This is a genomic window from Palleronia rufa (genome assembly GCF_000743715.1).
GTDB lineage: Bacteria > Pseudomonadota > Alphaproteobacteria > Rhodobacterales > Rhodobacteraceae > Palleronia > Palleronia rufa.
Genome location: NZ_JQEY01000003.1, coordinates 226630 through 282344, shown reverse-complemented (window position 1 = coordinate 282344; position 55715 = coordinate 226630). Strand labels below are relative to the sequence as shown.

Sequence of the window (55715 nt, the reverse complement as noted above, 5' to 3'; positions counted from 1 at the left end):
ACGATCTGTCCCGGCTCCAGGGCCGTGTCCTTGGCCGCCCCGGGTGCCAGCAGCAGGACCGCGACCATTAGCGACGTGAAGAGCCAGTAGAGCGGCACGACCCTGAGCGCGCGGCGTTTCAGGAATGCCCCCGGACGGCCGGCGTAGCGCCGCGCCGACAGCACCACGACGAAGCCCGAGATGACGAAGAAGATGTCCACGCCCCGGCTCCACGGCAGGCCCATCAGCGGCATGTCGCGCCCGAAGTAATGCTGCGCCTCGGCAAGGACATGGCCGATGAGCACCAGCATGGCGGCGATCCCGCGCAGCATCTGCAGCCCCACCAGCCGGTCGGAGGGCGGTGCGACGGAGCGCGTGAACGTGGCATCAGACAGGAAGGCCACGGGCGCCCCCTTCGCTGGCGCGCTCCGGCGCGGAGACCCGCGACAGGTTCAGCACCACCCAGATCAGCCCCAGAGACGTCAGCAGGTTCTGATGGGTGACGTAGTTGCCGTGGGAGGAGAAAAAGAGCGCCGCACCGATCTGCGAATAGGCCAGCGCCGCGCCGAACCGGCCCTGTCCCGCGTGCCAGACCAGCCGGAAGAGCACGGCGAAGACCGCCACCTCCACGGTGCCGCCGACGACGCCGAAATCCACGAAGGCGGTGGTCAGCAGGGAGAACTCTCCGCCGCCCTTCATGGTCTCCAGCGCCTCCAGCCGGTCGGCCGCCATCTCCGACCACAGACCGTCGGTGGCGGTCAGCACCGCAAGCCCGGAGAAGGTCAGCGCCCCGCCGGTATGGCGAAGCTCACGTCCAAGGGGCTCGAAGCTGTTCCACAGGTCGTTGGCGGTGTAGTAGAGCGCCTTTTGCAACGCGATATCCAGCATCCCGCGGTCGATGCTGGGGTTGGTGATCGCCTCGCGCATGATCCAGACGGCGGCGAAGGCGGCCGCCCCCAGCCCAAGCCAGCCCAGTGCCAGCAGGCGGCCGCGCACAAGGCAGATCGCCAGGTAGGTGGAGATCGCGAATTGCAGCGTCAGCAGCCGCTGGCTCATCACCACCGGCAGGATCAGCAGCACCAGCCCGGAAAGCGCCACCGCAACCATGCAGGCCCGGCGTTGCCCGCCGGTCAGCCCGCCCAGCGCCAGCAGCGCCGCGGCGAAGGCGCCGGTGCCGGGCAGGGCCGCATAGGCCAGCCGCATCCCCGGAAAGAGCTTGCCCCGAAGCAGGTGGTCGCGGGCGCTGTCGGGATCGTCGAGCGCCAGCCGCGCCAGACCGATGGGCCCGCCGAGCCCGCGGGAGGACACCACGACCCAGAGCGCCGTGACCCCCACGCAGAGCAGCGTCGCCCAGAGCACGGTCCGCGCGGCCCGGTCGGGGTGGATGCCCACGCGGAACGCGCGCGGCGCCGGCAGGGCGATGGCCGTCGCCCGGTCCGCGACCGTCCATGTCGCCAGCGCCAGGGCCAGCCAGACGGCGCCCATCGGGGCCAGCGTGCCCGGAGTGATGGACTGGCGCAGCAGGAACACCGCCACCAGGTCGAACCGCTCCGGAAAGGCAAGCGCCACCCATGCGCCGGTGACGGTAATGCCCCAGCACAGCGCCAGGATCGAGATCGGAGAGACCAGCCCGATCACGCCGCGCACCGGTCGCGCATTGCCGCGCGGAACAGCGCGATGTCGGGCGCGCAGATCGTTTCGATCCGCGCGCGGAGCGGCGCGGGCACCTCGGCCGGTGCCGGCGCGCGGTTGCGGGCCAGCCGGGGCAGCGGCCGTCGGGCCAGGCGCGACAGGTCGCGCGCGAACTGCCCCGGGCGCGCCAGGTCGCCCACCAGCGCGCAGCGCGCCAGCGTCCGGGCGGCGCGCGGGCCCAGGTCCGGGTCCGCGCCCGGCCCCTGCCAGTCGCCGCCGAAATGGAACAGGTATTCCGACCCCAGCCGCAGCGCGTCGTCGGTGTCCAGGAACGCCTCCAGCGTGGCGGCGCGGGCCGGGTCGGGGTGGTGGCGCTGGAGATAGGCGTAATGGGACACGAACCGCGCCACCGGATCGCGCAGGAGCGTCACCGCCAGCCAGCCCTGCGCCGGCCCGTCGAGCAGCGCCTCCGACAGCTGCACATGGCCGGAGATGCAGGCCGTCCCCCGGGCCAGATGGTCCCTGAGCTGCCGGTCGCGCCGCCGGTAGTCGGCGGCGATGAGCGCGCGGCCGGCCAGCTGCGGCGCCTCGGCCAGCGCCTCGGCCCGGGCGCGGTCGATGTCGATGCCTGCTTGGGCGAAGGGATGCACCAGCCGCAGCGCCGCGCCGAAGCTGGTTCCGCCGCATTTGGGCACGTGAACGTAGAGGATGCGCGCCACGAAAGCTCCGGTGCTGCCACCCCCGCCTCATCGCAACCCGAGGTTAACGCCTGCTTAACGCCGGTCCCGCGCGGCGCTCTGAGCGGGAGTTTGCGATTTGTTAAGCGATTCGCCGCAACCGTCCGGGAAACTGTGCAACCCCGGGGAGGTGACGATGCACGTGGTTCATGTGATGACGCGGCTGGCCGGCGGCGGATCGGAAGAGAACACCTTCGCCACCTGCCGTTGGCAGATCGCCCACGGGTTGCGCGTCACGCTGATCCACGGCGGCCCGGCGCAGCCGGTGCCCGGCATCGACACCGTGGCGCTTCCGGAGCTTGTCCACCGGGTCCGCCTGGGCACCGACCTGGCCGCCATGCGGGGCCTTGCGGAGCTCTACGACACGCTGCGCCCCGATGTGGTCCACACCCACCAGAGCAAGGCCGGCATCGTCGGGCGCCTGGCCGCGCGGGGACGGCGCCTGAGGGTCGTTCACGGCATCCATATCGTTCCGTTCGAAAGGGTCAGCCCGGTCAAGCGCCATGGCTACATCACCGCAGAGCGTCTGGCCGCGCGGGTGACCGACACGTTCCTGTCCGTCTCCCAGGCCGCGGCGGGGGCGTTCGTGAAGGCGCGGATCGCCATGCCGGGACAGATGCATGTGGTGCGCTCCGGCATGGACCTGGCGCGGTTCCGCACCGCGGTGCCGCCCTCCGACCGACTGGCGCTGACCGGCCCGGGGTTCCAGCCCGTGGCGGTGATGCTGGCCTCTCTGGAGCCGCGCAAGCGCCACGTGCCGTTCCTTGAGGCCTTCGCGCGGATCCGGCCGGAGATGCGGGTGGTCTTGGCCGGAGAGGGGCCGGAGCGTGCGCGCATCGCCGCGACCATCGCACGGCTGGGCCTGGGCGACCGGGTCGTGCTGGCCGGGCATCGCCCCGACCCCGAGTCGCTTCTGGCCATGGCCGACTTCTCCGTCCTCGCGTCCGAGCGCGAGGGGCTGCCGCGCGTCGTGATCCAGTCCCTGGCCGCCGGCACGCCGGTGGTCTCGGCGGACCTGCCGGGCCTGTCGGAGGTGCTTCTGGACGGGGTGAACGGCATGGTGACCCCCGCCGACGACCTGGAGGGGCTGGTCCGCGCCATGTCGGTCCTGGCCGACCGCGCGCCGCTCCGCGCGCGGCTGTCGCGCGGCGCGGGGGCGACGGATCTGTCGGACTGGGCGCTCGATGCGCTTGGCGCGCGGACCACGGATCTCTATTCCCATTCCCGGCCGCGCTGGGCGCTCGCCTGATGCATCCCATCCACGTCAACGCGCGGTTCCTGACCCAGCCCCGCTCCGGCGTCCAGCGCTACGCAGAGGAACTGCTGTCCGCGCTCGACGGCCGCCTGGCGTCAGATCCCGACCTGGCCGCCCGGATCGGTCCCGTGACCGCCTGGCGGCCCGCCGGCCCGGCCCGCGATCCGGGCTGGCGCGCGATCTCGCTGAATGCGCTTCCCGGCGGACGGGGGCATCTGTGGGAACAGGGGGCGCTCTGGCGCGCGACGCGCCGGGGGGTGCTGCTGGGGCTGGGCAACTCCGGGCCGCTGGCGCATCGCCGCCAGGTGCTGGCGCTTCACGACACGCATCTGTGGGACATGCCCGGGGCCTACACCGTCCGCTACCGCGCCTGGCACCGGATGCTGCGGCCCGCGCTGGCGGCGCGGGCGGCCGCGCTTCTGGCGGTCAGCGACCATGCCGCGACGGCGCTGGCGGCGCGCCTTCGCGTCCCGCGGGATCGGTTCGCGCTGGTCCCGAACGCCGCCGGCCACCTGCGCCGCGTGGCCCCCGATCCGGACGCGCTGGACCGGGCGGGTCTGACCCGCGGCCGCTATCTTCTGGCGGTGGGCAACCGGAGCCCGAACAAGAACCTGGTCCGGCTGCTGGCCGCCCACGGTCTGGCCGGGGATGTGCCGCCGCTGGTCATCGTCGGCGGCCGGGTGCCGGGCATCGCCACGTCGCATCTGCCCGGCGGGCGCGCGCTCAGCCTTGGCCGGGTCGATGACGCCACGCTCCGCGCCCTTTACGAGCACGCGACCGGACTGGTTTTCCCGTCGCTCCACGAAGGTTTCGGGATCCCCCCGCTGGAGGCGATGTCGCTGGACTGCCCGGTGGCCGCGGCCCGCTCCGGCGCGCTGCCCGAGGTGCTGGGCGCGGCCCCGATCTGGTTCGACCCGCTGGATGCGAAATCCATGGCCGGGTCGCTGCGGGCGCTGACGGCTCTCACGACGGCGGAGAGGACGCGCCATATCCGCCTCGGCCGCGCCCGCGCCGCCGCCTACGACTGGGACAGCAGCGCCGCGACGCTGGTCGAGATCCTGCTGTCGCTGCGCGCGCCCCGGCCCGCCCGCGCGACAGCGACACGTCTCCGGACGGCCGGCGGATCCCATGCGGACGGCGCGGCCTGAACCGTCGGCGGCACGAAAGCGGTCCAATCGCGGAAATCTTCGACGAACACGCCACCGGGGGGGTAGGCTGACGCCGGCCCCCGTGTGCTGTTACCCGCTCCGTCACCGCGGTTCGCTGGGTTTGCACCGGAAGAGGACGGGAGACCGGGTCTCTATCCGGAATGGTGCGCCGCCGGGTCGGGTGCGGTGTTTCCTTCGGAACGTCCACCGGGCGTGGATGGCGGAGCGGCGGTCGGGCGGGACGCGTTCGGTCACGGCATCCGCGACCTGCGCGAACGTCAAATGGTCGATCCGGTCGCTCACGAAGGCGCGCAGCTCCGGCGCCGTGTCGAGCCGGGGCTGCCGTCCGGAGCGGTGCTCGCGCGGATGCTGTTCCGGCGGTGTGAACAGGGTGTTCGGGGGCGTTCAACACCCCCTTCACAGGCGGCGGCGAGCACAGCGCGGGCAGTGGCCAGCGGCGTCGGCACGGTCCAGGGCCGCGACGGCCGCGGCGGAGCCGTCGCGGTCATCCGCGGCGCACCTCGCGATCTTGCGCGCGGGATCAACGGGATTGTCTCGACCCGCGTTTTCCGACCGGGCGAGCGTCCAGCCCGGCACGAGGTCGGACGCGACGTCCACCCGCACGAGCATGGTCGGGCGATAGGCCTTGCCGTCGCCGTCATGGGCCCAGCGGTCTTGCGTCCGACCGTCCGGCGACACCCAGTCCAGGGCCGCGATCGTCGTCTTGTCGCGCGGGGCGGATCGCGTCCGGCGCGTGGCCGCTTTATCCCGCCCCTGTCGTGCGACCAGCTTTTGCGACGGCGGAAGGGCAGTCCATCGCCCTTCGAACGTCACACAGGACGGCCCGTCCCGGTCGCGCGCCGTCGCGCCCCGCTCTTCGGCGCCAGAAACCCGTCCTCGAAACAGCCGGGCAGACCGGAAGCCGGGAACTGACATGGTTCGCGGTCATGCGCGAAATCGCCCGCACCTTCGGGACCAAGTCACTGATGCAAGTGTACCTCCTTGCGGCGTCAGCGCGCGAAGACCTGCACTCACCCCCCTCGATGTGACAAATCCAGCGAAACGCCTTTTTCGAGGCGATTGATTTCGCTTGTCGGTTTTTCTGGGGTGGTGACACACCTGCCGAAAGCGCTCGGGCCCGGTCGGGACGCCGCAACCGCGTCCGCGCGTGCCGGCGGACCCGGAAGGGCGCGATGTCTGCCGGCGCTCAGGCGGACTGCGCGTCCGGCGACGGGGCGGGCAGGGGCTCTGCGGCGGGGCGGATGCCCAGCATCCGCGCGCTGGTCCGCAGCATCAGCCGCAGGTCCAGCGACAGGCTCATGGACGCAAGGTAGGCGCGGTCGAGCTCGGTCCGGGCGCCGTAGCCGGCAAGGTGCCGCGCCTCGACCTGCCAGAGCCCGGTCACGCCGGGGCGCAGGTCCAGGTAGGCCGCGGGCGTTTCGAAATAGAACCGCAGTTCCTCATGGGTGACGGGGCGCGGGCCGACCAGCGACATCTGTCCCAGCAGCACGTTCCAGATCTGCGGCATCTCGTCGAGATGCAGCTGGCGCAGCACATGGCCGATCCGGGTCACGCGCGGGTCGTCGCGGAGCCGGAAGCTGGTCTGCCATTCGTGCCGCGCCTCCGGCGACCGCGCCAGGAGCCGCGCCAGCACCACATCCGCGTCGGGGCGCATGCTGCGCAGCTTCCAGCAGCGGAACGGGCGCCCGTCGCGGCCCACCCGCCAGTGGCCGAAGAACCCCGGCCCGCCGTCGAGCCGCACCAGCAGGTACAGGCCGGCCACCACCGGCACGATCAGCGGCAGCAGCGTCAGCGCCACCGCAAGGTCCATCGCCCGCTTGCCCGCCCGCCGATAGATGCTCCGCCCGCCGCGCCGTCCTGTCCCGATCATGCCGCCCTCCCGAACCGCGGCCCTGCGCGCGGTAAACAAACGTTAACCTTGGGTGTGGTTAAAACCCCGTAAACCGATCCGAAGTTTTTTTCATCGAAAGCGGCGGGACCGGCAGGATGCAGAGGGGACGGGGGTCGCGCGATGAGATGCATGAGGGGTCGGGAACGGTTCGTGGCGCTGGCGCTGGCTGTGGCGGGTCTTGCGGGGTGCGGCGTGACCTATACCAGCCCCGGCGTCGCCCGCGCGGCCGGGGCGGATGTGCGCATCGTGCCGCTGGACACGGCGGGGCTGGCGCGCGCCAACGCCACCCCCTACACGCCGCGCAGCCTGCCGGCCGCCTTCGCCACCCTGACCGGCGGCGGCCAGCCCCGGGGCCTGGGCGCGCTGCCGGACCCGCCCGGCGGCGCCGGCCCGGCCGCCGCGGAGATGCGCCTGCCGCCCGCCCGGACACCGGAGCCCTACCGGATCGGCGTGGGCGACGTGGTGCTGCTGGCGACCCGGACCTCTCCGGACACGGTCGAGGAACTGTCGGGGCTTCTGGCCGCCCAGAACCAGCGCCAGGGCTACACGGTGCGCGACGACGGTGCCGTGTCGATCCCGGAGGTGGGCGCCGTGACCCTGGCCGGCCTGACCCTGGACGAGGCCGAGACCCGGCTGTTCGAGGTGCTGGTGGAGCGGCAGTTCGACCCGGCCTTCTCCCTGGAGATCGCCGAGTTCAATTCGGCCCGCGTGGCGGTGGGCGGCGCGGTGGGGGACGCCCGGGTGGTCACCCTTGGCCTGACCCCCGCCACGCTGGGCAGCGCCCTGGCCGAGGCGGGCGGGCCGGTGGTGGGCGATCCCGGCACCGCGTCGATCCGGCTCTACCGCGACGGCACGCTCTATCAGATGCCGGTGGACAGCTACCTGGCGCAGCCGCGGCTCCAGTCCCTGCCGGTCTTCGCGGGCGATGCGATCTATGTGGACACGGGCACCGATCTGGACCGCGCGCTGGCCTACTACCGCCAGCAGATCGACGTGATCGCGCTGCGCCAGTCGGCCCGGGCGGCGGCGCTCGACGCGCTCTCGACGGAGATCGCCATCCGCCGCGCCGGGCTCGACGAGCAGCGGTCCCTCTTTGCCGAACGCGACCGGCTGGGCGCGATCCCGCGCGACTACGTCTATCTGTCCGGCGAGGTCACGGCCCAGTCCCGCGTGCCGCTTCCCTACGAGCAGCGCGCCACCCTGGCCGACGTGCTCTTCGACCAGGGCGGCATCCCCATCGCCACCGGCGACATGGGCCAGATCTACGTGCTGCGCGCCGGGCCGGGGGGTGAGATCACCGCCTGGCATCTGGACGCCGGCAACGTGGCGCTGCTGACGCTGGCCACGCGGATGGAGATGCGCCCCAACGACATCGTCTTCGTGGCCGAGCAGCGCATCACCGCCTGGAACCGGGCGTTGCAGCAGGTCTTTCCGACGATCCTGAACCGGGCCACGCAATGACCACCCGCACCCTCGACCGGGGCGCGGAGATCGCCGCCGCCGCGCCGCCGCGCCCCCCCGGCCCGGCCGCGGAACTGGACCTGTGGCGGGTGCTGACCCTGCTGTGGCAGGGCCGCCGGATCATCGCCGTCATGGGCGCGGCGGGTCTGGTCGCGGGCCTGGTCTATGCCTATGCGCTGGCCGATCCGCGCTATGCGGCGGAGGCGTCGCTGGCGCTGGACCTGCGCGCCGGGCGGATCACCGACCGCGACGGGCTGGTGGGCGGCGTCTCAACCGAAGCCGAGGCGCTGAACACCGAGATCGAGGTCATCCGCTCGCGCGGGTTGCTGGAACAGGTGGTGGCGGCGCTGGCCATGGCGGACCCGCCGCTCAGGATCCCCGGTGCCGCCGGCCCCGACCGGACACAGGCCGTGGAAGCCCTGCGAGAGGCGGTGTCGCCGCGGCTGCGGCGCGGCACCTATATCTTCGACATCCGCGTGACGACCGGCGATCCCGAAACCTCGCGTCGGATCGCGGACACGGTGGCGGAGCGCTACATCCTGGATCAGGTCGGCCAGAAGTTCACCGCCACGGAGACGGCGGTGGCGTGGCTATCGGACCGGGTGGCGGCGCTGGAGGATGAGCTGCGGGTGCAGGAGCGCACCCTGGCGGAGCTGCGCGGCGGCACCGAGGGCGTCGGCCAGGAGGGTCTGGAGGCGCTGAACCGCCAGCTGCGCGACACGCGCGAGCGGGCGGAGGCGGCGCGGGACGCGGCGCGCGCGGCGCGAGAGCGGGCGGCGGCCGCGGCCTCCGGTGCCGATCCGGCGGAACTGGCGCGCCGCTACGCGGACCCGGCGCTGGCGCGGCTGGCGGCGGCAGGCGACGGCGCGGCCATCGCCGCGCGGCTGCGGGACATGGGCGCGGAGGCACGGGCCGACGATCTTCGCCAGTCCCGCCGCGCCGATACGCTGGACGCCTCCGCGGCCCGGCTTGCCGCGGATCTCGACGCGCAATCGGCGGGACTGGTGGCGCTGGACCAGGCGCGGCGCGAGACCGAGGCGACGCGGCGCCTCTACGAGACCTTCCTGGCGCGGCTCAAGGAAGCCAGCGTGCAGATGGGCCTGCAGCAGGCCGACGCGCGGATCCTGTCGGCGGCGCGGCCCGGCACGCTGGTCGCCCCGCGGCGCGGGCGGGTGGTGATGCTGGCCACACTGCTGGGACTGGTCGGCGGCACCGGGCTGGTGCTGGCGATCCGCGCGCTGCGCCGCGGCTACCGCACGGCGGCGGAGCTGGAGGCCGGGACCGGCATCCCGATCATGGGGCAGATCCCGGCGATGGCGGTGCCGAACCGCGAAAGCCTGCTGGACGTGCTGACCGAGACCCCCTCCGGCCCGGCGGTCGAGGCGATCCGGTCGCTCAGAACCTCTGTCCTTCTGTCCGACATCGACACGCCGCCCTCGGTGGTGATGCTCTCCTCCGCGCTGCCGGGAGAGGGCAAGACCACCATGGCCATCGCGCTGGCCCATGCGCTGTCCGGCCTTGGCAAGCGGGTGCTGCTGATCGAGGGCGACGTGCGCCAGCGCAGCCTGGCTGCGCATCTCGACGTCATGGGATCGGGCGATGGGCTGATTACGGCGATGACCGGAGAGCGCCCGCTGGAGGAGGTGGTGCTGCGCGACAGCCGCATGGAGGCCGACATCCTGCTGGCCGAGGTCACCGGCGTCAACGCCGCGGATCTGTTCTCGTCCGAGCGGTTCCGCCGCTTCGTGGGCGACATGCGCGCGCGCTACGACATGGTGCTGATCGACACGCCGCCGGTGCTGGCGGTCCCCGATGCCCGCGTCATCGGCCAGAGCGCGGATGCGGTGTTGCTGACCGTCGCGGCAGGACGGACCGGCCGCCCCGAGATCGCCGAGGCGATCCGCCAGTTCTCCATGGTGAACCTGCGCGTCACCGGGCTGGTGATGACCCGGATGCGCGGCGGCGCGGTGTCGGACGGCGCGGGTCCGTACCTGTCGTAGGCGGGCGCGGAGGTGCCCTGATCGGGGGACGGGTCGCGCGGGGACGGACCGGTGCGGGTCAGGATCGGGCGGGGCGGACCGGGGGTCCGGTGCAGGTCCATGCCCGTCGTGGCGCCGTCCGGGTGGGGACGGCTCGCGGCGCCGCGGCATCAGGTGCGGGCGTAGACGTCCTCGTACCGCACGATGTCGTCCTCGCCCAGATAGCGGCCGGTCTGGACCTCGATCAGGGCCATCGGCACCTTGCCGGGGTTTTCCATGCGGTGGACGGCCCCCAGCGGGATGTAGACCGATTCGTTCTCGGTCAGCAGGCGCACGCTGTCGTCCACGGTGACGCGCGCCGTGCCCTCGACCACGATCCAGTGCTCGGACCGGTGGTGGTGGGACTGCAGGCTGAGCGCGGCGCCGGGATGGACGACGATGCGCTTGACCTGGAACCGGTCGCCCAGGGCCAGCGTCTCGAACCAGCCCCAGGGGCGATGGTCCACGGGAAAGGCCTCGGCCTGCTTGGCGCCCTTGGCCTTCAGCGCCGCGACGGCCTCCTTCACGCGCTGGGTCTGGGAGCGGTGGGCGACGAGCACCGCGTCGCCGGTGGCCACGGCGACGATGTCGGTCAGGCCGATGCCGACCAGTTCCATGTCGCGCCCCTCGGCCCGCAGCAGCGTATCGGTGCAGTCGATGGCGGTGGCCTGTCCCGCGGCGACGGTGCCGGCCGCGTCGGCGCCGCTCTCGCGCCGGACGGCGTCCCAGTCGCCCAGGTCCGACCAGCGCCCGGCATAGGGCATCACCGCCAGACCGTCGGCGCGTTCCATGATCGCGTAGTCGATGGAGATATCGCCGGCCCGTCCCCAGGGTCCGGGCGCCAGGCGGGTGAAGCCCAGGTCCGGGGTGGCTCCGGTCACGGCATCGCCCACGGCGCCGACCATGTCGGGCGCGTGGGTGCGGTAGGCCGCGACGATGGCCCCGGCGGTGAACAGGAAGATCCCGGCGTTCCAGAGATACCGCCCGGCGGACAGCATCTCGCGCGCGGCGGCGGCGTCGGGCTTTTCCACGAACCGGGCCAGGGGCTGGGGCGACGCCGCGGCCGGATCGGCGCCGGGGCCGAGTTCCAGGTAGCCATAGCCCGTCTCCGGCCGGTCGGGGGCGATGCCGAAGGTCACCAGATCGCCGGACTCCGCCCGCGGCAGGGCGGCGGCCACGGCGGCGCGGAAGCCCTGGGCATCCGGGATGACATGGTCGGACGGGGCGACCAGCATCACCGCGTCTGGGTCCAGCGACAGGGCGGCGGCCAGGACGGCGGGGGCGGTGTTGCGGCCTTCGGGCTCGATCAGGATGGCCTGGGGCGCGATTTCCACCGCCGCGAGCTGCTCGGTCACGATGAAGCGGAACGGATCGCCGGTGACGATCATCGGCGCCGCGTAGCCCGCCGCGTGGAGGCGCAGGGCAGAGGCCTGGAACAGGCTGACCTCACCCATCAGCGGCGAGAACTGCTTGGGGTAGGATTTGCGCGACAGCGGCCAGAGCCGGGTGCCCGATCCGCCGCACAGAAGGACCGGGTGGATGGGTGCCGTGCTCATCTGTGGTCTCCGCCTGTTCGCCCATCCCAGCGATAGGGGCCGGTCCGGCGCGCATCAAGACCTGTTTGGACGCCGCAAGGGGGGCGCACCCAAGCCGCGGCTTGACCTTCCGGCGGCATCTGGCACACCGGCGGCGGATCGCGGAGGACGGCATGGCGCAGGGGCGGGACGAACCACACGCGGAGGTCGCGATCCTGATGGGCCTCTACCACGGAGAGGCGTTCCTGCCCCAGCAACTGGACAGCCTTCTGGCCCAGGACCACGGTGCGTGGTCCCTGACCGCCTCCGACGACAGCGAGACGCCGGAAAGTGCCGCGCTGGTCCGGGCCTTCGCCCGCGACCATCCGGAGCGGTCCGTGGCCCTGCGGCGCGGGCCCCGGCGCGGATTCGTGCGCAATTTCCTGACCCTGCTGGAACGCGCGCCGCGGGATGCGCCCTATCTGGCCTTTGCCGACCAGGACGACCGGTGGTTTGCCGACAAGCTGTCGCGCGCGGTCGCGGCGCTGTCTCGCGTCCCGGCCACGGAACCGGCGCTCTACATGGCCGCGACAGAGATCTGCGACGCCGATCTGCGCGTGCTGGGCCGCTCTGCGCCCTTCGCCCGCCCGCCGGCGTTCCGCAACGCGCTGGTCCAGTCCATCGGCGGCGCCAACACCATGGTGATGAACCGCGCGGCGGCGGATCTGGCCTCGGACCTCGCCGCAACGGTGCCGGACCCGGCCAGCCACGACTGGTGGCTCTACCAGGTGGTCAGCGGCTGCGGCGGAACGGTTCTCTTCGACCCCGTGCCGGTGATGTCCTACCGCCAGCACGGGCGGAACCTGGTGGGGGCGAACATCTCCGCCGGCGCGCGGCTGGACCGGCTGCGCCGGCTGCTGGGCGGGGAGTTCGCGGCGCTGAACGCCCGCAGCCTTGCGGCCATCGCCCCGGTGGAGGCGCGGTTCACGCCCGACGCGCGGGCGGCGGCGGCGGCATTCCGGGACGCGCGGCAGGGCCCGTGGTGGCGCCGGCTGGCGGCGCTGCGGCGCGCGGGCGTCTATCGGCAGGGGCGGGCGGACACGGCGGCGCTGCATGTCGCCTGCCTGCTCGGCCGTCTCTAGGGCGCGACGCACGTGCGCGTGACAGACGGGAGCGTTCGGCGCGTGATGGCCGCGATGCCGGAGTTTGCGGGCGGCGGAGGGTCCGGCCGGGTCGGGGCGCAGGGCTGCCGCAAGCCTTCGTCCGGCCGGCGCCATGCCGGACGGCGCCTTTCGCGATCGTATCGGCCAGACGGGCCAGGCGGGCGCCTCACACCGTGCTGCCGAGACTGCTTTCCAGCGTCGCCAGTTCCTGGCCGCCCGCCATCATGTCCTGCAATTCCTCGGGCGTGATCTCGCCCCGTGCGGCGGTGCCGTAGGTCCGGCCGCGGTTCAGCACCGTGAACCGGTCGCCCACGGCCATGGCGTGGCGCACGTTGTGGGTGATGAACACCACCGCCACCCCCTGCTTGCGCACCTTGTCGATGGTGGCCAGGACATTGGCCGTCTGGCGCACGCCAAGGGCCGACGTCGGCTCGTCCAGGATCAGCACGCGGGCGCCGAAATGCACCGCGCGGGCGATGGCGACGGTCTGGCGCTCGCCGCCCGACAGCGTGCCCACCGCCTGGTCCGGGCCGCGCAGCACGATGCCCATCTTCTCCATCTCCGCCATGGTGATCCGGTTGGCGCGGTCGTGGTCGAAAAAGGCGAAGGGGCCGATCCTCTTCACCGGCTCGTTGCCCATGAAGAAGTTGCGGCTCACCGACATCAGCGGGATCATCGCCAGATGCTGGTGGACCGTGGCGATCCCGGCCGCGATCGCGTCGCGCGGGTCGGCGAAATGCATCGGCCTGCCGCCAAACAGGATCTCGCCGCGCGTGGGGTGATGCACGCCCGACAGTGTCTTGATGAAGGTCGATTTTCCCGCGCCGTTGTCGCCCAGAAGGCAGTGGCATTCGCCGGCATGGATATCGACCGACACGCCGGCCAGCGCGATGACCGAGCCGAAATGCTTCTCGATGTCCTTCATCCGGATCAGCGGATCGGTCATCTCAGCGCTCTCCCGTGATGATGCGGCGGATGTAGGTGTTGAGGATCACCGCAAAGAGCAGGATCACCCCCAGGAACACCCGGAAGAGAGAGCTTTCGACCCCCGCGAAGAACAGTCCCTGCTGCACCACCCCGAAGATCAGCGCCCCCAGTGCCGCGCCGATGACCGACCCGTAGCCGCCCGTCAGCAGCGCGCCGCCGATGACCACGGCGATGATCGCCTCGAACTCCTTGAGCAATCCGCGGTCGGCCCCGGCAGAGCCGAATTCCATCACCTGGGAGGTGGCGAAAACGGTGGCGCAGAAAGCCGAGAACATGAACATCAGGATCTTGACCCGGTTGACCGGCACGCCGGAGTTGCGGGCCGATTCCGCATCGCCGCCGGCGGCGAAGATCCAGTTGCCGAAGCGCGTGCGGGTCAGCAGGATCTGGCCCACCAGCACCAGGCCCAGCGCCCAGACAATGAGCATCGGGATGCCGTCCACCACCGGCTCTCCCTGGCGCGTGCCGCGCGAGAAGGTCTCGATCGCGCCGATCTCTCCCAGCCAGCGGAACAGCCCGCCGAGGATCTTGCCGCCGAAGAGCGCCGCCAGCCAGTCGCCCTCGGCCGCCTCGCCGATGCCGCCGATGATGGTCTTGCGCTCGATGACCTGGGGCAGGAAGATCGTGAAGCCGCGCAGGATGAACAGGAAGGCCAGGGTCACGATGAAGCTGGGCAGGCCGGTGCGCACGACGATGAAACCGTTGAGCGCGCCGATGCCGAGGCACAGCGCGAAGGTGACCAGGATCGCGATCCAGATCGGCCAGCCCATCGTCACCCCGAAGATGGCGATCATCATGCCGGCGAAGCCGATCATGGAGCCGACGCTGAGGTCGAACTCACCCGCGATCATCAAAAGGCAGGCGCCCACCGCGATGATCATGAACTGCGCGGAGACGACCGACCAGTTCATCACACCCTGCGAATTGAACATGCCGCTGTCATAGGCGAACAGGCCAAAGAACACGAAAACGGCCACAGTGCCGACGATGCCGCCGAGCTCTGGCCGGATCAGCGCCCTGCGAAACGGCGAGATCCGCTTGACCCGTTCGTCCTGAACGACCTGAGGTGTATCGGACATCTTCGCCTCCTCCCCGCGGTGAATGACAGCGGCGGCGCGCCGGGCGCCGCCGCCGGAAGGCGTTCAGCGATATTCGCCGGCGAATTCCTCGACCTTGTCCAGCGCCTCGGCGGTTATGAACCCGGGACCGGAGTTGATGTTGTTGCCCGGCAGGACGCCGTAGCGGTGGTAGTTGGTGAGGATGACCACCGGCAGATAGCCCTGCAGGAACGGCTGCTGGTCGATGCCCCAGTTGATGATGCCGTCCTTGATGGCCTGGACGATGTTCTCGCCCAGATCGAAGGTGCCGAAATAGATGTCGCCGGCCATGCCGTTCTCTTCCAGCGCCTGGATCGTGGGATCGGCCGAAACCGGTCCCAGGGTCAGCACCGCCTCGGTGTCGGGATTGGCGTTGAGATAGGCCATCACGCGGTTCTTGATCTCGGCCGGGTCCTGTCCGGCGTCGATCATCTGGTTGCCCAGCTCGACCCCCAGACCGTCGGCGAAGCCCTGGCAGCGCTCGCCCAGGGAGGGCTGCTGGATCGTGTGATTCACGCACAGGAAGTTGGTGATCCCGTCGTCCTTGGCGCGCTGTCCGGCGGCGAGGCCGGCATCGTATTCCGGCTGGCCGACATACATGAGCGCGCCCAGCTCGCGCGTCTGTTCCGGCGTGCCGGTGTTCATGATGACCACATCGACGCCGCTGTCCACGGCCGACCGGATCGGCCCCGACAGAACGTCGTAATCGGCGATGGTGGTGATGATCCCGTCCGGGCCGCTGGCGGCGGCCTGCTCGATGATGCGGGCCATGTCGGCCAGGTCGCCGGTGGGCGGGTTGCGGTACTCGACCTCCACATTCATCTGCTCTCCGGCCAGCGCGATGGAGTTCTTGATCGTGTTCCACCAGCTGTCGCTGTCGGGCGCGTGGCTGACCAGAACGTATCGCTCACCCTCGGCCTGCGCGGCGGCGGCGCCCATCAGCGCCGCGCCCGCGGCCAGCAGCAGTCCCTTCATCATCTTCATCGGATGTCCTCCCTGTTGCACGCGTTCGCGTCGCGCCGGCGCGGCCCTCCACCGCGCCTTCGACTCCCAAAGAGCACAGCGCGGCCATTTTTGCAACCGGTTGCATAAATCGGCCCGGGGTGGTCTTGGCGTGGTGACCGGCTTGGCGAAACGGGTTATGCAGCGGCACGAAAGGACAGGGTCCGGGATGGTGGTCACGCTGAGGGAAGTCGCCGAACGGGCGGGCGTGTCGCGCTCGGCGGTGTCGCGCACGTTCACCGACGGCGCGTCGGTGTCGCCCAGGATGCGGCGCAAGGTCGAGAAGGCCGCAAGAGAGCTGGGCTATAGTCCGAACGCGCTGGCCTCGTCGCTGACCACCGGGCGGACCAAGCTGATCGGGCTGGTGTCGAACAACTTCCACAACCCCATCTTCCTGGAGGTCTTCGACCTGTTCACCCGGGGCCTTCAGGATCGCGGGCTCAGGCCGCTGCTGGTCAACCTGTCGGATGAGACCAATCCCGACGCTTCGGTGCGGATGCTGCGGCAGTATTCCGTCGATGGCGTGGTCGTCGCCTCATCGACCCTGCCGCCGGGGTTCGCCATCGCCTTCCGCGATGCCGGGGTGCCTGTGGTCAACGCCTTCGGGCGCTACGCGTCCGAGCCGGACGTGCACACCGTGGGCATCGACAACGCCGGGTGCGGCCGGATCGCGGCGCGCACGCTGATCGCGCGCGGCTACCGGCGGCTGGCCTTTCTGGGCGGGCCGGACAGCGCCACCTCGACGCAGGACCGCCACGCGGGTTTCGCGGCCGCGATCGCGTCGCATCCGGACGTCGAGCTGAGCGTCTCCTTCGCAGAGGCCTATTCCTTCGACGCCGGCCGCCGCGAGATGCAGCGGCTGCTGGCATCCCCGCCGGCCGAGGCGTATTTCTGCGGCGACGATGTGCTGTCCATCGGCGCGCTTTCGGCGCTGCGCGATCACGGGCTGTCGGTGCCGGGCGATGTGGGGGTGCTGGGGCTCAACGACATGGAGATGTCGCGCTGGGAAGGGATCGACCTGACCACGATCCGCCAGCCGATCCGGCAGATCGTCGCCTCCACGATCGAGCTTATGGTCGCGACGCTGGAAGAGCCCGACCGCTATCCAGAGGCGCGGGTCTTTCCCTGCCGGATCGTCGAGCGCCGCACGCTCAGGCCGCTGCCGCGCTGACGCCCCGCATCAGCGGAACATCGGCGGGCGGGCGTCGGTCCAGGCGCCGTCCTGCGCGCCGCTTTCGGCCACGGCGAAGACCGCGGCCATCGAGCGCAGGCCGTCCTCTGCCCGCGGATAGAGATCGGCGGCCGGGTCGGTCGGACGGCCCGCCTTGCGCGCGGCGATCGCCTCGGCCAGATCGGCATAGAGGTTGGCAAAGGCCAGCGGCATCCCTTCGGCGTGGCCGATGGTCACCCGGCTGGTGCGGTCCGCCTCGGGGCTGAGGCCGGCCTCGCCGCGCTCGATCACCTCGCGCCGCCCGCCCAGCGGCATCCAGCAGAGCTGGTTCGGATGCTCCTGCGCCCAGGACAGCCCGCCCTTCTCGCCGAACACCTGCAGCGTCAGCCCGTGCTGCCGCCCGATCGCGATCGAAGAGGTCCAGAGCCGCCCGACGGCGCCGCCGTCAAACCGCAGATTGACCATCGCGTCGTCCTCCAGCGTCCGGCTCTCGATGCAGCTCACCGTGTCGGCCGAGAGGCGCGCGACGTTCTGGCCGATCACGAAGCTTGCCATATGCAGCGCGTGGATGCCGCAATCGGCGAATTGCGCCGAGACGCCGGCCTGCGCGGGGTCGTAGCGCCAGCGCACCCGCGGGTTGTCGGCATCCGCGGCATCGGCGTGGTGGCCGTGGGCGAACTCGGCCTTCATCAGCCGGATCCGCCCCAGATCGCCGCGTGCCACCATCGCGCGCATGTGCCGGACCAGCGAATAGCCCGAATAGCCGTAGTTCACCGCGCAGATCCGGTCCGCCTCTTGCGCGAGGCGCACGATCTCCTCGCCCTCCTCGACGGTCATGGTCATCGGCTTTTCGCACATGACGTGGAACCCCGCCTGGAGGTAGGCCCGCGTGATCTCGAAATGGGTGGCGTTGGGCGTGGCCACGGTGACAAGGTCGATGCGGTCCGCGCGGCCCCGCTCGCCCTCCAGCATCTCGCGCCAGTCGCCATAGGCGCGGTCCGGCGTCAGCCCCAGCCGCCGGCCGTAGGCCCGGCCCGCGTCGGCCCGGTGGTCCAGCGCGCCGGCGCGGAACGCGAACAGACCGTCCAGCCCCGCGCCCAGCCGATGCGCCGGGCCGATCTGGCTGCCCTCTCCGCCGCCGATCATGCCCCATCCCAATTTCGCCATGTCGGGGTCTCCTCAGTCGAAGCCGATGGATGTCAGATAGTCGCGGTTCTTGCGCGCGTCCCCCAGGGGATCGGGGTCGAGCGTCGGGTCGCAATCCTGCTCAACCGTGCACCAGCCGGAGAAACCGGCATCCAGCAGCGCCTGGCGCACGGCCGGAAAGTCCACTTCGCCGTCGCCGAGATTGCAGAAGATGCCCTGGCCGCAGGCATCGTAGAAGCCGGTCCGGTTGTCGATGGCCCGCGCCTTCACAGCAGGGTCTATATCCTTGAAATGCATGTAGGATATGCGCGCCGCGTGGCGGCGCACGAAGGCCGCCGGATCGAAGCCCGCATAGGCGTGGTGGCCGGTGTCGAAACAGATCCTGAGACTTCTTTCGTCCACCTCGTCCAGAAGCCGTTCCAGCTCCGGCTCGAAATCCATGAAGCCCGCCGCATGGGCGTGGATGGCGGCGGTCAGGCCGTAGTCTTCCGTGCCCATCCGGGCGATGGTCACGATGCGGTCGCGGAAGGCGGCCCATTCGGCGCTGTCCATCTGCTCGGCCTCGGCGGCGCGCCCGGCGGTGGGCGCGCGGCGCGGCGAGATCGCATCGATCAGCACCAGATGCTCTGCCCCATGCGCCTTCAGAGCGGCGCAGGTGCGGCGGGCGGCGTCCAGCACGTCGTCCCAGGCGTCCGGGTCGTGGAAGGGGCGGAACACCACCCCGCCGATGAGGTGCAGCCCGTGCGCGTCGAGCGCCTCGGCCAGAACCTGCGGGTCCTCGGGCATGTAGCCCACCGGACCCAGCTCGATGCCGCGGTAGCCGGCCGCGGCGCAGTCCCGCAGCACGTCGCGCCAGTCCGGATTGCGCGGGTCGCCCGCGAATTCCACCCCCCATGAGCAGGGGGCGTTGCCGATACGGATCGTCATGGTCTGACCTCTCGTCTCAGGAGTGTTCGACATCGGCCCACCGGCCGGTGCGTGCCGCGTCGCGCGCGGCGGCGATCACTTCGGCGACCTCCAGCCCGTCGCGGAATGTGGGCCAGACGGGCGCACCGGTCTCGATGGCGGAGAGAAAATCGCGCGCCTCGATGATGATCTGGTCCTGGTAGCCGGTGCCGTGCCCGGCGCCCTGGCAGAACGGCAGGTAGTCTGGATGGGCCGGGCCGGTGAGGATCTTGGTGAAACCGCGCGCCGCTTCCGGCCCCGCGCTGCGGTAGAGCCAGAGCGCGTTCTGATCCTCCTGGTCGAAGCGGATCGCGCCGTTGGTGCCGGTGACCTCATAGGCAAAGCCCATCTTTCGTCCCGTGGCGATCCGGCTGAAATGCATCTGCCCCATCGTGCCGCGCACGAACCGGCACATCATCTGCGCCTGGTCGTCGTTGTCCACCCGTCCGCCGGGACGCTTCTCATGGACCGTCTCTGCGCAGGCCGAGACCGCGGCGATGGGGCCGAGCAGCGCCAGGGCGGCGTTGACCATGTGCGGGGCCAGATCGCCCAGCGTGCCGTTCGCCTCTCCGGCGCAGCGCCAGTTGAACGGCGTGTCCGGGTCGGACAGGAAATCCTCGGTATGCTCGCCGCGGAACCAGGTGATGTCGCCGATCTCTCCGTCGGCGATCAGTCGGCGGGCGAACTGGCTGGCCGGGGTGCGGATGTAGTTGAAGCCGACCATGTTGGCCGCGCCGGACGCCTCGGCCGCCGCCACCATGGCGCGGGCATCCTCTGGCGATGCGCCCAGCGGCTTTTCGCACAGGACCGGCTTGCCACGCGCCAACGCGGCTTCGGCCACCGTTCGATGCGTCTCCTGCGGCGCGGCGATCACCACCGCCTCGACGGCCGGATCGTCGACCAGCGCGCGCCAGTCGCCGGTGGCGCGGGCGAAGCCGTAGGCGGCGCGATAGCGCTCGGCGCTCTCGGTCGAGCTTGCGGCCACCATCTCCAGACGCGGGCGCAGCGCGGTGCCGAACACCGCGCCCACCGCCGACATGGCGACGGCATGGGCCTTGCCCATGTAGCCGCCCCCGACGATGCCGATGCCGATCCGTCGCATCCGCGCTCCAATCCCGAAATAAGTTTGCAACCGGTTGCAAATATACGTACCGTGGGAGTCGCCGCGCCGCAAGCGTCATTCGCAGACCGTCGAAAACCTCCGGAGGACCGCCCGCCATGACCCCGCCAAAGGGCACCCTACGCCTCACCACCGCGCAGGCCATCGTCCGCTGGCTCGCCAACCAGCACATGGAGATCGACGGCCGGGAAATGCGCGTCTGCGGCGGCGGCTTCGGCATCTTCGGGCACGGCAACGTCACCTGTCTGGGTGAGGCGCTTTACGGCGCGCGGGACACGCTGCCGCTCTATCGCGGCCAGAACGAACAGGGCATGGGCTTTGCCGCCGCGGGCTATGCCAGGGCATGGCTGCGCCAGCGATTCATGTTCTGCACGGCAAGTGCGGGCCCCGGCACGATGAACCTGCTCACCGCGGCGGGGCTGGCCCATGCCAACCGGCTGCCGATGCTTCTGCTCTGCGGCGACGGATTCGTGACCCGACTGCCCGATCCTGTGCTCCAGCAGTTGGAGAATTTCGGCGATCCGACCCTGGGGGTGAACGACGCCTTCAGGCCGGTCGTGCGCTACTGGGACCGCATCACCCATCCCGCGCAGGTGATCCAGTCGCTGCCCGCCGCGCTTGCCACGCTGCTGGACCCGGCCGATTGCGGCCCGGCCTTCATCGGCCTGCCGCAGGACGTGCAGGGCTGGGCCTGGGATTTTCCGCAAGCGATGTTCGAAAAGCGGGTCCATCGGATCCGCCGCACCGCCCCCGACGAGGGCGAGGTCGCAGACGCGCGCGCGGCGTTGCTGGGGGCCGGGCGTCCGATGATCATCGCGGGCGGCGGGGTGCAGTATTCCCGCGCGACCGAAGAGCTGCGCAGCTTCGCCGAGTCGCACGGCATCCCCGTGGTAGAGACCATCGCCGGCCGCGCCAACCTGCTGGCGGACCATCCGCTCAACATCGGGCCCATCGGCGTCACCGGGTCCGACAGCGCCAACACCATCGCGGCGGAGGCGGACGTGATCCTGGCCGTCGGCACGCGGTTGCAGGATTTCACCACCGGCTCCTGGACCGCCTTCGCCGCGGACGCCCGCCTCGTGACGATCAACGCCGCGCGCCATGACGCGGGCAAGCATCGGGCGCTGCCGGTGGTGGGCGATGCCAGACGCGGGCTTGAGGCGCTGGGGCGGGGCCTCGACTACACCGCCCCCGACGGCTGGACCCGCAAGGCGCAGGACCTGCGGCGCGACTGGGATGCCTATGTCGCGGACAACGTGAAGCCCGGCAACCGGCCCGACTCCTACGCGCAGGCGATCGGCGTGGTGAACGCGCATTGCCACAAGCGCGACCGGATCGTGGCGGCGGCGGGCGGTCTGCCGGCGGAGGTCACGGCCAACTGGCGCACGCTGGGGATCGGCACCGTCGATGTGGAGTTCGGCTTTTCCTGCATGGGCTACGAGATTTCCGGCGCCTGGGGCGCGCGGATCGCGCAGGCCGAGCGCGAGCCGGAGCGCGAGACGATCGTCTTCATCGGCGACGGGTCGTACATGATGATGAACAGCGATCTCTATTCGGCGTGCCTGAGCCGCAAGAAGCTGATCGTGCTGGTGCTCGACAATGGCGGCTTCGCCGTCATCGACAAGCTGCAGAACAACACCGGCAACGAGAGTTTCAACAACCTGCTCTCTGACTGCCCGACGATCCCCGCGCCGTTCGCCGTCGATTTCGAGGCCCACGCCCGCGCCCAGGGCGCCATGGCCGAGACCGTCGCCAATCCGGCCGAACTGGCCGAGGCATTCGGCCGCGCCAGGGACGGCGACCGCACCCATGTCATCGTGATGAAGGTCGATCCCCATGAGGGCTGGACCACGCAGGGCCATGCCTGGTGGGAGGTCGGAACGCCAGAGGTCACGACCAGCGACCGCGTGCGCGCCGCCCATGCCGAACAGGAAGCCGGCCGCGACCGGCAGCGGCGGGGGGTGTGATGCTGGAGCGCCTGAAAGGCGGCCGCTTTCTGGTGATCGGCCGGGTGGGGATGGATCTGACCCCGATGCCAGAGGGCACCCGCACCCGCGAGGCGCATCGGATGATGGTGTCGATGGGCGGCAGCTCGGCCAATATTGCCGCGGGTCTGGTCCGGCTCGGCTGCGGGGCGTCTTTGGTCACCTGCGTCTCCGACGACGCGGTGGGCTGGTATTGCGAAGGGCAGCTGGACGCCTTCGGGATCGACCGCCGCCACGTGCGCCGCGTCCGTGGCGAGGAGCGCACGTCGCTGGCCCTGGTCGAGGCGCGCGTCGCGGAGCACCAGAGCGTCATCTACCGCAACAACGCCGCCGATTTCCGCATGGACGTGGCGGATGTGGAGGCGGTGGATTACGCCCGCTTCGACGCGCTCATCACCGCCGGCACGGTCTTTGCCGCAGAGCCGTCGCGCAGCGCGGCCTTCCGCGCCTTCGACCTGGCCCGCGCCGGGGGCCTGCCGGTGATCTTCGACATCGACTACCGGCCCTATAGCTGGCCGTCCCCGGATGTCGCCGCGGACGTGCTGTCGCGCGCCGGGGACATGGCCGACGTGATCGTCGGCAATGACGAGGAATTCGGCTTCATGGCCGGGGGCATAGACAAGGGCTTCGCCCATGCCCGCGCGCTGGCGCAGAAAGCCGACATCGTCATCTACAAGATGGGCCCCCGGGGCGCCGTGACCTTTGCCGATGGAGGCGAGTCGCGCAGCGGCATCTACCCTGTAAAGGCGCTGAAACCCACCGGCGCGGGCGACAGCTTCATGGCCGGGCTGATCGCCGGTCTCTCTGAGGGGCGCCCGCTGGCGCAGGCGGTCGCGCGCGGCTCTGCCTGCGCCTCGATCGTGGTGGCGCGGCCCGGCTGCGCCATCGCCATGCCCGACAGGGCGGCGCTCGACGCGTTTCTTGCCACCCACCCCGGCCAGACCCAAGGCTGAAAGGACATTCCATGCACATCGCTCCCCATGACAACCGCAACCGGCCCATCGTCGATGCCGGGCACGATCTGGTGCCGCTCAACTACTTCAACATCGTCAAGTTGACGCAGGGCGAAAGCTTCGACTACGAGGTGCCGGGCTACGAAACCTGCGTGGTGCCCGCGACCGGCACCGTCGATGTCGAGGTCGGCGGCAAGACCTTCGAGAGCCTTGGCAAACGGACCCGCGACGTGTGGGACGGCGAGCCCGAGGGCGTCTACGCCCCTGTCGGCGCGACCGTCCGCATCACCTGCCGCAGCGACGCGACGGAGACCTTCGTGGCCGGCGCCAGATACGACCGCGTGCTTGAGCCTTTCGACGTGCGTGCGGATCAGATCGACCTGGTGCAGTACGGCTCCGACGACACCAAGACCCATCGCAAGATTAAGCACATCCTCGGCGCGAACCAGCACGACCGGGTCGGCCGGCTGCTGGTGAGCGAGCTCTACACCGTGGGCCAGGGCGGCTGGTCGGGCTTCCCCTCCCACAAGCACGACACGGACCGGCTTCCCGAAGAGACACGCCACGACGAGACGTACAATTTCCGCTTCCGGCCCGACTACGGCTCCGGGTTGCAGATGCTCCAGCGACAGGAGAACGAACCGGGCGACGCCTATCACATCGTGAACGGATCGACCGTGCTGATCGACAAGGGCTACCATCCCTGCGCGGTGCTGCCCGGCTACGAGATGTACTACTTCACCATCCTGGGCGGCCTGAGCCAGCGCAGCCTCAAGCAATATTTTCAGCCGACCCATGCCGAGCAATTGAAGACGATACCGGGCATCATGGACATGGTGGCCAAGTTCAAATGACCCGCGCGACGCTGGCTGAGGTTCTGGGACCGGCGCTCCGGGACGGGTATGCCGTGGCGGGGCTGGTCACGCTTGGCTGGGAGGACATGCGCGCCTATGTCGCCGCGGCCGAGGCCGAGGCCGTGCCGGTGATCCTCCAGGCCGGTCCGTCCTGCCGTGCGCACACGCCGCTGCCGGTACTGGGCGCGATGTTCCGCCATCTGGCCGAAGCCGTGTCCGTGCCGGTGGTGGCGCATCTCGACCACGGCTATTCGGACGCGGAGTGCCGCGAGGCGATCGGCTCCGGCTTCACCTCCGTGATGTTCGACGGCTCGCGCCTGCCGCTGGAGGAGAACATCGCGCAGACCGCCGCCATCGCGGCCATGGCGCATGAGGCGGGCGTCTCCTGCGAGGGCGAGATCGGGTTCGTCGGCTATGCGGGCGGAGAGGACTCGGCCGGGACGAATCCCGCCGAGGCCGCGCGCTTCGCGCGCGAGACGGGCGTGGACGCCATGGCGGTCTCTGTCGGCAACACCCATCTGCAGCAGGGCCGCGAGGGCGGTCTGGACGAGGCGCGCATCCGCGCGATCGAGGCCCTGTGCGATGTGCCGCTGGTGATCCACGGCGGCTCCGGCGTGCCTCTGGCGCAGAGACGGTCGCTGGCGCGCGGCTCACGGATCTGCAAGTTCAACATCGGCACAGAGCTGCGCATGGTCTTCGGACGGGAATTGCGCGCGGTGGTGGCGCGCGATCCCGGCCGCTTCGACCGGGTGGCGATCCTGTCGGAGCTTCACGATCCGCTCGTCTCCGCCACGCGCGACGTGCTGCGCGCCTTCAAAGGGGGCTGAGATGCTGAATGTCGGACTTCTGGGCTGCGGGCGGATCGGCCGGGTCCATGGCGCCTCGCTCGGCCGGATCGAGGGGGCGCGCGTCGCCGCCGTGGCCGATGCCGTTCCCGCGGCGGCGCAGGCGCTGGCCGAAAGCTGCGGCGCCGGGGCGATGCCCGCGGCGGACCTGATCGGGAGCGCCGGGATCGACGCGGTGGTGATCGGCACCCCGACCGACACCCATTACGAACTGATCCACGCCGCCGCCGCCGCCGGCAAGGCGATCCTGTGCGAGAAGCCGGTGGACATGTCGGCCGACCGCATCCGCGAGTGCATGGCGGCGGTCGAGGCGGCAGGCGTGCCCTTCATGACCGCCTTCAACCGCCGCTTCGACCCGAACTTCGCCGCCATCGCCGCGCGCATCGGGGCGGGAGAGATCGGCGCGGTCGAGATCGTCACGATCCTGTCGCGCGACCCGGCGCCGCCGCCGCCCTCCTACATCGCGGGGTCGGGCGGTATCTTCCGGGACATGATGATCCACGATTTCGACATGGCGCGGTTTCTTCTGGGCGAGGAACCGGTGTCGGTCTACGCGGTCGGCGCGGCGCTGGTCGACCCGGAAATCGGGGAGGCGGGCGACGTGGACACGGCGGCGGTGACGCTGACCACGCCGGCGGGCCGGATCTGCCAGATCTCCAATTCGCGCCGCGCGCGCTATGGCTACGACCAGCGGGTCGAGGTGCATGGCGCCCTGGGCATGCTGCGCGCCGACAACATGCTGCAAGATACGGTCGAAAGCGCCGGCGCCGACGGCTTCCGCCGGGCGCCGGCGCAGGCTTTCTTTCTCGAACGATACGCCGCCGCCTACGAGGCGGAGATGCGGCATTTCGTGGACTGCGTGGCGTCGGGCCGGGGCGTCGGCCCGGGCATCGGCGACGGGCTGCGCGCCCAGCTTCTGGCCGATGCGGCCGATCTGTCCCGGCGGGAAGGACGCGTGGTGCGGCTGACCGAATGACATCGCGCCGCCGATGGCGGGGTGCCGCGGGCCCTTCCGCCCCGGCACTGCGCCGGGTCAGGGCGGGTCAGGCGGAAGCGCGCGGCCCGGGGATGTCCGCAGCCGTCGCCTTTGTCGCGCGGGCAACGTCTCCGGGGGCCGGCGGGCCAGTCGCTGGCCTTCGACCACTTCGGGAGATGGCCCGCGGTATGGAACCGGGAACGCGGATTGGGGTCAGGACCTGACCCCTGTCCGCCGCGCCGCATCGCGATGGTGGATGCAAGACGCATCGCCGATGGGCGCGTCGGTCCCCTGTCGCGGCAGGGATCGCCCCTGGCGGTCATCCGCATGAGAAAGGCCCCGGCGCGCGAACGCCGGGGCCCTGGTCGCAGCTTTGCCGGCGCGGATCAGTCGCTGTCGCCCAGCTTTTCGGCGAGGGTGGATTTCTCCTGCACCGCCGGCTGGCCGGTGCGCTGCTCGTCGGCGGTCTCCAGCTCGTCGAGCTGCGCCGCGCCGATGTCGTCGAAGAGCTCCTGGATCTCGAACTCCGCGGCGGCTTCTTCCTCGGCGGCCATCTCCTGGATCGACTTGCCCTGCTTCTGCAACTCGGCCTCTTCGGGAGAGCGGGCGACGTTCAGCTCGATGCCGACCTCGACCTCCGGGTGGAGGGTCACGGTGGCCTCGTGGATGCCCAGCTCCTTGATCGGGGCGCCCAGGGCGATCTGCCGGCGGTCGACCTCGAACCCGGCCTCGGCCGCCGCCTCGGCCACGTCGCGGGTCGAGACCGAGCCGTAGAGCGCGCCGCCGTCCGAGGCGGCGCGGATCACGGTGAACTGCTGGCCCTCCAGACGGTCGGCGAGGCCGCGCGCCTCTGCCTTGGTCTCTTCGTTGCGGGACTGCAGTTCGGACTTCTGCTGCTCGAAGGCCTCGACATTGGCCTTCGACGCCCAGAGCGCCTTTTTCTGCGGCAGCAGATAGTTGCGGGCATAGCCTTCCTTGACCGAGACGACCTCGCCCATCTGGCCCAGCTTGGCGACGCGTTCGAGGAGGATGACGTTCATTGCCATGGATCCGGCTCCTTACTTGACCGCGTAGGGCAGAAGGGCGAGGAACCGCGCGCGCTTGATGGCACGGGCGAGTTCACGCTGCTTCTTGGCCGACACGGCGGTGATGCGGGAGGGCACGATCTTGCCGCGCTCGGAGATGTAGCGCTGCAGCAGACGGGTGTCCTTGTAGTCGATCTTCGGCGCGTTGTCGCCCGAGAAGGGACAGACCTTGCGACGGCGGAAAAACGGTTTTGCGGCCATTGTCGGGGCTCCTTTCTAGCGGCGCGGACGGCGATCGTCACGATCGTCGCGCTTTTGCATCTGGACGGAGGGTCCGTCCTCGTGTCCGTCGACCTTGATCGTCAGAACGCGCATGACATCGTCATGGAGGCGCATCAGACGCTCCATCTCCTGGATCGCCGGCGCGGGCGCGTCGGTGCGCAGATAGGCGTAATGCCCCTTGCGGTTCTTGTTGATCTTGTAGGCCATCGTCTTGACGCCCCAATATTCGTGATCGACGAGGGTGCCGCCGTTGTCCGACAGCACCGAGCCGAAATGTTCGATGAGCCCCTCGGCCTGCGTGTTCGACAGGTCCTGACGGGAAATGAAGACATGCTCGTAGAGCGGCATGGCTTTGTCCTTCGATGTTCGGGGCGCATTTCAAAGACCGGGATCAAAGACTTCCGCGCCCCGGTCACGAGAGGCTGCGCCGACAGGGTTCGGTCGCGGAAGTTCCGGGGCCTTAGCGGGGGACGGGGCGGAATGCAAGCCGCGGGTCGCGCGGGGCACGGACCGGGCACCGGCGTTTGTCGTGCGGACCGGCGGGACGGGACGCCGGGCGCCGGGCGCCGGTTCAGCCTGAGGTTGCGGCCCGGCGATCGCGGCCGCCGGACCCGGCGCGGCACCGCGGTCTTGCTGCGCTGCGGCGCGGGCATCGCTCCGGCGCCGGCGGCGGGTACAGGCGGGGCGGTTCCGACCACACGTCCAGCATGTGCGGTGCAATCGGTGCGGGAGTGGCGCCGGATCGCAGTGGCGAAAAACCGCCAAGTCCGCGGATCGGCGTTGAAATTGCTGCGCGCGCACCAAAGCTTTGCGCGGAGCGATGCATGCAGGGCAGATGATGACGAGATTGAATTCCGGCGATGGGATCCTGTCGCGCAGGGCGATCCTGCGCGGCGGCGGGTCGGCGTTGACGCTTGCCGCCGTGGCGGCGTTTCCGGGCGCGCGCGCGATGGCCCAGAGCGACGCGGATACCCAGGCCGGCGGCGATTTACCGGTCGGCGGGCAGGAGGCGTTCTCGTTCGACTGGCTGGTGGAGCGGGCGCGCAGGGCCGCGGCAGAGGACTACGTGCCCCCCGAACCGCTGGGCAAGCCGTTCTCCGATCTGAACTACGACGACTACCGCCGCATCCAGTTCCGCGAAGAGAGCGCCGTCTGGGCGGGGGAGGATGCGTTCGCGGTGCTCCATGCCTACCATCCGGGCTGGCTTTTCGACACCACCGTGTCCCTCTACGAGGTCGTGGACGGCGAGGTGACGCCGCTGACGTTCTCGACCGAGGACTTCCGCTACTACAGCGACGCCAGAGGGGTCATGGCGGAGGTGGACGAGTTGCCGGGCGTGGCGGGGTTTCGCCTCAACGCGCCGCTGAACGCGCCGGGCCAGTTCGATGAGGTGGTGTCGTTCCTGGGGGCCAGCTACTTCCGCGCCCTGGGCAAGGACAACCGCTACGGGCTGAGCGCCCGGGGACTGGCCGTGAACACCGCGACCTCCGCCGAGGAGGAATTCCCCAGCTTCACCGCCTTCTGGCTGGAACGGCCGGAGCCGGATGCCGATCACGTGGTCTTCTACGCCTCGCTGGAAAGCGAATCGCTGACCGGCGCCTACAAGTTCGTGGTCAAACCGGGGCGCACCACCACCATGGACGTGACCCTGCGGCTGTTCTTCCGGCGCGACATCGAGCAGCTTGGCCTGGCGCCGCTGACCTCCATGTATCTTTTCGGCCCCAACGACCGGGGGGATTTCGACGACTACCGCAACCGCGTCCACGACAGCGAGGCGCTGGTCGTGAACACCGAGGAGCGCGCCGTGGTGCGGGTGCTCAACAATCCGCCGCGGCTGGCGAATTCCTACATGGGCGCGATGTCGCCCCAGTCCTTCGGCCTGGTCCAGAGGCACCGCGACTTCGACGATTACCTGGACGCCGGCGCCCATTACGAAAGCCGCCCGTCGCTGATGGTCGAACCGGTGGGCGCCTGGGGCCGCGGGGCGGTCCGGCTGATCGAGATTCCGTCCGACCTGGAGGCGAACGACAACATCGTGGCTTTCTGGGTTCCCGAGGCCGAATTCGCCGCCGGGGACGAACTGGACACCGCCTACCGGCTCTACTGGGGGATGTCTCCGCCGGGCGCCGAATCCGATCTTGCCCAGGTTTCGCGCACATTGGCCGGTCACGGCGGCGTTTCGGGCGTGGATCCGGCGAAGGACCGCCGAAAGTTCGTGATCGACTTCCTGGGCGGGCCTCTCGCGGAACTGGGGGGCGATCAGCAGGTTAAGCCCAACATAACCGTGTCGAACGGGAAGTTGGAGGAAGAGGTCCTTCAGACGATCGATCCCGGGTCAGGACTTCTGCGGCTTGTCGTCGAGGTGAGCGCCGATGCCGGCGCCGTGGTCGAGATGAGCGCGGACCTGTGGCTGGAAGAGCGTCGGCTGTCGGAAACATGGATCTACCAATGGCTCAGAGAGTGATGTCGAACCCCGAACTTTCGGTCGTGTCGTCAATCGATGACACCATGGCCGCCGCGATGCCCCCTGCCGCGCCGCGCGAGATGCCGCGTCAGGTGCTTGAGCGTCCGCGCCCGGCCCATCGCCGCGTCCCGCCGATCTGGGACATCGGCCGTCTCTTCGCGCGCAACGTCTGACCGCCATGCCCCGCCGAGAGCCCCATATGCGCGCCGGTCGGACAACGCTCTGCCGGATCGCCGCGCTTGTCTTCGCGGCGGCCTGCGCGGTGGCGGCCGCGGTGACGCTGGCGCAGGCCGGGCTGACGGCCGGGTTCGGGCTGTGGGACGCGGTGCGTGTCGCGCTGATCTTCGTGACCACAGGATGGCTGGCCTGGGGGGCGGCGCAGGCGTTCCTGGGTCTGCCGCCCCTGGGCCGGGGGCGGGTGGCGCCGGTGCTGAAGGGCGCGCCACCGACCGCCGTGCTCATGCCCATCTGCAACGAGGATGCCGTCCAGGGTGCCGCGCGCCTTGCGGCGATCCGCGACTCCGCGCTGTCCGCCGGGCTCAGCGTCGATTTCGCCATCCTCTCCGACACGTTCGATCCCGATGCGCTGGGGCGCGAGCGCACCGCCTTCGCGCCGCTGCTGGCCGACAGCCGGGACGGCGCGCGGGTGTTCTACCGCAACCGGACCGACCGGAGCGGCCGCAAGGCCGGCAATATCGAGGACTTCATCCGACGCTCCGGGGCCGCCTATGATTACGTGGTGATCCTGGACGCCGACAGCCTGATGGAGGGAGAGACCATTCGCCATCTGATCGCGCGGATGGAGGCGGACCCGACCCTGGGGCTGTTGCAGACCCTGCCCAAGATCGTGGGGGCCACGTCCTTTTTCGGCCGGGCGATGCAGTTTTCGGCCAACTTCCACTCTCCGGTCTTCGCGCGGGGACAGGCGCGGATCCAGGGAGCCACGGGGCCGTTCTGGGGCCACAACGCCATCGTCCGGGTGGACGCCCTGGCCAGGTGCTGCGGGCTGCCGGAACTGTCCGGGCCGCCGCCCTTCGGCGGTACGATCCTCAGCCACGACTACGTGGAGGCGGCGCTCCTGGCACGCGGCGGCTGGCGGGTGGAGGTCGATCCGCGGATCGAGGGGTCCTTCGAGGAAGGTCCGGACAACCTTCTGGCCTTCGCGCGGCGCGACCGGCGCTGGTGCCAGGGCAACCTGCAGCACATCCGCCTGCTGGGCGCCCCCGGGTTACGCGGCTGGAGCCGGTTCGTCTTTGTCCAGGGGATCCTGTCCTATCTGGTGTCGGTCGCCTGGGCGGCGTTCCTGATTGCCTCCGCCCTGGCCACGGTCACGGCCTCCTCGCCCGATTATTTCCCCATGGCCTACCAGCTCTTTCCGGTGTTTCCGGACGACCGGACCACCCAGATCGTCGCTCTGGCCGTCGGGGTCGGCGGTCTGCTGCTTTTGCCGAAATTCACCATATTGGCCGAGTCCGTCCTGACGGGGCGCGCCGCCGGCTTCGGCGGCGCGGCGCGGGCGGCGGGATCGGTGGTGGCGGAGATCCTCGTCACCGCGCTGATCGCGCCGCTGATGCTCATGTACCAGTCGCGGGCCGTGGCAGAGGTGTTTTCCGGCCGGGACGGCGGCTGGCCCGCCACCCAACGCGGAGAGGGGCGGCTGAGCCTTGCGGAATCCTGGCGCGCCGGCCGCTGGATCGCCCTGTCGGGCGTGCTGGCGACGGCGGCGACCTACTGGCTGTCGCCGGACCTGATCTGGTGGCTGATGCCCGTGACGCTGCCGATGATCGCGGCGCCGGTACTCATCTGGCTGACCTCGCAGCCGCTGACCGACGCGGTATTCACCGTCCCCGATGAGCGCGCGCCGTCCGCGGTGATCGCCGCCTATCGCCGCAATCTCGACCCCGGGGCCGCTACCAGGGAGGCCGGGGATGTCCCGATCCGCCGCTACGCCCGCTCCGCCTGAGAGCAAGCTGGTCCCGTTCCGCGGCGGCCCCATAGAGGCACCGCGCCAGCGCGATCCGCGGATCGACGCGTTCCGCGGCGTGGCGCTGGCGATGATCATCATCACCCACATGCCAGGCAACCCCTATGAGGATCTGACGATCCGCAACTTCGGCTTTTCCGATGCGGCGGAGGCGTTCTTCATCATGTCCGGCATCGCCGCGGGGATCGCCTATTCCCCCGCGGTCGAGCGATGGCTGACCGGCAGCGGCCGCCTCTGGGATGCGGTGGGTCCGATGTGGAACCGGGCCTGGACGCTCTATCTGGTCCAGATCGCGCTGACGGTGGGGGCCCTGGGGCTCTATGCCTGGGCGGCCGAGACCTTCTTTCGCGCCGAGTTCCGCGTGGTTCACAATCTGGGCCTCATCTATACGGAGACGGGGGCGGCGCTGGCGGGTCTGGCCACGTTGAGCTACCAGATCGGCTATGTGAACATCCTGCCGGCCTATATGGTGCTGCTGCTGGTCGCGCCGCTGATCGTCGCGGGCGGGCTCCGCGCACCGTGGTGGACCATTGGCGCGGGGCTGGCGGTCTGGCTCGTCTCCGGGATGCTCAGGCTCAACATCCCCAACCATCCGGGCGGCGGGGGCTGGTTCTTCAGCCCCTTCGCCTGGCAGGCGATCTTCCTCATCGGGCTGGTGATCGGCATCCGCCACCGCAAGGGCGCGCGGCTGGTGCCGGTGAGCTGGCCGCTGTTCGGCGTGGCGGCGACGTTCCTGGCGGTGGTGCTGATCTGGCGCCACGTACCCGCGGTGGGCAGTGCGATGAACCACAAGATGGCCCAGCTTGGCGCGCTGGGTGTGCCGTGGAACGTCGTCTCCCACAACAAGACCTTCCTGGCCATGCCGCGGTTCCTGCACATTCTGGCGCTGGTCTATGTCATCTCCTGCCTGCCGTCGGCGACGCGGCTCTGCGGGTCTGCCGCGATGTGGCCCCTGCGGCTGCTGGGCCGGCACGGTCTGCTGGTCTTTGCGCTGGGCACGATGCTTGCGCTGGTCGGGCAGATCCTGATGGACGTGGAGCCGGCCGAGCGCTGGCTGGCCTGGACCCTGCCGCCCGCCGCCATCGCCATCTGCGCCGCCGCCGCCTGGCTCAGGGACCGCGCCGCCGGCAGGCCGCGCCATGCCCGCACCGATCGGGTGGCCGGGCAGGCCGGTTCCCCGCCGAGACCGGCGCTGGACGCGGGCTGAACGGGCGGTTTGCCAAGCCGGGCCGGGACCGGTAAGCCGGGCCGGACAGCCACGTGGAGGCAGGCATGACCCTTGCACTCGTCTTTCCGGGACAGGGAGCGCAGACCATCGGCATGGGCCGCGATCTCGCCGAGACCTATCCGCAGGCGCGCGCCGTGTTCGAGGAGGTCGACGCGGCCCTGGACGCGCCGCTGTCGCGGTTGATCTGGGAGGGCGCGCAGGACGACCTTACCCTCACCGCCAACGCCCAGCCGGCGCTGATGGCCACGTCGCTGGCGGCGATCCGGGCGCTGCAATCCGAAGGGTTCGAGATGGGCGACGTCGCCATGGTGGCGGGCCATTCGCTGGGCGAGTATTCCGCGCTGGCCGCGGCGGGCGCGCTGTCGGTGACCGATGCCGCGCGGCTCTTGCGCCTGCGCGGCCGCGCGATGCAGGAGGCCGTCCCGGTGGGCGACGGCGCGATGGCGGCGATCCTGGGTCTGAACCTGGCGCAGGTCAGGGCCGTGGCCGAGGAGGCCGCCGGCGATCAGGTCTGCCAGGCGGCCAATGACAACGATCCGTCGCAGGTGGTCGTGTCGGGACACCGATCGGCGGTGGAGCGCGCCGTGGACCTGGCCCGCGAGGCGGGCGCCAAGCGCGCGGTGCTGCTGCCCGTTTCGGCCCCGTTCCACTGCGCGCTGATGCAGCCCGCCGCCGACCGGATGGAGGCCGCCCTGGCGGATGTGGCGATCCGCGCCCCCGCCATGCCGGTGGTGGCCAATGTCACCGCCGCCCCGGTCACCGATCCCGACGAGATCCGGGCGCTGCTGGTGCGGCAGGTCACGTCGGCGGTCCGGTGGCGCGAGTCGGTGGTGCGGATGATCGCCGACGGGGTGGACACGGTCTGGGAGGTCGGCGCCGGCAAGGCCCTGTCGGGAATGATCCGGCGCATCGACCGGTCGGTGGCGACGCAGGCGGTCGGGACCGCCGCGGACGTCCCGGCGGCACTGAAACAGGAGGTCTGAGCCATGTTCGATCTGACGGGAAAGGCGGCGCTGGTCACCGGCGCGTCGGGGGGCATCGGCGGCGAGATCGCGCGCGGGCTGGCGGCCGCGGGCGCGCGGGTGGGCCTGTCGGGCACGCGCGAAGGCCCTCTGAAGGCGCTTGCCGACGAGCTGGGCGAGGGCGCGCATGTGCTGCCCTGCGACCTGTCGGATGCCGACGCGCTCAAGGCGCTGCCGAAGCGGGCGGTCGAAGCGATGGGATCGCTGGACATCCTGGTAAACAACGCCGGGATCACCCGCGACCAGCTGATGCTGCGCATGTCCGACGAGGACTGGCAGAGCGTGCTCGACGTGAACCTGACGGCGGTGATGAAGCTGAGCCAGGCGAGCCTGCGCGGCATGATGAAGACGCGCTGGGGCCGGATCGTCAATATCTCCTCCATCGTCGGCGCGACGGGCAACCCGGGACAGGCCAATTACGCCGCGGCAAAGGCCGGGATGGTCGGGTTCTCCAAATCGCTGGCCTATGAGGTTTCGACCCGCGGGATCACGGTCAACTGCGTCGCCCCCGGTTTCATCGAAACGGCGATGACCGAGAAGCTGACCGACGATCAGAAGGCGGGCATCCTCGACCAGGTGCCCATGGGCCGGATGGGCAGCCCGGCGGAGATCGCGGCGGCGGTGGTGTATCTGTCCAGCCCGGAGGCGGGTTACGTGACCGGCACCACCCTGCACGTGAACGGCGGCATGGCGATGCTCTAGGGCGGCGATTCCGTTTGCCACGGCAATCCGGTATGTTATAGCGGGCCGCACATTTCAGGGCATCGAAGTACATGGCTTCGGGGCCTATCGCCCTTGAAACAAGGGCCAAAGACGCAGCAATGCCCCATGCGGGCGGACAGTGAGCGGGCCCGTCCCGGAGAGAAGGAAAGAACATGAGCGAAGGCGACATCGAAACCCGCGTCAGGAAAAAAGTTGTCGAGCATCTCGGCGTCGAAGAGGAGAAGGTGACCGAGAACGCCTCGTTCATCGACGACCTCGGCGCCGACAGCCTCGACACCGTCGAGCTGGTGATGGCGTTCGAGGAGGAATTCGGGATCGAGATCCCCGACGACGCCGCGGAGACGATCCAGACCTTCGGCGACGCGGTCTCCTACATCAAGCAGGCGACCTGATCGCCACGCGTCCCTCCGGGGTCGGAGGATAGGGGACGCGGTTCGGGACATCCGGGCCGCGTCCCTTTCGCGTTCGCCCCTGGGTCCGGGCGCAGAGGGCTGCGGCGCGACATCGCCATGCGCGGTGGGCGGACGGCGGCGGATCGGAGCTGCCCGCGCACCGCCCCGGGGGGCAGGCGGGGCCGGACCGCGCCGGGGACGGAGAGCGACCGCACATCGCCCGCAGACTGCGCCGGGACGCGGACCCGGTGCGGGGCAGCGTCCGGTTGCCGCCGGCCCGGGCGCTGCCCCTTTCAACCGGACCGTCGCGCGTGTATCACGCGCGGCGACGAGGGTACCGAAGGCGAGGGGCAGCAGAATGCGGCGTGTGGTCATAACCGGGTTGGGGATGGTCTCTCCCCTTGCCTGCGGCGTCGAGGAGACCTGGTCGCGGCTTCTTGCCGGGCAATCCGGCGCGGGAACGATCCAAAGCTTCGACGCCTCGCATCTGGCGACGACCTATGCCTGCGAGGTGCCGCGCGGCGACGGGTCCGACGGCACGTTCAACCCCGACGACTGGATGGAGCCCAAGGAGGCGCGCAAGGTCGACGACTTCATCCTGTACGGGATGGCCGCGGCCGAGCAGGCGATCCGGGACGCGGGTCTGGGCGGCGAGAGCGCCGCGGAGCTGGAGCGGATCGGGGTCATGATCGGGTCCGGCATCGGCGGTCTGCAGTCCATCGCGGACACGGCGGTGATGATCCGTGAAAAGGGCCCCCGGCGGGTATCGCCGTTCTTCATTCCCGGATCGCTCATCAACCTGATTTCCGGGCAGGTGTCGATCCGCTACGGCTTCAAGGGACCGAACCACGCGGTGGTGACGGCATGCTCGACCGGGGCGCATGCCATCGGCGACGCCGCGCGGCTGATCGCGCTGGAGGATGCCGACGTGATGATCGCGGGCGGCGCCGAAGCCGCCGTCTGCGAGATCGGCATTGCCGGATTCAACGCCTGCAAGGCGCTCAGCACGAAATATGCCGACGATCCCACCCGCGCGTCGCGGCCCTGGGATGCCGACCGCGACGGATTCGTGATGGGCGAGGGCGCGGGGATCGTCGTGCTGGAGGACTACGACCGGGCAAGGGCGCGCGGGGCCACGATCTATGCGGAGGTGATCGGCTACGGGCTTTCGGGCGACGCCCATCACATCACCGCCCCCCCGCCCGACCATGAGGGCGCCGAACGGGCGATGCGCGCGGCCGTCAAGCGGGCCGGCATCGACGTGAGCGACATCGACTACGTCAACGCGCACGGCACCTCGACCATGGCCGACACGATCGAGATGGGGGCGGTCCAGAGGCTTCTGGGCGATGCGGCGGGGGCGGCGACCATGTCCTCGACCAAATCCGCGACGGGGCACCTGCTGGGGGCCGCCGGCGCGATCGAGGCGATCTTTTCCACGCTGGCGATCCGCGACCAGGTGGCGCCGCCGACGCTGAACCTCGACACCCCGCCGACGGACGCGGTGATCGGCCTGGCCCCCAAGGCCAAGGTGGAGCGTGAGATCGACGTGGCGCTGTCGAACTCCTTCGGGTTCGGCGGCACGAACGCCGTTCTGTTGCTCAGGAAGGTCGCCGGCTGATGTGGAAGCACATGGTCTCGAACGCGCTCAGCCTGTTGATCGTGGCGTTGATCGCAGTGGCCGGGGCCATCGGCTGGGGCGTGAACGCGTACCGCGCGGAGGGGCCGCTGACCGCGGGTATCTGCCTGCGGGTCGAGCCGGGCTCGACCATGGTCGGCGTGGCGAACGACCTGGAAGCGCAGGGTGCCGTGACGTCGCCGCGGATCTTGCGCATGGGGGCGGACTACACCGACAAGTCCGGGGCGCTGAAGGCCGGCAGCTTCCGGGTGCCGGAGGGCGCGTCGATGGAAGAGATCGTGGATCTGGTGACGAGAGGCGGCCAGTCCACCTGCGGCACTGAAGTCGTCTATCGCATCGGGGTGCGCGCGAAGCAGATCCAGCTGCGCGAGCTGGACCCCGCCACCAACCGCTTCGAAATCGACGCCGAGTTCGACCCCGCCGCGGGCGATGTGCCCGAGTCCTACACGCAGGTCCGGGGCCAGGCCGACACGCGCTACCGGATCGCCGTGGCCGAGGGGGTCACGAGCTGGCAGATCGTCGATGCACTGCGCGCCGCCGATTTCCTGAAGGGGGACGTCGCGGAGGTTCCGGCGGAGGGCACGCTGGCGCCCGACAGCTACGAGGTCAGCCCCGGCGACAGCCGCGCGAACCTGCTGGCGCGCATGGAGGCGCGGCAGGACGAGCGCCTGGCCGCGGCATGGGAGGATCGCAGCGGCGATCTGCCCTACGACACGCCCGAGGAGGCGCTGATCATGGCGTCCATCGTGGAGAAGGAGACCGGCGTGCCGGACGAACGCGGCCGGGTGGCGAGCGTGTTCATCAACCGGCTGGAGCAGGGGATGCGGCTGCAGACCGATCCCACGGTGATCTACGGCATCACCAACGGAGAAGGGGTGCTGGAGCGGGGGCTGCGGCGCTCGGAACTGGACGCGGCGACACCCTACAACACCTACGTCATCGACGGCCTGCCGCCGACCCCGATCGCCAATCCGGGGCTGGAGGCGATCCGGGCCGCGCTTGCCCCCGAACAGACCGACCTGCTGTATTTCGTGGCCGACGGCACCGGCGGCCATGCCTTTGCCCGGACGCTGGAAGAGCACAACGCGAATGTCGCGCGCTGGCGCCGGATCGAGGCCGAGGGCGCGGGTCAGTAACGACCCGTTGGCTTTTGGGTTCTGACAAGGCGGCTTCGGCCGCCTTTTTCTTTTCAAAGCAGTGATTTGCGGAACCCGCGGCAGGCTTGGCGCGCGGCACGCGGTGGCCATGCCCGATGGCAATATCTCAGCGGCAGAGTGTCCGGAGAGCTGGATGGCATCGGTGTGGTGCCACTCGACCGGAGGCCTTTGGTGTGGGGACAGGGCATGACGGTCATACGACTGAACGACGGGGATGAGGACGAGGGGCGGCGGATCCTGAAGATCGCGGAACGGAAATGCGAAGAGATCCTCGACGATCTCGAAGCGTGCCAACTGTTCTTCCGCGACCGCGACGACCTGCCGGATACGGAACTGAAACGGGTGCTGCAGAACCTTAGCCGGTCTCTGTCGCATGTGTTCGATGAGAGGAAGCGCTTTGACGAGCTACGCAAGAAACAGCTGGGAGTCGTCCACGACTTCGCGCTCGACTTCGACGACGCCCGCAACAGCATCGGGGGCCGACTGGATCGCCTCCGCGCCGCGCAGCGTGCAGGAAAGCTTTCTGAATGAGCTGACGGAAGGAGAGCTGCTGGCACTGCCGTATCTCTTCGAGTTCTGGGCGATGGAACATCAGCTCGCCCCTGAGGGCGACTGGCGGTCCTGGGTGATCCTGGGCGGGCGGGGCGCGGGCAAGACCCGCGCCGGCGCCGAATGGGTGCGCAGCATGGTCGAGGGGTCGCGGCCCCTCGATCCGGGGGAGGCGCGTCGGGTGGCGCTGGTGGGCGAGACGCTCGACCAGGTGCGCGAGGTGATGATCTTTGGCGAGAGCGGGATCCTTGCCTGCTCGCCCCCCGACCGCCGCCCCGTCTGGGAGGCGACGCGCAAGCGGCTGGTCTGGCCCAACGGGGCCGTGGCGCAGGCGTTCTCGGCGCATGATCCCGAGGCGCTGCGCGGGCCGCAGTTCGATGCCGCCTGGGTGGATGAGCTGGCCAAGTGGAAGCGGGCAGAGGAGTCGTGGGACATGCTGCAGTTCTGCCTGCGGCTGGGCGAGCGGCCGCGGCAATGCGTGACCACCACGCCGCGCAACGTGCCGGTGCTGAAACGGCTGCTGCAGTCGGACACGACCGTGCTGACCCATGCGCCGACCGAGGCGAACCGCGCCAACCTGGCCGGGTCCTTCCTGGAGGAGATGCGCACCCGCTACGGCGACACGCGGCTGGGGTTGCAGGAACTCGAAGGCAAGCTGCTGGAGGATGTCGAGGGCGCGCTCTGGACCGCCGGACAGTTGGCTGACTTGCGGGTATCCGACCCTGGCGCACTGGGCCGGGTGGTCGTGGCGGTGGACCCGCCGGTCACGAGCGGCGCGGGGGCGGACACCTGCGGCATCGTCGTGGCGGCGCTGAGCGGCTGCGGCGAACGGGTCGTGGTGCTGGAGGATGCCAGCATCTCCGGCGCGTCGCCGGCTGCCTGGGCCGAGGCGGTCGTCGCCACCTATCGCCGCCATCGCGCGGACCGCGTGGTGGCCGAGGTCAACCAGGGCGGCGAGCTTGTCGAGACGGTGGTGCGGCAGGTGGACCGTACGGTGAGTTACCGCGGTGTTTACGCCTCTCGGGGCAAGGTCTCACGAGCGGAGCCGGTGGCGGCGCTTTACGAGCAGGGACGGGTCACGCACCTGGGACGGATGGCGGAGCTGGAGGCGCAGATGGCGCAGATGGCAGTCGGCGGCTTCAAGGGTCGGGGGTCTCCCGACCGGGTCGATGCGCTGGTCTGGGCGGTGACGGAACTGATGGGACGGCCGCAGGCGCGGCCGGGCGTGCGGGCGCTCTGACGCGGCCGGGATCGACGGAACGGAAATTGGCGGCGACACCGCGCAGGGCAGGGCCCGTGTGCGGGCGGGATCGTTGCGGCCGAAAGAGGAGCTAAGGAATGTTTCAGTTTCTGAAGCGGGGCGGTGAGGCGCCCGAGGCGAAGGCGAGCGCGGCTGGCGCGCTCTCCGCCCCGGCGATTGCCTATGGGGGCGCGGGCCGGGTGGCCTGGACTCCGCGCGACACCGCCTCGCTGACCCGCGTGGGGTTCCTGGGCAACCCGGTGGTATTCCGCTGCGTGAAGCTGGTGGCCGAGGCGGCGGCGGCGCTGCCCCTGGTCCTGGAATCCGACGGTGCGCGGATGGAGACGCATCCGGTGCTGCAATTGATGGCCCGTCCCAACGGCGCGCAGGGCCGTGCGGAACTGCTGGAGGCCGTCTATGGCCAGCTGCTGCTGACCGGCGACGGCTATGTGGAGGCGGTGGGCGAAGGCGCGCTGCCGGCGGAGCTGCATGTCCTGAGATCCGATCGCATGTCGGTGGTGCCGGGCGCCGATGGCTGGCCGGTGGCCTACGATTACAGCGTCGGCGGCAAGCGGCACAGGTTCGGCGCGGCGCAGGTCTGCCACGTCAAGAGCTTTCATCCGCAGGACGACCACTACGGTCTGAGCCCGATGCAGGCGGTGGCGCAGGCGATGGACGTGCACAACAGCGCGTCGCGCTGGTCCAAGGCGCTTCTGGACAACGCGGCGCGGCCCTCTGGCGCGATCGTCTATCAGGGCGGAGAGGGGATGCTGGACCCGCAGCAATACGACCGGCTGGTGGCCGAGCTGGAGACCCATCACCAGGGCGCGCGTAATGCCGGGCGGCCGATGCTGCTGGAGGGCGGGCTGGACTGGAAGCCGATGGGGTTCAGCCCGTCGGACATGGAGTTCCAGAAGACCAAGGAGAGCGCGGCGCGCGAGATCGCGCTGGCCTTCGGGGTCCCGCCGATGTTGCTGGGGATCCCTGGCGACGCGACCTACGCCAACTACGCCGAGGCGCATCGGGCGTTCTATCGCCTGACCGTGCTGCCCCTGGCCGCACGGGTGGCGAGTGCCCTGGCGCAGTGGCTGGAGGGGTTCGTCGGCGAGGATCTGGAGATGCGGGTCGATCTGGACCGGGTGCCGGCGCTGTCGGCGGAGCGGGACGCGCAATGGGCGCGGGTGTCGTCGGCCGCGTTCCTGAGCGATGCGGAAAAGCGGGCGCTGCTTGGCCTCGCCCCCAAAGAGGAAGACTGAACATGGATCTGGAGCGCAAGTTCTGCGGGCTCGAAAGGGTCGAGACGGACGGCAGCGAGATCGCGGGCTATGCCTCGGTCTTCGGGGTGTCGGACCAGGGCGGCGACGTGGTCGAGCCCGGTGCCTATGCGGTGTCGCTGGAACGCCTCAGGGCACGGGGCGGACGGGTCAAGATGCTGTGGCAGCACGATCCGGCGCAGCCGATCGGCGTCTGGGACGAGGTGCGTGAGGACGCGGCGGGCCTGTGGGTCCGGGGACGCATCCTGACGGACGTGGAAAAGGGCCGCGATGCCGCGGCCCTGGTGGCGGCAGGGGCGATCGATGGCCTGTCCATCGGGTATCGCACGCGGAAGGCCACCAAGAACGACAGGGGCCAGAGGCTCCTGTGCGAGCTGGAGCTGTGGGAGGTGTCCCTTGTCACCTTCCCGATGCTTCCAGAGGCGCGGGTCGATGCCAAGGGCGACGCGCCCGGCGCCGATCCGTTGCAAGAGCTGGCGGCGGCGATCCGGTCCGCGCGCCTTTCCCTGGCGGGCGGCTGACAGCCCGGCACCAACCACCACCATCGAGGACATGCGATGAGCACGACCGAGACCAAGGCTCGGGCGGAGGGGGCGATTGTGCCCGACGCCGCCGGGGACGTTAAGGCCGCGATGGCCGAGTTCGTGAACGATCTCAGAGCGTTCAAGGACGATATCGAAACAAAGATGCAACAGCAGGAAGAGCGACAGACCATGCTTCACGCCAAATCGCAGACCGGGCGTCGCCCGGCGCTGGCCACCTCTGCCGAAATCGAAGTGCCCCATCAGAAGGCGTTCGAGGACTACATCCGCTCTGGCGACGACGACGCGCTGCGCGGACTGGCCCTGGAAGGCAAGGGCATGTCCACCGTCGTCTCCGGCGACGGCGGCTACCTGGTCGATCCGCAAACCTCCGCCACGGTCAAGGGCGTGCTGAAGTCCACCGCCTCGATCCGCCGGATCGCCACGGTCGTGAACGTCGAGTCCACCTCCTACGACGTGCTGATCGACACCGCCGAGATGGGGGCCGGATGGGCCAGCGAGACCGGATCGGTGAACGAGACCGGTACCGGCCAGATCGACCGCATCACCATTCCGCTGCATGAGCTGTCGGCGCTGCCGAAAGCCTCCCAGCGGCTGCTGGACGACTCCGCCTTCGACATCGAGGGCTGGCTGGCCGGTCGCATCGCCGACACCTTCGCCCGTGCCGAGGCGCGCGCCTTCGTGCTGGGCGACGGCGCCGAGAAGCCGCGCGGTTTCCTGACCCACCCGGTGGTGGACGAGCAGAACTGGGAGTGGGGCAAGCTGGGCTACGTCGCCAGCGGTGCCGACGGCGCCTTCGCCGATGCCGATGCGATCGTGGACCTGGTCTATGCCCTGGGCGCGCAGTACCGCGCCAACGCGAGCTTCGTGATGAACTCGAAGACCGCGGGCGTGGTGCGCCGGCTGAAGGACGCGGACGGCCGCTTCTTGTGGTCGGACGGTCTGGCCGCGGGTGAGCCGGCGCGTCTGATGGGCTATGCGGTGCTGATCGCCGAGGACATGCCGGACGTCGCCAAGGACAACGCCGCCATCGCCTTTGGCGACTTCGCCTCCGGCTACACGGTGGCCGAGCGTCCGGACTTGCGCATCCTGCGCGACCCGTTCTCGGCCAAGCCGCACGTGCTGTTCTACGCCACCAAGCGCGTGGGCGGCGACGTGAGCGACTTCGCCGCCATCAAGCTTCTCAGGTTCTCGGCCGTTTGAGGCCGGGACGGGCCGTCCGCAGGTGCGGGCGGTCCGGCAGGCGCGCGTCGCGACACGCCGACCAGCTTTCCCTCCGTCCGAGCGGCGTGGGGACGCGCGCCTGCGCAATTCGGACGGAGAAGCGGAGAGAAGGAACACGGGGATGTATCTAGTCGAGCAAACTGGCCTGGACGGGGGCGCTCTGCCGCTGGCCGAGCTGCGCGCGCATCTGAGGCTCGGCCGGGGCTTCGCCGATACCGGCCTGCAGGACCCGGTGCTGGAGCGGGCGCTGAAGGCCGCCATCGCCCAGGTCGAGGCGGCCACCGGCAAGGCGGTCATCGCGCGGGGCTTCGTGTGGACGGTCAACGCCTGGCGCGACATGGGGCGGCAGGTGCTGCCCCGCGCGCCGCTGGTCGAGATGACCGAACTGGCGATCATCGGACTGGACGGGACGCGCGACGCGATCGCTTTGGACCGGATCCACGTGACCCGCGATGCCCATCGCCCGGCCCTGGTGGCCAAGGGCTTCGTGCTGCCGCCGATCCCGGTGGGTGGCCGGGCCGAAGTCACGTTCCGGGCGGGTTTCGCGGACGACTGGGCGGGGGTGCCCAACGATCTTTCGCTGGCGATCCTGTCGCTGGCCGCGGGGCTCTACGAGGACCGGCTGGCCACGGGCGACATGCCGAAGGGAATCCGGTCGCTGCTGGCGCCCTATCGCCAGCCCCGCTTCTTCGGTGGCCTGTGATGCGGACGGTGGAATTGACGCGCGAGCTGGTGCTGGAGGCGCCAGTGGAAACGCCAGATGGTCGCGGCGGGCGCCGGCGCGAGTGGCGCGAGCTCGGAACGCTCTGGGCCGACATGCGGCCGCGGTCGGGACGCGAGGCGCGCGGCGAGGGCGTGCGGTTGAGCCTGTCGTCCTGGCGGATCCTGGTGCGCGCCTCACCGGTGGGCGCCGAATCGCGGCCCCGGCCGGGACAGAGGTTCCGGGAGGGCGAGCGGGTGTTCGACATTCTGGCCGTCACCGAAACCGACGGCGGGGCGCGCTGGCTGACCTGCCTCGCGGAAGAGGAGCGATCGGCATGAGCTACGGGGTTTCTCTGGCATTGCAGGGCGCCGTCTATGTCGCCCTTCGGGACGACACCGCCCTGACCGCGCTGGTGGGAGAGGACATCTATGACGGGATGCCCACGGGCACGGTCCCGAGCCTCTACGTGAGCCTCGGTGAGGAGACCGTCACCGACCGCTCGGACGCGACGGATGGGGGGGCGTGGCACGATTTCGTGGTGTCGGTCGTCACCGACGCCAACGGGTTCGCCCAGGCGAAGGAAGTGGCCGGCGCGGTGTCGGACGCGCTTCTGGGCGGGCCGCTGACGCTCGCCCGGGGGCATCTGGTCGGGATCTGGTTCCGGCAGGCAGTGGCGCGGAGGGTCCAGAAGAGCGGCCTGCGCCGGATCGACCTGCGCTTTCGCGCGCAGGTCCAGGACAATTCATAAAGCGGAGTAAGGGATATGGCGGCCCAGAACGGCAAGGATCTCCTCATCAAGCTGGACATGACGTCCGAGGGGTTTTTCGAAACGATCGCGGGGCTTCGGGCCCAGAGGATCTCGTTCAACGCGGAAAGCGTGGACGTGACAAGCCTGGACAGCGACGGCGGGTGGCGCGAGCTGCTGGGCGGCGCGGGGATGAAGAGCGCGTCGATCTCAGGCTCGGGCATCTTCAAGGACGCCGACACGGACGAGCGGGTCCGGCAGGTGTTCTTCGACGGCGAAACGCCCCGCTTTCAAGTGGTGATCCCGGATTTCGGCATCGTCGAGGGTCCGTTCCAGATCACCTCCATCGAATACGCAGGCAGCCATAACGGCGAGGCGACCTACGAGATGTCCATGGCCTCTGCCGGCCGCGTGCAGTTCACGCCGCTCTGATGGCCAACCCGTGGGCCGGCGAGGTGGCGCTGACGCTGGATGGCGAGCGGCGTGTGGCCAAGCTGACGCTGGGCGCACTGGCCGAGCTGGAGGCCGAGCTGGGCGCCGACAGCCTGGTGGCGCTGGTGGAACGGTTCGAGTCCGGCCGTTTCGGCACCCGCGACATGGTGGCGGTGGTGGCCGCGGGTCTGCACGGCGGCGGCTGGGCCGGCACCTCCGCGGACCTCTTGGGCGCGGAGATTTCCGGCGGTCCGCTGGAGGTCGCGCGGGTGGCCGGGGCGCTTCTGGCGCGGGCCTTCGCGGTGCCGGGATGACCCGGTTCGACTGGCCGGTGCTGATGCGCGCCGGGATGCACGGGCTGGGCCTGAAACCGGCCGAGTTCTGGGCGCTGACCCCGGTCGAGCTTGAGATGATGCTGGGGCGCGGCGGCGGGTCCGCGCCCCTTGGACGGGACCGGCTGGCCGAGCTGAGCGCGGCCTTTCCCGACGTGACACGCGAGGAGCGGTGACATGAGAGAGATCGAAGGGTTCGAGGACGATCTGCAGACGTTCGAGGCAAGCGTTGGTGGCGCCCGCGCCGTGCTGGTGGCGTTCGATGCCGAACTCAGGGCGATGCAGTCCACGGTGACCGACACCGGCCGCGAGGTCGCGGTGCTGTCGCGAGGCATCAGCAGGGGGCTGAAGTCGAGTTTCGAGGGGCTGATCTTTGACGGGCAGAAGCTGTCGGAGGCGCTGAAGGGCGTGGCGCAGTCGATGATCGACTCGGCCTACAACGCCGCCGTCAATCCGGTGATGAAGCATCTGGGGGGCGTTCTGGCAACCGGCGTCAACGCCGCGATGGACGGGCTGACGCCGTTCGCCGACGGCGGCGCGTTCTCTCAAGGGCGCGTCATGCCGTTTGCCACCGGCGGCGTGGTGCAGGGCGCCACGGCGTTTCCGATGCGCGGCGGTACCGGCCTGATGGGCGAGGCCGGCCCCGAGGCGATCATGCCGCTGGCCCGCGGGGCGGACGGCCGGTTGGGCGTGCGCTCGGGCGGGGGTGGCGGCGGACCGGTGCAGGTGGTGATGAATATCCAGACGCCCGATGCCGAAGGCTTTCGCCGGTCGCAGAGCCAGATCGCCGCGCAGATGAGCCGGGCGCTGTCGCGCGGCCAACGCAACCGCTGAGGAGGGACGGACATGGCCTTTCACGACGTGAGATTTCCGACCGCCCTGAGCCTGCGGGCCACCGGGGGGCCGGAGCGGCGGACAGAGATCGTCACCCTTGCCAACGGGTTCGAGGAGCGCAACACGCCGTGGCAGCATTCGCGCCGCCGCTACGACGCGGGGACCGGGCTTCGGTCCATGGCCGACCTGGAACAGCTCATCGCCTTCTATGAGGAACGGCGGGGGCAGCGTCACGAATTCCGGTGGAAGGACTGGGCGGATTTCTCATCTGCCAGGTTCGGAAAGAGCCGGAGTTTCGGCGATCAGATCCTTGGGGTGGCCGACGGCGCGACGGTCTCGTTCCAACTGACGAAGACCTACGGGCTGGGAACCACCGCCTATCGCCGGCCGATCACCAAGCCGGTGGCCGGAACCGTGGTCGTGGCCGTGCAGGGCGATCCGATCTATGAGGGTGAGGGGTTCGACCTGGATCCGGGCACCGGCATGGTCGTTTTGCGAGAGCTTCCGGTGGCAGATGCGGTCATCACCGCGGGGTACGAATTCGACGTTCCCGTGCGGTTCGATACCGACCGGATCGACGTGTCCATGGATACGTTCAACGCGGGTCAGATCCCGAATGTCCCGGTGGTCGAGGTGCGGGTATGACGGGGGTTCCCGCGGATCTGCGCGCGCATCTGGAAAGCGGGGCGACGTCGCTCAGCCGATGCTGGCGCATCGTGCGCCGGGATGGGCGGGTCTTTGCCTTCACCGATCACGATCTGCCGATCTCCTTCGGTGGTGCCACCTATGGCCCGAGCGAGGCGCTCTCGGCGCGCGCGCTGGAGCAGACCACGGGCCTGTCGGTGGACAACTCCGAGGCCATGGGCGCGCTGTCCGATACGGGGCTGACCGAGGACGACATCCGCGCCGGCCGGTTCGACGGTGCCGAGGTGGAGATCTGGCTGGTGAACTGGTCCGATCCGGGCCAGCGGATGCGGCTCTTTCGCGGCGAGATCGGTGAGATCGAGCGGGCGGGGGGCGCGTTCAAGGCAGAATTGCGGGGGCTGTCGGAACGGCTGAACCGTCCGCAGGGGCGGCTCTACCAGCGTCAGTGCCGCGCGGTTCTGGGGGACCGGGAGTGCGGGATAGACATGTCGGCGCCGAAAATGTCGCGGCTGGTCAAGGTCGTGGCCGTGTCCGGCACACGGGTGGATCTGCCGGAGCTGGTCAACGAGGAGGGCTGGTTCGCCAACGGAAGGCTGGTGGTTCTGGACGGCGACGCAACGGGCGACGTGCGCGCCATCCGGTCCGATCAGGTCGCGCCCGGCGGGCGGCGGGTCGATTTGTGGGAAAGCACCGGCGCCGTTCTGAAGGCGGGCGACCGGGTGCGCATCGAAGCGGGCTGCGACAAGAGCGCCGCGACCTGCCGGACGAAATTCGCCAACATGGTGAACTTCCGCGGCTGCCCGCACCTGCCCGATGAGGATTGGCTGATGTCCTATCCGGTGAGCGGGGACGCGGAATGAGCCGGGTCGTCGAGGCCGCGCGAACCTGGCTTGGCACACCCTACGTCCACCAGGCAAGCTGCCGCGGCGCGGGGTGCGATTGCCTGGGACTGGTCAGGGGAGTCTGGCGCCAGGTGATCGGGCGGGAACCGGCGGCGCTGCCGGCCTACACGCCCGACTGGAGCGAGGCCGACCGGTGCGAGGCGCTGTGGCACGGTGCGCGGGCGCATCTGCGCGAGGGGGATCCGCAGGCGCCCGCGCCCGGACAGGTGCTGCTGTTCCGCATGACGTCCGCGGGTGTGGCCAAGCATCTGGGCATTCTGACGGCAGCCGGCGCCGCGCCGCGCTTCATCCATTCCTATTCCGGCCAGGGGGTTTGCGAATCTCCCCTGAGCCTCCCCTGGCGGCGGCGGCTCGTCGCGGTATTCGACTTTCCCGAAGGAGCGATCTGATGGCGACGATACTTCTGTCGGCGGTGGGCGGCGCGGTGGGCGCGTCGCTGGGCGGTGGCGTTCTGGGCCTGTCGTCGGTGGTCATCGGCCGCGCGGTCGGCGCGACCCTGGGCCGGGTCGTCGACCAGGCGGTGATGGGCGCGGGCTCTCAGGTGGTCGAGCAGGGGCGGCTGGACCGCTTGCGGCTCACCAGTGCCGGAGAAGGCCAGCCGGTCCCGCAGGTCTTCGGACGATTCCGGATTCCGGCGCATGTGCTGTGGTCGTCGCCGTTCCGCGAGGAGGTGTCGCGCACGGGCGGCGGCGGCAAGGGGGCGCCGAGCCAGCCGACGGTGGACGAATACAGCTACTCGATCTCCCTTGCCCTGGGGCTGTGCGAGGGCGAGATCGCGCGGGTCGGCCGGATCTGGGCGGATGGCGAGGAAATCGAGCGCGACAGTCTCGATCTGCGGGTCTATCCAGGCGACGAGCGGCAGCTTCCCGATCCGCTGATCGCCGCAGTGATGGGGGCGGAAAACGCGCCGGGCTACCGCGGCCTGGCCTATGTGGTTCTGGAAAACCTCGGGCTGGGTCGATTCGGCAACCGGGTGCCGCAGTTCAGCTTCGAGGTGATCCGGAACAGCGATGGCGGCCGCGGCCGCGATATGGCCGATCATGTGCGCGCCGTGGCGATGATCCCCGGAACCGGCGAGTATTCGCTGGCCACAACTCCCGTGCGGGTCGAGACCGGACTGGGCGAAAGCGAATACACCAACGTTCACGGCAAGGTCGCGAACACGGATCTGCTATCGTCCCTCGACGCGCTGACCGGTGAGTTGCCGCGCTGCAGGGCGACGTCGCTGGTGGTGTCGTGGTTCGGCAACGATCTGCGCTGCGGCACCTGTACCGTCGAGCCGAAGGTCGAATATGCGGAGCGCGACGGCGTCGAGATGCCCTGGCGCGCCGGCGGCATTACGCGGTCCGAAGCGTGCGAGGTGGCGCGGCTGGAGGGTCGGCCGGTCTATGGCGGCACCCCGTCCGACCAGTCGGTGCTGGAGTCGATCCGGGCCCTGAAGGAGGCCCGCCAGGCGGTGATGTTCTATCCGTTCGTGCTCATGGACCAGTTGGCCGGCAACGGCCTGCCGGATCCCTATGGCGACGTCGAACAGGCCAGGCTGCCCTGGCGCGGCCGGATCACGGGCCGTGTGGCGCCGGGGCGGGCGGGCACGTCGGACCGGACCGCGGCGGCCGATGCGGAGGTCGCTGCGTTTTTCGGCACGGCCCAAACCGGCGATTTTTCCGTCGGCTTCGAGCGGCAGCCGGCGGGCGTGGCCGCCGTTGCGGGCGACACCGGGTCCAGCCGTGCCGCGGGCCGGTTCACGCAGGGCCCGACCGAACCCCAGGTGACGATCCGCTATACGGGCGACCCGGCGTGGAGCTACCGGAGGTTCATTTTGCACTACGCGCATCTCTGCGCGGCGGCAGGCGGCGTGGACAGCTTCTGCATCGGCTCGGAGATGGTCGGCCTGACGCAACTGCGCGGCGCGGACGGCTTCCCGGCGGTCGAGGCGCTGCGGGTTTTGGCCCAGGACGTGCGCGCCATCCTGGGGCCGGACACGAAGATCGGCTATGCGGCCGACTGGACCGAGTATTTCGGCTATCAGCCGCCCGATGCGCCCGGCGATCTGATCTATCACCTCGACCCGCTCTGGTCGGATCCGCTGATCGATTTCGTCGGTATCGACAACTACATGCCGCTGAGCGACTGGCGGGACACCCCCGGTGAGGCCGATGCCGCCTGGGGCGGAGTCCACGACCTGTCTTATCTCAAGTCCAACATTCTGGGCGGTGAGGGATACGACTGGTTCTATGCCGACCGGGACGCGCGGGACCGGCAGATCCGGACGCCGATCACGGATGGATCCTGGAACGAGCCCTGGATCTGGCGGGTAAAGGACATCCGGTCCTGGTGGCGCCAGTCGCATCACAACCGCATCGACGGTGTGCGCGACCGCGTTCCCACCGGCTGGATCGCCGGGATGAAGCCGATCTGGTTCACCGAGATCGGCTGCGCGGCGGTGGACAAGGGAACGAACCAGCCCAACAAGTTCCTGGATCCGAAGTCCTCTGAATCCTCGCTGCCCTATTACTCGACCGGACGCGCGGATCCGCTGATCCAGGTGCAGTATATCCGCGCGATGTACGAGTTCTGGGAGGATCCGGCGAACAACCCCGTGTCGGACATCTACGGCGGGCCGATGGTGGATATGGGCCGCGCGCATGTCTGGGCCTGGGACGGGCGGCCCTATCCTGAGTTTCCTGGCCTGCCCGATGTCTGGAGCGATTCCGCGAACCACGACCGTGGGCACTGGCTGACCGGGCGGTCCGCGCACCGGCGGCTGGCGTCGATCGTGGCCGAGGTCTGCCGCGCGGCCGGGCTGACACCGCGTGACATCGATGCCGATGCGCTGACGCAGATGGTGCGCGGCTACACGATCCCGACGCTGGGCGACGGTCGGTCGGCACTGCAGCCGCTGATGCTGGCTTACGGCTTCGATGCGGTCGAGCGTGGCGGCCGGCTTGTGTTCCGTCCGCGCGGAATTGGCGGGGACGTGCCGATCGACCCGAGCCTGGTGGTCGAGAACGCGGAGCAGTCGGGCGATGTGGTCAGGATGCGGATGCCGGAGGCGGAGCTTGCCGGGCGGGTGTCGCTGGGTTTCGTCGAGGATGGCGCCGATTTCGCCGCGACGACCGCCGAGGCGATCTTTCCCGACGAGCGCAGCCACGCCCTGTCGCGGACCGAGCTGCCGCTGGTGCTGACCCGCGCCGAGGGACGGGAGATTGCCGAGCGGTGGCTGGTGGAATCGCGCGTTGCCAGGGACCGGGTGCGGCTGGGTCTGCCGCCGTCACGGCTGTCGGTCGGTGCCGGCGATGTCATCGACCTGGATGCGCGGAGCTACCGGATCGACCGGGTCGAACAGGGGGCGTTCCAGCAGATCGAGGCGGTCAGGATCGAGGCCGCGGCGCATGGCAAGTACGTGCTGGACGCGGCGCCGCGGCCGATGACGCAGCGGCGCGCGGCGGTACCGCCCTTGCCGGTGTTTCTGGACCTGCCGCTTCTGGCTGGCGATGAGATCCCCCATGCGCCCCATGTCGCGGCGACGTCGCGCCCCTGGAGCGGGCCGGTGGCGGTGTTCTCGTCGCCGGAGGACGCAGGCTACGGCCTCGACACGGTGCTGAAGCGCGCGGCGGTGATCGGCACGACCCAGACGCCGATGGTCCGCGCGCCGTCGGGCCGGATCGACCGGGGGCCGGGCTTGCGGGTGCGGCTGGTGTCCGGTGTGCTGAGCTCGGTCGGGGAGGCGGCGCTGAGATCGGGTGCCAATGCCATGGCCATCGGGTCGGGGCTGGACGATCTGTGGGAGGTGTTCCAGTTCGCAACCGCCGAGCTGGTGGGCGAGCGGACATGGCTTCTGGGCGGGCGGTTGCGCGGTCAGGCCGGAACCGATGGCGTCATGCCCGAGGTCTGGCCCGCCGGAAGCCGTGTCGTGCTGATCGACGGCGCGCTGAGCCAGGTCGATCACGGTACGGCGAACCTGGGTGTGTCGCGGCACTACCGAATCGGGCCGGCGTCCCGGCCGCTGGATTCGGGAACGTTCCTCCATGGGGAACGGGCGTTTGACGGTATCGGCCTTAGGCCCTACCGGCCCGTTCACCTTCGTGCCCGCCAGGCCGCCGGAGGCCTGGACGTCATGTGGGTCCGGCGCACGCGGATCGGCGGCGACAGCTGGACAGGGCTGGATGTGCCTCTGGGAGAGGACACGGAGGCCTATCTGGTCACCGTCTCCACGGAGGGGCGGGTCCTGCGGGAGGTGCCGGTCTTCGCCCCCGCATGGCGCTATGGCGACGCGGCGCGGGCGGCCGATGCGGGGGCCGGGCCGGTCACGATCGGCGTGGCGCAGCTTTCGGCCAGGTTCGGGCCCGGCCCGGCGGCAACGCTGACACTGTGATCGGGGCTTTCTCCGGTGCGCGCGGTCTCTATATAAGGGATCAGTGCAGCACCGGAGGGCGTTCCCATGAGCCTCAAGGCGAAATCCCTGACCAAACTCGACCCCGTCTGGCAACGGATCCGGGAGGAAAGCCAGCAGGCGACCCAGGATGAGCCGCTGATGGGCGGGCTCTTTCATGTGTCGGTCCTGCACCACGACAGCATCGAAAAGGCGCTCTCTTACCGCCTGTCTCTGAAGCTGGCCAGCGGCGAGATGCCCGAGCAGATCCTGCGCGAGATCGCGGACGAGGCCTATCGGGACGACCCTTGGCTGGGAGAGGCGGCCCGCGCGGATCTGGTGGCCACCCATGAGCGCGACCCGGTCTGCACCCGGTTCGTCCAGCCGCTTCTCTACTTCAAGGGCTACCAGGCGGTACAGTCCTACCGCGTCGCCCACTGGCTCTGGACCAAGGGCCGGGCGGACCTGGCCTATTTCATCCAGATGCGGACCTCTGAGGTGTTCGGCGTGGACATCCACCCGGCGGCGAAGATGGGCAAGGGGATCATGATCGACCACGCCCATTCCATCGTCATCGGCGAGACCGCGAGCGTCGGCGACAATGTGTCCATGCTCCATTCGGTGACGCTGGGCGGCACCGGAAAGGAGCACGACGACCGGCATCCCAAGATCGGCGACGGCGTCCTGATCGGCGCCGGGGCCAAGGTGCTGGGCGCGATCCGCGTGGGCCATTGCTCGCGGATCGCGGCAGGGTCCGTGGTGCTGGAGGACGTGCCGCCGATGAAGACCGTGGCGGGCGTGCCGGCCCGGATCGTGGGCGAGGCCGGCTGCGCGCAACCTTCGGTGATGATGAACCAGCTCTTGGGACGCGGGTAGCGGCTCTGTCCGGGTCGCGTCAGGCACGGGGGGACCGTGCCGGACGCGGACCGTCCGTCCCGCGCCGGAATGTCAGGCCTGCTTGGCCGCGCGCTTGCGCTCATGCGGATCGAGATGGCGCTTGCGCAGACGGATGGCGTTCGGCGTGACCTCTACCAACTCATCGTCGTCGATATAGGCGATGGCCTGCTCCAGGCTCATCGTCACGGGCGTGGTCAGGCGCACGGCCTCATCGGTCCCCGAGGCGCGGACGTTGGTCAGCTGCTTGCCCTTCAGCGGATTGATCTCAAGATCGTTGTCGCGGGAGTGTTCGCCCAGGATCATGCCGGTGTAGACCGGCTCCTGCGCACCGATGAAGAACTTGCCGCGATCCTCCAGCTTCCACAGCGCATAGGCGACCGACGTGCCGTTCTCCATCGAGATCAGCACGCCCTGCCGGCGGCCCGGGATCGGACCCTTGTGCGGGGCCCAGGCGTGAAACACGCGGTTCAGGACCCCGGTGCCGCGGGTGTCGGTCAGGAACTCGCCGTGATAGCCGATCAGCCCGCGCGACGGCACATGGGCGATGATGCGCGTCTTGCCGGCGCCAGCCTGGCGCATCTCGACCAGCTCTCCCTTGCGCGCGCCAGTGATCTTTTCGATCACCGCGCCGGAGTAGTCGTCATCCACGTCGATGGTGGCTTCCTCGATCGGCTCCATCGTCTGGCCGTCGACCTCGCGCAGCAGCACCCGGGGACGGGAGATCGACAGCTCGAACCCCTCGCGGCGCATGTTCTCGATCAGCACGCCCATCTGCAGCTCGCCCCGGCCGGCGACCTCGAACGCCTCGCCGCCCGGGGTGTCGGTGACCTTGATGGCAACGTTCTGCTCGGCCTCCTTCATCAGCCGCTCGCGGATCACGCGGGACTGGACCTTCTTGCCGTCGCGGCCCGCAAGCGGGCTGTCGTTGATGCCGAAGGTGACGGTGATGGTCGGCGGGTCGATGGGCTGGGCGGGCAGGCTCTCGTCCACGGCGAGCGCGCAGATCGTGTCGGCCACGGTGGCCTTGGACATGCCCGCAAGGCTCACGATGTCGCCGGCGACGGCCTCTTCGATGTCCTGCTGGCCGAGACCGCGGAAGGCCTGGATGCGGGTGACGCGGAACTGCTCTATCTTTTGGTTGGAACGGCTGAGCGCCTGCACGGTGGCGCCGACCTTGAGGCGGCCGGATTCCACCCGGCCCGTGAGCAGGCGACCCACGAACGGGTCGGCGCCCAGCGTGGTGGCGAGCATCCGGAAATCGTCATCCGCGCGCTTTTGCTGCTTCGGCGCCGGGACGTGGCGGACCACCAGGTTGAAGAGCGCCGACAGGTCCTTGCGCGGGCCGTCGAGTTCCGGGTCGCACCAGCCGTTCCGGCCGCTTGCGTAGAGATGCGGAAAGTCCAGCTGGTCCTCATCGGCGTCGAGGCTGGCGAAGAGGTCGAACACCTCGTCCAGCGCGCGGTCGGGTTCGGCGTCCGGCTTGTCGACCTTGTTGAGCACCACGATCGGCCGCAGGCCGAGCGCCAGCGCCTTGGAGGTGACGAACTTGGTCTGCGGCATCGGCCCCTCGGCGGCATCCACCAGAAGCACGACGCCATCGACCATGGACAGGATACGCTCGACCTCGCCGCCGAAATCGGCGTGGCCCGGCGTGTCCACGATATTGATGCGCGTGCCCTTCCACTCCACCGACGTGTTCTTGGCCAGGATGGTGATGCCCCGCTCGCGCTCCAGGTCGTTGCTGTCCATGGCGCGCTCCGCCACCTGCTGGTTCTCGCGGAAGGCGCCCGATTGTTTCAGCAACTCATCCACCAGCGTGGTCTTGCCGTGATCGACATGCGCGATGATGGCGATGTTTCTGAGGTCCATGGGCGTATCCGTCGGAATGAAGGGGGTCGCGGCGGCCTTACAGGTGGGGCTGGGGGTTGGAAAGCGCAATCCACCGCAGATGCCGGCGCGGGTCGCGGCGACGGCGGTACGCAGGGAGCGCGCGGCGCTGCGAAGGGCCGGCGGCGGGGCGGGTCAGCGGCCGTCGTCGCCCGGCGGTCCGTCGCGTGAAATCGGCAGCGCTTCCTTGAAGGTCAGCGTGCGATAGGGGAACGGGATCTCGATCCCGGCCTCGTCCAGCGCGCGCTTGACGGCCGCCACGACCTTGTCGCGCGAGCGTCGGATGTCCACCGGGGTCGAGCCGGTCCACCACGTCACCTCGAAATTGATCGAGCTGTCGGCGAATTCCTGGGCGAAGATCTGCACGTCCTTCACGTCGTCGCGCACGGAATCGACCCGCTTCACGGCCGCGGAGATGACGTCGCGGGCGGCGTCCACGTCCTCTCCGTAGGCCACGCCCACGATGATCGTGGTGCGGCGCAGGCCGGTCGCGGTGCGGATCGTCACGGGATTCTTGAAAAACATCGCATTGGGCGCCACGACCAGCTGGCCGTCGGTCTGGCGGACGTGCGTGTCGCGAATGGTGATATCCTCCACCTGGCCGTCGATCCCCTCGCATTCGATGAAATCGGACTTCGAGAACGGCTCGCGGATCAGCAGCAGGATGCCGGCCAGAAAGTTCTCGAACACGTCCTTGAAGGCGAAGCCGATGGCCACGCCGCCCAGGCCCAGGGCCGCAAGCGCCTTGCCCGGCGTGATGGTGGGAAACGCGATGGTCACCGCGATGAGGATGCCGAAGAGCCACATGCCGACCGTCAGCAGCATCACGATCACATCGCGCAGCGCACGGCGCATCCGCGCGCGCTTGAGCGTTTGGGGAACGGCCCAGCCGACGATGCGGATCGCGACCCAGACCAGCACCAGGAACACCAGCGCCATGACGATCTGCGGAAGCACCCGCCAGAAGCCGGTCAAATACCCCGAGAGCTGGTCGCGCATGGGGCCGGGAAGGATCTGCCAGATGTCGCTAAGTGCCTGCATGGGCCGGACCTAGGCCGGTGCGCCGCGGGGTCGAGGGAGCGGTCCCCGGGCGGCGGGGCGCCGGTCGCGGGTCACGCGAGCGTTCCGGTCTGCGCATCGGCGGCGCGGCGGATGGCGGCGATGTTCTCTCCGTAGATCCGGGGGCGGTCCGCGGACCCGCCGCGGAACACGGCGGAGCCGGCCACCAGCACGTCGGCCCCGGCGCCGACCACGCGCGCCGCGGTCTGCGGGTCCACCCCGCCGTCGACCTCTATGTGCACGGGCCGGTCGCCGATCATCG

At 70.0% G+C, this 55715-nt stretch carries 55 protein-coding genes (2 of these 55 only partly in view); 37 read left to right on the top strand and 18 right to left on the bottom strand.

Annotated features, from left to right (window positions below):
• The 3 genes in view from KW83_RS07145 to KW83_RS07135 are tightly spaced (each overlapping or abutting the next) and all read right to left on the bottom strand, a layout consistent with a single transcriptional unit that may run on beyond the window.
• On the bottom strand, positions 1-383 hold the 5' portion of the coding sequence (locus KW83_RS07145; RefSeq protein ID WP_051928338.1) for an acyltransferase family protein. 679 nt of this gene lie to the left of the window's left edge; the window shows 383 of its 1062 coding nt (coding positions 1-383); the start codon lies at positions 381-383; its stop codon lies beyond the left edge, outside the window.
• Positions 367-1626, bottom strand: a complete 1260-nt coding sequence (locus KW83_RS20490; protein WP_036176685.1) for a hypothetical protein — start codon at positions 1624-1626, stop codon at positions 367-369. The genes KW83_RS07145 and KW83_RS20490 overlap by 17 nt, the downstream gene beginning before the upstream one ends.
• Positions 1614-2330 (bottom strand): sulfotransferase family 2 domain-containing protein, encoded by a 717-nt coding sequence (locus tag KW83_RS07135; RefSeq protein ID WP_036176682.1) that lies wholly within the window; start codon positions 2328-2330, stop codon positions 1614-1616. The genes KW83_RS20490 and KW83_RS07135 overlap by 13 nt, the downstream gene beginning before the upstream one ends.
• 154 nt (positions 2331-2484) lie before the next feature.
• Between KW83_RS07135 and KW83_RS07130 the strand changes: the two genes are divergently transcribed.
• Together KW83_RS07130 and KW83_RS07125 are read left to right on the top strand one after the other, a co-directional pair.
• A complete protein-coding gene (locus KW83_RS07130) occupies positions 2485-3597 on the top strand; it encodes a glycosyltransferase (RefSeq protein ID WP_051928337.1) in 1113 nt (370 codons plus the stop codon).
• A complete protein-coding gene (locus KW83_RS07125) occupies positions 3597-4751 on the top strand; it encodes a glycosyltransferase family 4 protein (protein ID WP_051928336.1) in 1155 nt (384 codons plus the stop codon). The genes KW83_RS07130 and KW83_RS07125 overlap by 1 nt, the downstream gene beginning before the upstream one ends.
• Before the next feature lie 417 nt (positions 4752-5168).
• On the opposite strand, the gene KW83_RS07120 is transcribed toward KW83_RS07125, so the two are convergent.
• Both KW83_RS07120 and KW83_RS07115 read right to left on the bottom strand, forming a co-directional pair.
• Positions 5169-5585, bottom strand: coding sequence for a hypothetical protein (locus KW83_RS07120; RefSeq protein WP_152563504.1), 417 nt, complete (start codon positions 5583-5585; stop codon positions 5169-5171).
• Between the two features lie 373 nt (positions 5586-5958).
• Positions 5959-6642, bottom strand: a complete 684-nt coding sequence (locus KW83_RS07115; protein WP_051928335.1) for a sugar transferase — start codon at positions 6640-6642, stop codon at positions 5959-5961.
• Between the two features lie 150 nt (positions 6643-6792).
• On the opposite strand from KW83_RS07115, the gene KW83_RS07110 reads away from it, so the two are divergent.
• A complete protein-coding gene (locus tag KW83_RS07110; RefSeq protein ID WP_036176676.1) occupies positions 6793-8124 on the top strand; it encodes a polysaccharide biosynthesis/export family protein in 1332 nt (443 codons plus the stop codon).
• Entirely contained in the window at positions 8121-10124 is a 2004-nt protein-coding gene (locus tag KW83_RS07105) for a polysaccharide biosynthesis tyrosine autokinase (protein WP_051928334.1), read from the top strand. Before KW83_RS07110 ends, KW83_RS07105 begins: the two co-directional genes overlap by 4 nt.
• A gap of 149 nt (positions 10125-10273) precedes the next feature.
• Here KW83_RS07105 and KW83_RS07100 read toward each other — a convergent pair whose 3' ends face one another.
• Positions 10274-11698 carry a mannose-1-phosphate guanylyltransferase/mannose-6-phosphate isomerase gene (locus tag KW83_RS07100; protein ID WP_036176673.1) on the bottom strand — a complete coding sequence of 475 codons (1425 nt, stop codon included), beginning with the start codon at positions 11696-11698 and terminating at the stop codon, positions 10274-10276.
• Between the two features lie 152 nt (positions 11699-11850).
• Here KW83_RS07100 and KW83_RS07095 point away from each other — a divergent pair, with 152 nt between their 5' ends.
• On the top strand, positions 11851-12798 hold the full coding sequence (locus KW83_RS07095) for a glycosyltransferase (protein ID WP_036176976.1): 948 nt from the start codon (positions 11851-11853) through the stop codon (positions 12796-12798).
• Between the two features lie 187 nt (positions 12799-12985).
• Here the strand turns inward: KW83_RS07095 and KW83_RS07090 are convergent, their stop codons facing one another.
• The 3 genes from KW83_RS07090 to KW83_RS07080 form a co-directional block, all read right to left on the bottom strand.
• A complete protein-coding gene (locus tag KW83_RS07090) occupies positions 12986-13765 on the bottom strand; it encodes an ATP-binding cassette domain-containing protein (protein WP_036176670.1) in 780 nt (259 codons plus the stop codon).
• A gap of 1 nt (position 13766) precedes the next feature.
• A complete protein-coding gene (locus KW83_RS07085; protein ID WP_036176667.1) occupies positions 13767-14885 on the bottom strand; it encodes an ABC transporter permease in 1119 nt (372 codons plus the stop codon).
• 63 nt (positions 14886-14948) lie between these two features.
• Positions 14949-15887 carry a sugar ABC transporter substrate-binding protein gene (locus KW83_RS07080; protein ID WP_036176664.1) on the bottom strand — a complete coding sequence of 313 codons (939 nt, stop codon included), beginning with the start codon at positions 15885-15887 and terminating at the stop codon, positions 14949-14951.
• Between the two features lie 187 nt (positions 15888-16074).
• On the opposite strand from KW83_RS07080, the gene KW83_RS07075 reads away from it, so the two are divergent.
• Positions 16075-17076: a LacI family DNA-binding transcriptional regulator gene (locus tag KW83_RS07075; protein ID WP_036176661.1), complete on the top strand. Its 1002-nt coding sequence runs from the start codon at positions 16075-16077 to the stop codon at positions 17074-17076.
• Between the two features lie 9 nt (positions 17077-17085).
• Here KW83_RS07075 and KW83_RS07070 read toward each other — a convergent pair whose 3' ends face one another.
• From KW83_RS07070 to KW83_RS07060, 3 genes are read right to left on the bottom strand one after another with little or no spacing between them, the layout of a single operon-like run.
• The gene (locus KW83_RS07070; RefSeq protein WP_036176658.1) at positions 17086-18243 is read right to left on the bottom strand and encodes a Gfo/Idh/MocA family protein; all 1158 of its coding nucleotides are present in this window, start codon (positions 18241-18243) and stop codon (positions 17086-17088) included.
• A 12-nt stretch (positions 18244-18255) separates the two neighbouring features.
• Entirely contained in the window at positions 18256-19149 is an 894-nt protein-coding gene (locus KW83_RS07065; protein WP_036176655.1) for a TIM barrel protein, read from the bottom strand.
• A gap of 16 nt (positions 19150-19165) precedes the next feature.
• Positions 19166-20269, bottom strand: coding sequence for a Gfo/Idh/MocA family protein (locus tag KW83_RS07060; RefSeq protein WP_036176652.1), 1104 nt, complete (start codon positions 20267-20269; stop codon positions 19166-19168).
• Between the two features lie 116 nt (positions 20270-20385).
• On the opposite strand from KW83_RS07060, the gene iolD reads away from it, so the two are divergent.
• Genes iolD through iolG form a run of 5 tightly spaced genes read left to right on the top strand, consistent with a single transcriptional unit; the run spans position 20386 to position 25900 of the window.
• Positions 20386-22254, top strand: a complete 1869-nt coding sequence (gene iolD / locus KW83_RS07055; RefSeq protein ID WP_036176649.1) for a 3D-(3,5/4)-trihydroxycyclohexane-1,2-dione acylhydrolase (decyclizing) — start codon at positions 20386-20388, stop codon at positions 22252-22254.
• Positions 22254-23225 carry a 5-dehydro-2-deoxygluconokinase gene (gene iolC, locus KW83_RS07050; protein ID WP_036176646.1) on the top strand — a complete coding sequence of 324 codons (972 nt, stop codon included), beginning with the start codon at positions 22254-22256 and terminating at the stop codon, positions 23223-23225. Before iolD ends, iolC begins: the two co-directional genes overlap by 1 nt.
• An 11-nt stretch (positions 23226-23236) precedes the next feature.
• Complete coding sequence (locus tag KW83_RS07045) at positions 23237-24079, top strand: 5-deoxy-glucuronate isomerase (protein WP_036176631.1); 843 nt, start codon at positions 23237-23239, stop codon at positions 24077-24079.
• Entirely contained in the window at positions 24076-24906 is an 831-nt protein-coding gene (locus KW83_RS07040) for a class II fructose-bisphosphate aldolase (protein ID WP_036176628.1), read from the top strand. The genes KW83_RS07045 and KW83_RS07040 overlap by 4 nt, the downstream gene beginning before the upstream one ends.
• Before the next feature lies 1 nt (position 24907).
• Positions 24908-25900: an inositol 2-dehydrogenase gene (iolG, locus tag KW83_RS07035; RefSeq protein WP_036176625.1), complete on the top strand. Its 993-nt coding sequence runs from the start codon at positions 24908-24910 to the stop codon at positions 25898-25900.
• A 386-nt stretch (positions 25901-26286) separates the two neighbouring features.
• Here iolG and rplI read toward each other — a convergent pair whose 3' ends face one another.
• Genes rplI through rpsF form a run of 3 tightly spaced genes read right to left on the bottom strand, consistent with a single transcriptional unit; the run spans position 26287 to position 27555 of the window.
• On the bottom strand, positions 26287-26940 hold the full coding sequence (gene rplI / locus KW83_RS07030) for a 50S ribosomal protein L9 (RefSeq protein ID WP_036176623.1): 654 nt from the start codon (positions 26938-26940) through the stop codon (positions 26287-26289).
• Positions 26941-26958: 18 nt separating this feature from the next.
• On the bottom strand, positions 26959-27186 hold the full coding sequence (rpsR, locus tag KW83_RS07025; protein WP_005982441.1) for a 30S ribosomal protein S18: 228 nt from the start codon (positions 27184-27186) through the stop codon (positions 26959-26961).
• A gap of 15 nt (positions 27187-27201) precedes the next feature.
• On the bottom strand, positions 27202-27555 hold the full coding sequence (gene rpsF, locus KW83_RS07020; protein ID WP_036176619.1) for a 30S ribosomal protein S6: 354 nt from the start codon (positions 27553-27555) through the stop codon (positions 27202-27204).
• Between the two features lie 487 nt (positions 27556-28042).
• Between rpsF and KW83_RS07015 the strand changes: the two genes are divergently transcribed.
• From KW83_RS07015 to cysE, 26 genes are all read left to right on the top strand, one after another.
• Positions 28043-29671: a glucan biosynthesis protein gene (locus KW83_RS07015; RefSeq protein ID WP_081904507.1), complete on the top strand. Its 1629-nt coding sequence runs from the start codon at positions 28043-28045 to the stop codon at positions 29669-29671.
• Positions 29656-29844, top strand: a complete 189-nt coding sequence (locus tag KW83_RS20485; protein ID WP_152563503.1) for a hypothetical protein — start codon at positions 29656-29658, stop codon at positions 29842-29844. The genes KW83_RS07015 and KW83_RS20485 overlap by 16 nt, the downstream gene beginning before the upstream one ends.
• Before the next feature lie 26 nt (positions 29845-29870).
• Positions 29871-31634, top strand: coding sequence for a glucans biosynthesis glucosyltransferase MdoH (mdoH, locus tag KW83_RS07010; RefSeq protein WP_407667846.1), 1764 nt, complete (start codon positions 29871-29873; stop codon positions 31632-31634).
• A complete protein-coding gene (locus tag KW83_RS07005; RefSeq protein ID WP_081904497.1) occupies positions 31600-32862 on the top strand; it encodes an OpgC family protein in 1263 nt (420 codons plus the stop codon). Before mdoH ends, KW83_RS07005 begins: the two co-directional genes overlap by 35 nt.
• 65 nt (positions 32863-32927) lie before the next feature.
• Positions 32928-33866: an ACP S-malonyltransferase gene (gene fabD / locus KW83_RS07000; RefSeq protein WP_036176617.1), complete on the top strand. Its 939-nt coding sequence runs from the start codon at positions 32928-32930 to the stop codon at positions 33864-33866.
• Between the two features lie 3 nt (positions 33867-33869).
• On the top strand, positions 33870-34607 hold the full coding sequence (fabG, locus tag KW83_RS06995) for a 3-oxoacyl-[acyl-carrier-protein] reductase (RefSeq protein ID WP_036176615.1): 738 nt from the start codon (positions 33870-33872) through the stop codon (positions 34605-34607).
• 173 nt (positions 34608-34780) lie between these two features.
• Entirely contained in the window at positions 34781-35020 is a 240-nt protein-coding gene (locus KW83_RS06990) for an acyl carrier protein (protein ID WP_036176613.1), read from the top strand.
• A gap of 358 nt (positions 35021-35378) precedes the next feature.
• A complete protein-coding gene (gene fabF, locus KW83_RS06985; protein WP_036176611.1) occupies positions 35379-36641 on the top strand; it encodes a beta-ketoacyl-ACP synthase II in 1263 nt (420 codons plus the stop codon).
• Entirely contained in the window at positions 36641-37795 is a 1155-nt protein-coding gene (gene mltG / locus KW83_RS06980; protein ID WP_036176609.1) for an endolytic transglycosylase MltG, read from the top strand. Before fabF ends, mltG begins: the two co-directional genes overlap by 1 nt.
• Before the next feature lie 138 nt (positions 37796-37933).
• Complete coding sequence (locus KW83_RS21390; protein ID WP_235191376.1) at positions 37934-38347, top strand: hypothetical protein; 414 nt, start codon at positions 37934-37936, stop codon at positions 38345-38347.
• Positions 38325-39605, top strand: a complete 1281-nt coding sequence (locus tag KW83_RS06970; protein WP_036176606.1) for a DNA-packaging protein — start codon at positions 38325-38327, stop codon at positions 39603-39605. Before KW83_RS21390 ends, KW83_RS06970 begins: the two co-directional genes overlap by 23 nt.
• Before the next feature lie 98 nt (positions 39606-39703).
• Positions 39704-40861, top strand: coding sequence for a phage portal protein (locus tag KW83_RS06965; RefSeq protein ID WP_036176603.1), 1158 nt, complete (start codon positions 39704-39706; stop codon positions 40859-40861).
• 2 nt (positions 40862-40863) lie between these two features.
• Positions 40864-41400: an HK97 family phage prohead protease gene (locus KW83_RS06960; protein WP_200879662.1), complete on the top strand. Its 537-nt coding sequence runs from the start codon at positions 40864-40866 to the stop codon at positions 41398-41400.
• A gap of 36 nt (positions 41401-41436) precedes the next feature.
• A complete protein-coding gene (locus tag KW83_RS06955; RefSeq protein ID WP_036176600.1) occupies positions 41437-42624 on the top strand; it encodes a phage major capsid protein in 1188 nt (395 codons plus the stop codon).
• Between the two features lie 142 nt (positions 42625-42766).
• On the top strand, positions 42767-43348 hold the full coding sequence (locus KW83_RS06950) for a head-tail connector protein (protein ID WP_036176597.1): 582 nt from the start codon (positions 42767-42769) through the stop codon (positions 43346-43348).
• Complete coding sequence (locus tag KW83_RS06945) at positions 43348-43686, top strand: head-tail adaptor protein (protein ID WP_036176595.1); 339 nt, start codon at positions 43348-43350, stop codon at positions 43684-43686. Before KW83_RS06950 ends, KW83_RS06945 begins: the two co-directional genes overlap by 1 nt.
• A complete protein-coding gene (locus tag KW83_RS06940; RefSeq protein WP_036176592.1) occupies positions 43683-44096 on the top strand; it encodes a DUF3168 domain-containing protein in 414 nt (137 codons plus the stop codon). The genes KW83_RS06945 and KW83_RS06940 overlap by 4 nt, the downstream gene beginning before the upstream one ends.
• A 15-nt stretch (positions 44097-44111) precedes the next feature.
• Positions 44112-44525, top strand: coding sequence for a phage major tail protein, TP901-1 family (locus tag KW83_RS06935; RefSeq protein WP_036176591.1), 414 nt, complete (start codon positions 44112-44114; stop codon positions 44523-44525).
• Entirely contained in the window at positions 44525-44839 is a 315-nt protein-coding gene (locus tag KW83_RS06930; RefSeq protein WP_036176590.1) for a gene transfer agent family protein, read from the top strand. Before KW83_RS06935 ends, KW83_RS06930 begins: the two co-directional genes overlap by 1 nt.
• The gene (locus KW83_RS06925; protein ID WP_036176589.1) at positions 44836-45033 is read left to right on the top strand and encodes a rcc01693 family protein; all 198 of its coding nucleotides are present in this window, start codon (positions 44836-44838) and stop codon (positions 45031-45033) included. Before KW83_RS06930 ends, KW83_RS06925 begins: the two co-directional genes overlap by 4 nt.
• A gap of 1 nt (position 45034) precedes the next feature.
• A complete protein-coding gene (locus KW83_RS06920) occupies positions 45035-45691 on the top strand; it encodes a phage tail tape measure protein (protein WP_036176587.1) in 657 nt (218 codons plus the stop codon).
• A gap of 12 nt (positions 45692-45703) precedes the next feature.
• Positions 45704-46336 carry a DUF2460 domain-containing protein gene (locus KW83_RS06915; protein ID WP_036176584.1) on the top strand — a complete coding sequence of 211 codons (633 nt, stop codon included), beginning with the start codon at positions 45704-45706 and terminating at the stop codon, positions 46334-46336.
• On the top strand, positions 46333-47196 hold the full coding sequence (locus tag KW83_RS06910; protein ID WP_036176581.1) for a DUF2163 domain-containing protein: 864 nt from the start codon (positions 46333-46335) through the stop codon (positions 47194-47196). Before KW83_RS06915 ends, KW83_RS06910 begins: the two co-directional genes overlap by 4 nt.
• A complete protein-coding gene (locus KW83_RS06905; RefSeq protein WP_036176578.1) occupies positions 47193-47627 on the top strand; it encodes an NlpC/P60 family protein in 435 nt (144 codons plus the stop codon). Before KW83_RS06910 ends, KW83_RS06905 begins: the two co-directional genes overlap by 4 nt.
• Positions 47627-51613, top strand: a complete 3987-nt coding sequence (locus KW83_RS06900; RefSeq protein ID WP_036176575.1) for a baseplate multidomain protein megatron — start codon at positions 47627-47629, stop codon at positions 51611-51613. The genes KW83_RS06905 and KW83_RS06900 overlap by 1 nt, the downstream gene beginning before the upstream one ends.
• Before the next feature lie 66 nt (positions 51614-51679).
• Positions 51680-52486 carry a serine O-acetyltransferase gene (gene cysE / locus KW83_RS06895; RefSeq protein ID WP_036176573.1) on the top strand — a complete coding sequence of 269 codons (807 nt, stop codon included), beginning with the start codon at positions 51680-51682 and terminating at the stop codon, positions 52484-52486.
• Positions 52487-52558: 72 nt separating this feature from the next.
• Here the strand turns inward: cysE and typA are convergent, their stop codons facing one another.
• The 3 genes from typA to rpe all read right to left on the bottom strand — a co-directional run.
• The gene (gene typA, locus KW83_RS06890; RefSeq protein ID WP_036176571.1) at positions 52559-54376 is read right to left on the bottom strand and encodes a translational GTPase TypA; all 1818 of its coding nucleotides are present in this window, start codon (positions 54374-54376) and stop codon (positions 52559-52561) included.
• A gap of 153 nt (positions 54377-54529) precedes the next feature.
• Positions 54530-55393 carry a mechanosensitive ion channel family protein gene (locus KW83_RS06885; RefSeq protein ID WP_036176959.1) on the bottom strand — a complete coding sequence of 288 codons (864 nt, stop codon included), beginning with the start codon at positions 55391-55393 and terminating at the stop codon, positions 54530-54532.
• A gap of 113 nt (positions 55394-55506) precedes the next feature.
• On the bottom strand, positions 55507-55715 hold the 3' portion of the coding sequence (rpe, locus tag KW83_RS06880; RefSeq protein ID WP_036176569.1) for a ribulose-phosphate 3-epimerase. The gene runs 490 nt beyond the window's last position; only the last 209 of its 699 coding nucleotides appear in the window; the start codon falls outside the window, past its right edge — the gene reads right to left on this strand; its stop codon occupies positions 55507-55509.

Bases quoted from the DNA above. Each gene is read 5' to 3' on its own strand.
- KW83_RS07130 (WP_051928337.1), top strand. From the start codon at position 2,485: ATGCACGTGGTTCATGTGATGACGCGGCTGGCCGGCGGCGGATCGGAA.
- KW83_RS07125 (WP_051928336.1), top strand. From the start codon at position 3,597: ATGCATCCCATCCACGTCAACGCGCGGTTCCTGACCCAGCCCCGCTCC.
- KW83_RS07115 (WP_051928335.1), bottom strand. From the start codon at position 6,642: ATGATCGGGACAGGACGGCGCGGCGGGCGGAGCATCTATCGGCGGGCG.
- KW83_RS07110 (WP_036176676.1), top strand. From the start codon at position 6,793: ATGAGGGGTCGGGAACGGTTCGTGGCGCTGGCGCTGGCTGTGGCGGGT.
- KW83_RS07105 (WP_051928334.1), top strand. From the start codon at position 8,121: ATGACCACCCGCACCCTCGACCGGGGCGCGGAGATCGCCGCCGCCGCG.
- KW83_RS07100 (WP_036176673.1), bottom strand. From the start codon at position 11,698: ATGAGCACGGCACCCATCCACCCGGTCCTTCTGTGCGGCGGATCGGGC.
- KW83_RS07095 (WP_036176976.1), top strand. From the start codon at position 11,851: ATGGCGCAGGGGCGGGACGAACCACACGCGGAGGTCGCGATCCTGATG.
- KW83_RS07090 (WP_036176670.1), bottom strand. From the start codon at position 13,765: ATGACCGATCCGCTGATCCGGATGAAGGACATCGAGAAGCATTTCGGC.
- KW83_RS07085 (WP_036176667.1), bottom strand. From the start codon at position 14,885: ATGTCCGATACACCTCAGGTCGTTCAGGACGAACGGGTCAAGCGGATC.
- KW83_RS07080 (WP_036176664.1), bottom strand. From the start codon at position 15,887: ATGAAGATGATGAAGGGACTGCTGCTGGCCGCGGGCGCGGCGCTGATG.
- KW83_RS07075 (WP_036176661.1), top strand. From the start codon at position 16,075: ATGGTGGTCACGCTGAGGGAAGTCGCCGAACGGGCGGGCGTGTCGCGC.
- KW83_RS07070 (WP_036176658.1), bottom strand. From the start codon at position 18,243: ATGGCGAAATTGGGATGGGGCATGATCGGCGGCGGAGAGGGCAGCCAG.
- KW83_RS07065 (WP_036176655.1), bottom strand. From the start codon at position 19,149: ATGACGATCCGTATCGGCAACGCCCCCTGCTCATGGGGGGTGGAATTC.
- KW83_RS07060 (WP_036176652.1), bottom strand. From the start codon at position 20,269: ATGCGACGGATCGGCATCGGCATCGTCGGGGGCGGCTACATGGGCAAG.
- iolD (WP_036176649.1), top strand. From the start codon at position 20,386: ATGACCCCGCCAAAGGGCACCCTACGCCTCACCACCGCGCAGGCCATC.
- iolC (WP_036176646.1), top strand. From the start codon at position 22,254: ATGCTGGAGCGCCTGAAAGGCGGCCGCTTTCTGGTGATCGGCCGGGTG.
- KW83_RS07045 (WP_036176631.1), top strand. From the start codon at position 23,237: ATGCACATCGCTCCCCATGACAACCGCAACCGGCCCATCGTCGATGCC.
- KW83_RS07040 (WP_036176628.1), top strand. From the start codon at position 24,076: ATGACCCGCGCGACGCTGGCTGAGGTTCTGGGACCGGCGCTCCGGGAC.
- iolG (WP_036176625.1), top strand. From the start codon at position 24,908: ATGCTGAATGTCGGACTTCTGGGCTGCGGGCGGATCGGCCGGGTCCAT.
- rplI (WP_036176623.1), bottom strand. From the start codon at position 26,940: ATGAACGTCATCCTCCTCGAACGCGTCGCCAAGCTGGGCCAGATGGGC.
- rpsR (WP_005982441.1), bottom strand. From the start codon at position 27,186: ATGGCCGCAAAACCGTTTTTCCGCCGTCGCAAGGTCTGTCCCTTCTCG.
- rpsF (WP_036176619.1), bottom strand. From the start codon at position 27,555: ATGCCGCTCTACGAGCATGTCTTCATTTCCCGTCAGGACCTGTCGAAC.
- KW83_RS07015 (WP_081904507.1), top strand. From the start codon at position 28,043: ATGATGACGAGATTGAATTCCGGCGATGGGATCCTGTCGCGCAGGGCG.
- KW83_RS20485 (WP_152563503.1), top strand. From the start codon at position 29,656: ATGGCTCAGAGAGTGATGTCGAACCCCGAACTTTCGGTCGTGTCGTCA.
- mdoH (WP_407667846.1), top strand. From the start codon at position 29,871: ATGCGCGCCGGTCGGACAACGCTCTGCCGGATCGCCGCGCTTGTCTTC.
- KW83_RS07005 (WP_081904497.1), top strand. From the start codon at position 31,600: ATGTCCCGATCCGCCGCTACGCCCGCTCCGCCTGAGAGCAAGCTGGTC.
- fabD (WP_036176617.1), top strand. From the start codon at position 32,928: ATGACCCTTGCACTCGTCTTTCCGGGACAGGGAGCGCAGACCATCGGC.
- fabG (WP_036176615.1), top strand. From the start codon at position 33,870: ATGTTCGATCTGACGGGAAAGGCGGCGCTGGTCACCGGCGCGTCGGGG.
- KW83_RS06990 (WP_036176613.1), top strand. From the start codon at position 34,781: ATGAGCGAAGGCGACATCGAAACCCGCGTCAGGAAAAAAGTTGTCGAG.
- fabF (WP_036176611.1), top strand. From the start codon at position 35,379: ATGCGGCGTGTGGTCATAACCGGGTTGGGGATGGTCTCTCCCCTTGCC.
- mltG (WP_036176609.1), top strand. From the start codon at position 36,641: ATGTGGAAGCACATGGTCTCGAACGCGCTCAGCCTGTTGATCGTGGCG.
- KW83_RS06965 (WP_036176603.1), top strand. From the start codon at position 39,704: ATGTTTCAGTTTCTGAAGCGGGGCGGTGAGGCGCCCGAGGCGAAGGCG.
- KW83_RS06960 (WP_200879662.1), top strand. From the start codon at position 40,864: ATGGATCTGGAGCGCAAGTTCTGCGGGCTCGAAAGGGTCGAGACGGAC.
- KW83_RS06955 (WP_036176600.1), top strand. From the start codon at position 41,437: ATGAGCACGACCGAGACCAAGGCTCGGGCGGAGGGGGCGATTGTGCCC.
- KW83_RS06950 (WP_036176597.1), top strand. From the start codon at position 42,767: ATGTATCTAGTCGAGCAAACTGGCCTGGACGGGGGCGCTCTGCCGCTG.
- KW83_RS06945 (WP_036176595.1), top strand. From the start codon at position 43,348: ATGCGGACGGTGGAATTGACGCGCGAGCTGGTGCTGGAGGCGCCAGTG.
- KW83_RS06940 (WP_036176592.1), top strand. From the start codon at position 43,683: ATGAGCTACGGGGTTTCTCTGGCATTGCAGGGCGCCGTCTATGTCGCC.
- KW83_RS06935 (WP_036176591.1), top strand. From the start codon at position 44,112: ATGGCGGCCCAGAACGGCAAGGATCTCCTCATCAAGCTGGACATGACG.
- KW83_RS06930 (WP_036176590.1), top strand. From the start codon at position 44,525: ATGGCCAACCCGTGGGCCGGCGAGGTGGCGCTGACGCTGGATGGCGAG.
- KW83_RS06925 (WP_036176589.1), top strand. From the start codon at position 44,836: ATGACCCGGTTCGACTGGCCGGTGCTGATGCGCGCCGGGATGCACGGG.
- KW83_RS06920 (WP_036176587.1), top strand. From the start codon at position 45,035: ATGAGAGAGATCGAAGGGTTCGAGGACGATCTGCAGACGTTCGAGGCA.
- KW83_RS06915 (WP_036176584.1), top strand. From the start codon at position 45,704: ATGGCCTTTCACGACGTGAGATTTCCGACCGCCCTGAGCCTGCGGGCC.
- KW83_RS06910 (WP_036176581.1), top strand. From the start codon at position 46,333: ATGACGGGGGTTCCCGCGGATCTGCGCGCGCATCTGGAAAGCGGGGCG.
- KW83_RS06905 (WP_036176578.1), top strand. From the start codon at position 47,193: ATGAGCCGGGTCGTCGAGGCCGCGCGAACCTGGCTTGGCACACCCTAC.
- KW83_RS06900 (WP_036176575.1), top strand. From the start codon at position 47,627: ATGGCGACGATACTTCTGTCGGCGGTGGGCGGCGCGGTGGGCGCGTCG.
- cysE (WP_036176573.1), top strand. From the start codon at position 51,680: ATGAGCCTCAAGGCGAAATCCCTGACCAAACTCGACCCCGTCTGGCAA.
- typA (WP_036176571.1), bottom strand. From the start codon at position 54,376: ATGGACCTCAGAAACATCGCCATCATCGCGCATGTCGATCACGGCAAG.
- KW83_RS06885 (WP_036176959.1), bottom strand. From the start codon at position 55,393: ATGCGCGACCAGCTCTCGGGGTATTTGACCGGCTTCTGGCGGGTGCTT.